A 57,671-nucleotide genomic window follows, 5' to 3' on the forward strand; every position below is an offset into this window, starting at 1 on the left:
GGGGGGGGGGCGGGCGCCGCCGGCCGGGGCGGGGGGCGCCCCGCGGGGGGGGGGGGCCCCGGCGCCCGGGGGGGGGCCCCGGGCCCCCGCCCGCCCGGGGGGGGCGCCCGGCCCCCTCGTGCGTCCGGCGGGCGGCGGTTCAGCCGGCCGCCGGCTGCGACGGCTCGGCCATCGCCACCGCGATCCTGCGCGGCCCGGTGAACGGCTCACGGGCGTGGGCGGCGAGCATGTTGTCCACCACCAGGATGTCGTGGCGCTGCCAGTCGAACCGGGTGGAGGCGTCGCGGTAGCACTGGCGCAGGTGGGCCACCACGTCGTCGGGGATGGGGGCGCCGTCACCGTAGTAGGAGTTGGTCGGCAGGTCCTCGTCGGCGAAGATCTCCTGAAGGCCCTCGCGGACGTCCGGAGCGACCGTGCTGACGTGGAAGAACGTGATGTGGTTGAACCACACGTCCTCGCCGGTCACCGGGTGGCGGTGCACGGCGTCGCGGACCGCCGTGGTCCGCAGTCCGCCGGCGGTCCACTCGACGCCCAGCCCCTTGCCCTCGCAGTACGCGGTGACGGCGGCCCGGTCGTCGGTGTTGAACGCCTGCTGCCAGGGAACGCCGAAGTCCTCGTGGAAGTTGCGCACCACGCGCCAGCGGCGGCGGGTGAACTCCTCCCGCACGTCCGGGTCGATGGCGCGGAGCACCTGGCGGATGTCGGCGAGCGGGGTGGCGCCCAGGGTGTGGGCCGGCTCGATGCAGTAGAAGTACAGCGCCTGCGGCCAGACGGCCTGGTAGGAGTTCTCGTTGTGCAGGAAGATCTCCTCGTCCGCCGGGTAGTCGGTCGAGGTGTAGACCTGGCCCTTGATGGTGGAACGGGGCGAGGAGCGCTCGGCGTACGTCAGCGGCGGCGTGCCCGACAGGGCGTGCACGGAGCCGTTGAAGCCGTCGACGCCGGCCACGTCGAAGCCGCGCAGCAGCACGGCCCCGCGGGAGTGCAGCGCGGCCCGGATGGCGGGGCGGTTGCCCTCGATGAACTCCGCGACCGGGATGCCGGCGGCCGGCGCCTCGTACACGTGCGGCAGGTGGCCGGCACGGACGGTGGGGTCGAGCAGGGGCGTTGTGGTGATGGTCATGGTGACGGGCTCCTTCAGGAACGGAAGGGTACGAGCAGGGAGGCGGCGGTCTCCCGTGCGGGGACGGGGGGCGCCGTGGTGCCGGGGGCGCTGGTCAGGGCTCGCGGAACGACCGGGCCGGTGCTGCCGGCGGGCCGGGCGAGGGCGACGAACAGGCCGCCCGTGCCGGGCAGGTCCTGCACCAGCCACGAGCCGGCGCCGCCCTGCCCGGTGCTGCGCACGGTCAGCGGGCCCGGGCGTTCGGGGCGGACCTCCAGTTCGTGGAGGTCCGCCGTGATGCCGGTGCCGATCGCTTTCACCACCGCCTCCTTCCTGGTCCAGCACCGGAGGAAGGCCGCTTCCCGCGCGGCGCCCTCCGGCCGGCTGTTCACGTAGGTCAGTTCGGACGCGGAGAGCACCAGCTCCGCGGTCCCGGCCGAGCTGCCGGAGCGCCCGTCCTCGATGTCGATGCCGACCGGGCCCGCGGTGGTGACCGCCAGGGCCCAGTGCGGTCCGGCGTGCGAGAGGTTGAAGTCGAGGCCGGTCGGGGGGCCGGCGACGACGGGGCGGCCGTGGCCGGGGTCGGCGCACCAGGGGCAGGGCCGGGTGCCGAAGCGCAGGCCCGCCGCGGGGACGCCCAGGTAGCGGGAGAGGATCTGCCGCACGGCGATGTGCGCCCCCGCATACCGCACTCCCTCGGTGGGCGGCCTGCGCAGCATCACGGTGCGTTCGGCGGCGGAGAGCAGCCGCAGGGCGGCGGCGGGCGGCGCGTCGCGGGTCGAGCCCTGCCAGACGTGCACACCGCCGTCCGCCACCAGCGCCCGGTACTCCGCCGGGGAGTCGCTGTCGCTCACGGCGCCTCAGTCGGACATCGCCACGAGCACCCGGCGGGAGCCCGTGAAGGGGCGGCGGCCGTGCGACACGAGCATGTTGTCGATGAGCATGAGGTCGCCGGTGTTCCAGTCGCAGTCGCGGGCGTGCTCCAGGCCCCGGTCCCGGATCTGCAGGATGTGGGCGTCGGGGATGGGGGAGCCGTCGGCGAACGTCACGGACTGCGGCAGCTCGTCGGCGGAGAGGATCTGCGCGAGCGCGGCGGCCGTGTCGTCGCCGAGCCCGGCCGGGTGCCACTGGTCGGACTGGTTGAACCAGACCTCGTCACCGGTCACCGGGTGGACGGCGGTGGCGGGCCGGATCTGGCGCACCCGCAGCGAGCCGTCGCGCTGCCACGCGTACTCCGCCTCGGTCCGGGTGAGGAACTCCTCCACCACACCGCGGTCGGTGGTCTCGAAGGTGTCCTGCCAGCTCTTGCCGAGGCCGAGCCCGTCGTGGAGGTTCTGCTGGTAGCGGACCCCGCCGGCGAACGCCTCGCGCACCTCGTCGTCGAGCGAGGCCAGCCACAGCGCGGAGTCGGTGACGGGCGTCGCGCCCCCGGTCGCGGCCGCCTTCTGGCAGAAGAACAGCAGCCGGGCCGGCCAGGCGGCGGCGTAGGACATCTCGTTGTGCATCGAGATGGTGAACTCCTGCGGGTACTCCGTGGAGGTGTAGACGTTCTTGCCGACCTTGGTGCGGGGCGAGTTGCCGTGCACGTAGGCGAGGCGGTTGGGGAGCAGTTCGTCCATGACCGGGTCGAGCGTCTCCTCGGTGACGCCGAAACCCCGGAAGACGAGCGCCTTCTCCTTGACGAGCTGGTCGCTGATGGCCGCGGTGTCGCCGACCACGCGGAGCAGGCCGGCGGCCGAGGCCTCGACGCCCGCGTCCTGCGGGGTGATGACGAGCGGGGACCAGCTGGGCGTTGTGTTCATTCCTGATCTCCTTGAGGAGTGTTCCGGTGGTGTCGTGGAAGGTCGATGAGGAGCGCGGTGAGCGCGAGCGCGGCCATCGCCGCGCCGAGGGCGGCGGCCGTGCCGGCCGCGCCGGTCGCGTCCAGGAGCAGCCCGCCGAGGAGGGCGCCGAGCGCGTTGGCGCCCGAACCCGCCAGCTGGAGGGCGCTGTTGACGCGGCCCTGGAGCCGGTCGGGGGTGGTGAGCACCTGGTGGACGCCGCCCGCCACGTTCACGGCGCCGCCGACCATGCTCATCACGGCGAAGAGCGCGCCGAGCAGCCAGGGCGAGCGGGTCAGCGCGAGCGCGGGGACCAGGACCGCCCAGGCGACCAGCGCCCAGCGGACCAGGGACGGCAGCCCCAGGAGCTTCATCGCCCGGCCGCCGGCCAGGGCGCCGAGCGCGCCGCCGGCCCCGCTGATGGCGGCGATGACGCCGACCGTGCCGGGCGACAGCCCGTCCTCGTACAGGACGAAGGCGGGGAGCAGGGCGAGGGCCTGGAAGAGCACGTTGCTGCCGGAGACCAGCAGCATGACCAGGCGCAGGAAGGTGTTGCGCCACAGCCAGCGCAGCCCCTGGGCGATCTGCGGGCCCAGCCGCTCGCGGGGCGGCCGGTGCTCGGCGGGGCCCTGGAACGGGGAGCGGATGAGCAGCACCGCGGCGAGCGAGAGCAGATGGGCGGTGCCGGCCAGCAGGAACGGCGACCAGCGGGCGAGCGCGAACGCCGTGCTGCCCAGGGGCTGGCCGAGCAGCCCGGCGGCGCGGCCGCGCGCCTCGCTGCCGGAGAGCGCGGCGGTGAGCTGTGCGGCGGGGACGACATGGCGCACGGTCGCCCGTTCGGCGAGCCGGTAGCAGACCATCAGGGAGCCCTCGACGAAGGCGGCCGCCGCCAGGTGCGCGAGCCACACCCGGCCGCTCGCCACGGCGGCCACCACGCTGAGGGTGCTGAGCGCGCAGCCCGCGCTGCACAGCACCATCAGCCGCCGCCGGTCGCAGCGGTCGACCAGGACGCCCGCGGGCAACTGCACCAGGAGGTGGGGCAGTTGCGCCGCCGCCGCCGCCACGGCCCCCGCGGTCGCCGATCCGGTGGACCAGATCAGCAGCAGCGGGTAGGCGACCATGGAGGCGCGGGAACCGAGCAGGGTGAACCCGGCCCCGCCCCACAGCAGCAGGAAGTCGCGGTTGCGGCGCAGCGGCGGGGGCGCGGCGGCCGGCGCTTCGTCGAGGAGGCTCATGCGGTGGCCGCTGCCTCGGAACCGTCCCGCGCGCCGCGGGCCCAGGCGAGGACCGCCATGGCGCTGTGCATCTTGTTCTCGGCCTGCTGGAAGGCGAGGCTGTGCGGCCCGTCCAGGACCTCGGCGGTGACCTCGTCGCCGCGGTGCGCCGGCAGGTCGTGGAGGAAGACGGCTCCGGGGCTGGTCCGCCAGAGGTCGGCGGTGACCTGGAAGGGGGCGAAGACCCGCCGCCAGTCGGGGTCGGCCTTGGTGGTGCCGGTGGTCTGCCAGCGGGTGGTGTAGACGGCGTCGACCTCCTCCGGCAGGCCGGTCATGTCGTGGCGTTCGGTGACGGTCGAGCCGCAGCGGGCGGCGGTGCGCCGGGCGCGGTCGAGGAAAGCGGGGTCGAGGCCGTAGCCGGGCGGGGTGCGCAGGTCGAGGTGCGCGCCCTCGAAGCGGGTCAGGGCCAGGGCGAGCGCGGAGGCGGAGTTGTTGCCCTCGCCGACGTACAGGACGCGCAGGCCGTCCAGGCGGCCGAAGTGGGCCTGGAGGGTGGTGAGGTCGGTGAGCGCCTGGGTGGGGTGCTCGTCGGCGCTCATGGCGTTGATGACGGACATCCGCCGCTGGTTCGCCCAGGCCCGCATCTCGGCCGGGTCGTCGGCGGTGCGGGCGACCAGCACGTCGAGCATCCCGGAGAGGACCGCGCCGGTGTCCTCGCTGGTCTCGCCGGTGTTGAGCTGGAGGTCCCCGGCCCCGTACGTGATCAGGTGGCCGCCCAGGCGCAGCGCGCCGCTGGAGAAGGCGGTGCGGGTCCGGGTGGAGGTCCGCTTGAAGTAGACGCCCACCACCTGGTCGGCCAGCGGGCGCCGGGCGCCGGGGCCGGACCGGGCGAAGGCCACGCCGTCGTGGACGATCCGGCGCAGGTCGGAGTCGGAGAGGTCGTCGATGGAGATGAGGTGGCGTGCGGGCGGGTGGGTCACGGAGTCCTCCTGGAGGGGGTGGAAGTCGGCCGGGGGGCCGGGCCGCCCGGTCGGGGCGGCCCGGCGTCGGATCAGGCCCGGGGCTCCTCCGTCACCACGGGGGTGAGCAGAGGGTGGTCGGCCGGGGCGTCGGCGCCGGTGCCGGCCGCCGCCCAGTCGGCCATCAACTCGCCCTGGCCGAAGGAGTTCTCACGCTTGCTGAGGTGTGCCGTGAGGAACTTGACGACGTCCTTGCCGCTGTCGGAGTTGGTCAGCGCGACCAGCCCCACCCCGCTCCTGAGATGGGTGAGCGAGAGGTTCCAGTAGCCGGCCGGTTCACCGCCGTGCCCGAACTCGGCGTCGTCGCCCGTGTCGTCGACGATGGTGCCGAGTCCGTAGAAGCTGCCCGGATGGGTGTGGAGCAGCTCGGCGGCGGTCTCCCGGGGGATCAGGGCGCCGTCCAGGCCGAGGAGTGCGGCCCGGAAGTGGCGGGCGACCTTGCCGAGGTCCTCGGCGGTCGTCCACAGCCCGGCGGCGGCGAGGTGGGCGCGGTCGCGCCAGCCGCCCTCCAGGTGCTTGCCCTTCACGTGGTGGCCGAGCGCCACGGGGCGCCCGGCGGTGTGCGGGAAGGACTGGTCGAAGCTGCTGCCCGTGAGCTCCATGGGCGTCAGCACGAGCCGGTCCATCAGCTCCTGGAAGGACTGGCCGGTGGCGTCCTCCAGGAGCTGCTGCAGCACCCAGTAGTGCGTGCTGCTCTTGCGGAAGACCTCACCGGGGACGAGCTGTCGGCTGACCCGGGGGGTGGATACCGGCCCGGTCCCGTCGAGCAGTTCCCGCAGGGTGGGCACGCGCCCGCCGGGCCGGAACCCGACGCTGCGGTGGCGTGCGAAGCCCGCCGTGTGCCCGAGGAGCTGGCGGACCGTGACCGGTCCGGGCGCCTCGGGCAGGTCGGCGAGGTGCCACGAGGTGAGGTGCCGGTCGATCGGGTCGTCGAGGCCGATGAGCCCCTGGGCCACGAGTCGCAGGGTGGCGAACGCCGTGACGTGCTTGCTGATCGAGCCGACCTGGAACAGCGTCCCCGGGGTCACCGGTTCGCCGCCCCCTGCCCGCAGGTGGCCGACGCCGTGCAGCTCGGTCGAGCCGTCGGCGCCGAGAACGGCGACGCTCACACCGGGCACCCGGTGCTCGGCCATGAGAGCCCTCAGCTCGTCGAGGGGGAACGCCGGTGCGGCCGGCCGCCCGATCAGGGCGGCCACCTCCGCGAGCGGCCCCTCGGCCAGCTTGGCGCTGTCTCCGCCGCTCGCGCGGTCGAGCAGCGAGGCCAGCAGGTCGGCGGAGACCTCCACGCGGGCGGGGGCGGCGGGGGCCGCGGGGGCCGCCTCCGCCTCCGCCTCGCGTGCGTCCTCGTCGATGGCCGCGGCCAGGTCCACGAGGGTTCCGTGCTGGTACATGCGCCAGACGGAGACGGTGAGGCCCGCCCGCCGGGCGGCGGCCAGTACCTGGATCATCAGGATGGAGTGGCCGCCGAGGTCGAAGAACCGGTCGTGGATGCCGACGGTTCCGACGCCGAGCACCTCCTGCCAGATCGTGGCGAGGAGCTGTTCGGTGGGGGTGCGCGGGGCGACGTAGGGGTGGTCGTCGCCGCGCAGGGCGGAGCGGTCGGGGGCGGGCAGCGCCCGCCGGTCGACCTTGCCGTTGGCGTTGAGCGGCATGGCCTCCAGGGCGACGAACGCCGAGGGGACCATGTACGCGGGGAGCCGCAGGCCGCATTCCTCGGCGAGGGCCGAGGCGTCGGGGAGCCGCTGTCCTTCGTGCGGCACGCAGTGGGCGACGAGGCGCTTGTCGCCGGGGGTGGGTTCGTGGACCGTGACCACGGCGTCCCGCACGGCGGGGTGGGCGGCCACGACGGCCTGCACCTCGCCGAGCTCGACGCGGTAGCCGCGGATCTTGACCTGGTCGTCCAGGCGGCCGAGGAACTCGACCGCGCCGTCGGCGAGCATCCGCACCCGGTCGCCGGTGCGGTAGAGCCGCCCCCCGGTGGGCCCGTACGGGTCGGGGACGAAGCGCTCCGCGGTCAGGTCGGGGCGGCCCGCGTAGCCGCGTGCCACGCCGGTCCCGCCGACGTACAGCTCGCCGACCACGCCCACGGGCACCCGGCGCATGGCCCGGTCCAGGACGTGGGTGGTCATGTTCGGCAGGGGCGTGCCGATCGGCACCACGTCGAGGGCGACCGGCGCGGTCACCGGGTGGACGGTCGAGCCGACGGACGCCTCGGTGGGCCCGTACTCGTTGATCATCCGTCCCGCGCCCAGGAGTTCGAGCGCCTGGTTGGCGGTGGCGGCGGGCAGCGCCTCGCCCGCGACGACGAACACCCGGGCGAGCCGGTCCACCTCGTCGGTGGCGAGCTGCTCGGAGAGGATGTCGAGGTGGCCCGGGGTCAGCTTCACGAAGCTGTACGGGGCCCGGTCCATGAGCGCTTCCGCGAGGTCGCCCGGCACGGTGTCCTGCGGAACGACGTGCACGGCCTGCCCGGTGACCAGCGGACCCCACAGGTTGGGCACGACCAGGTCGAAGGCGACGGACGAGAACAGCGGTGCGCCGCCGGTGCCGCGCGCGGCCAGCTCCGCCGCCGCCCAGGCCACGTGGTTGGCCAGGCCCCGGTGCGGGATCTGGACGCCCTTGGGCCGGCCCGTCGAGCCGGAGGTGAAGATGACGTACGCGAGCCGGTCGGGGTCGTCGGTCCGGGCGGGCGCCCGCTCCTGCCTCTCCGGGCCCTCGCCCACCAGGAGCGGGGTGAGGCCGCCGAAGCGCGCCGCGTACTCGGGCTGGGTGACCGCGTGCGTCGCGCCGGCCGTCTCCAGCATGGAGGCGATGCGCCCGGCCGGGTAGGACGGGTCGACCGGCACGTACGCCGCGCCCGCCTTCCACACCCCGAGGAGCGTCGCGATGAGCCGGGGCGAGCGGTCGAGGAGCACGCCGACGGCGGACTCCGGGCCGGCGTTCTCGGCGAGCAGGCGGTGGCCGATCGCGTTGGCGGCCTCGTCCAGTTCCCGGTACGTGACCTCCTCGCCCCGGAAGGTGACGGCGACCGCCCCGGGGGTGGCCCGGGCCTGCCGCTCGAAGCGCTCCAGGACGGAGAGCGCCGGGTACTCCTCGGCGGTCTCGTTGAGGGCCCCCAGCCGCTCCGCCTCGCCCGCGGGCAGCGGGGCGTACTCCGCGCTGCCGTCCGGGTCGGCGGCCATCGCCTCGAGGACCTGCCGGTACAGGCCGGTCAGCCGGTCGGCGTGCTCGCGGGCCAGGGCGTGGGTGTGGGTGGTCAGCAGCAGGTGCCCGGAGACGGCGGAGACCGCGAGGGCGAACTCGGTGCCGCCCTCGCCGCTGCTGGCCTCGGGGTCGACCAGCCCGGTGTCGACGTGGTCGAAGTCCTGGTAGCTGAAGCGGACGTCGAGGAGCCGGCCGGCCCCGGCGTCGCGCTGGATGACCGGCATCGGGAAGCGCCGGCGGTCCCAGACGCGCCCTTCGGCGGCGAACACCTCCCGTACGAGGTCGGTCCAGGTGCCCCGCGCCCCGGCGAAGGCGAACGGCAGCGTGTTGAGGTACATGCCGTACACCCGCTCGGCGCCCGGCGACTCGGGGCGCGCGCTGCACACCAGGCCGCTGTGGAAGGCGGGTTCCTCGGTGAGCAGGGAGAGGACCTTCAGGTGGGCGGCGAGCAGGACGCTCTTCAGCGACACCTGGGCCTGCGTGGCGAGCGCGCGCAGCCTGGGCTGGAGGTCGAAGAGCTCGACCGCCGCCCGGTACTTCTCGCGCGGGGCGAGGGGGTTCCCGGCCCACGGGGCGGGCAGCGCGAACGGGGCGTGGCCGCTCACCACGTCCTTCCAGTAGGCGCGGTCGTCCTCGGAGTCCAAGGAGGCCAGTTCGGCGGCGATGAAGTCCGCGTAGCGCACCGGAGGGGCGGTGTACGGAGCCGGTTCGCCACCGTCCCGCAGCGCGCGGTAGGTCTCCAGGAGCTCCATGAGCAGGGCCCGGTGGCTCCAGCCCTCGGTGATGGCGTGGCAGACGGTGACGACGAGCCGCCAGGCGTGGTCGTCCTCCAGCTGCGCGGTCATCCGCAGCAGCGGCGCCTTCGCCAGGTCGAAGAGGACGGCGCGCTCCTCGGTGAGGATGGCGCGCGTCCGCTCCTCCCGGTCGCCCGCGAGCCTGAGGTCCTCGACCGCCAGCGGCACGTGGGCGGTGGGGGCGACGATCTGGAGGGGCGTGCTGTAGCCGTCGAGGTCGAAGGAGGTGCGCAGCATCTCGTGGCGCCGGGTGACGATGTCGAGGGCCCGGCGGAACGCGGCGACCTCGAAGGGGACGCCGTCGGTGATGCGGAAGGACGCCACGTTGAGGTAGGCGCGCTTCTCCTCGTCGGCGAGCATCTCCACGATCATGCCGAGCTGGACCTGCGACATCGGGTAGGCGTCGACGGTCCCCTCGGGCAGCCGGGCCCGGTCGTCCGGGCCGAGCAGCGCGAACGGCTCGACGGGCGGCGCCGCCTCGGCCGGCGCGGGGCGCCCGGTCAGGAACTCGCTGAGCTCGGCGACCGTGCGGTGCTCGAAGACCTCGCGCACCCCGACGTCGAACCCGGCGGCGCGCAGGGCGCCGACCAGGGCGACGGCGCGGATGGAGTGGCCCCCGAGGTCGAAGAACCCGTCCTCGACGCCGACCCGCTCCAACTGGAGTACCTGCGCCCAGATCTCGGCGACGCGCGCCTCGGTTCCGGTGCGCGGGGCGACATAGGGGGTGCCGGCGCCGAGCGCGGTGTCGTCGGGGTCGGGGAGGGCGCGTTTGTCGGTCTTGCCGTTGGCGTTGAGGGGGATGGCGTCGAGGGCGACGTAGGCGGCGGGGAGCATGTAGTCGGGCAGCCGGGCGGCGGCGTGCTCGCCGAGCCCGGCCGCGTCGACCGCGTTGCCGTCGGCGGTCACGTAGTACGCCACGAGGTGCGTCTCACCCGTGGCGGAGGCGCGGGCCACGACCACCGCTTCGCGGACGGCGGGGTGGTCGGCGAGGACGCTCTGGATCTCGCCGGGTTCGATGCGGTAGCCGCGGATCTTGACCTGGTCGTCGAGGCGGCCGAGGAATTCGACGGCGCCGTCGGGGCGGGTGCGGACGAGGTCGCCGGTGCGGTAGAGGCGGCTGCCGGGGAGCCCGTAGGGGTCGGGTGCGAAGCGGTCGGCGGTCAGGTCCGGGCGTCCCGCGTAGCCGCGGGCCACCCCGGACCCACCGACGTACAGCTCGCCCGGGACACCGGTGGCGACCGGCTGGAGCCACCGGTCCAGGACGTACATCGTCATATTGGGCAGGGCGTGCCCGATGGGCAGCACCTCGGACGGCTCCTCGGCCGGTACCGGGTACACGCAGGTCCCGACGGACGCCTCGGTGGGTCCGTACTCGTTGATCAGGCGGGTGTGGGGGGCGAGGGCCCGCCAGCGTTCCAGAGTGGCGCGGGTGAAGGCTTCACCCGCGACGACGAGCACCGGGGCGAGGGACGCGGCCTGCTCGGCCGTCAACTGCTCCGCCAGCACGTCGAGATGACCGGGGGTCAGCTTGATGAAGCTGTACGGCCCCCCTGCGGCCACCTCACGGCCCAGGTCGGCCATGTCGGTGGCCTGGGCGACGGTGTGGACCTTCTGGCCGGTGACGAGCGGGGCCCACAGGTTGGGGACGACGAGGTCGAAGGCGACCGAGGAGAACAGCGGTGCCCCGCCCTGCCCCTGGGAGGCCAACTCCCGTGCCGCCCACGCGACGTGGTTGGCCAGCCCCTGGTGGGTGACTTCGACGCCCTTGGGGCGGCCGGTCGAGCCGGAGGTGAAGACGGTGTACGCCAGCGCCTGCGGGTCCTCCACCCGCTCCGGGGCGGTGGCCGGCCGCGCGTCGATCGCCGCGTCGTCCATCCGTACCGTCGTGAAGCCGCTGAACCGTGGCTCGTACGCCTCCTGCGTCACCGCGAAGGCGGCGCCGGCCGTCTCCAGCATCGAGGCGATCCGCTCGGCCGGGTAGGACGGGTCGATCGGCACGTAGGACGCGCCGGCCTTCCACACGCCGAGGAACGCCGCGAGCAGGTCGGGTCCCCGGTCGAGCAGCACGCCGACCGGAGTGTGGGGGCGCACGCCCCGGGCCAGGAGGTGGTGCGCGAGCCGGTTGGCGCGCGCGTCCAGCTCCGCGTACGTCACCGACGTGCCGGCCTGCGAGACGGCCGTCGCGCCCGGGGTGCGGCGGGCCTGCTCCTCGAACCGGGACGGTACGGAGGCGGTGCCGAAATCGGCCCGCTCACCGGCGCCTTCGGCCAGCAGGCGGTCCCGGTCGGCCGGGGGCAGGCAGGAGGCGGCGGCGTCGCCGAGCGGGTCGGCGGCCATGGCCTCCAGCACCTGCCGCAGGATGCCCGCGAGGCGCCGCAGGGCCTGCTCGCTCAGGTGCTTGCGTCCGCCGGTGAGGAAGAGGTGGCCCAGGCGGGCGGAGACGCCGAGCGGGAACTCGGTGGGGCTGTCGTCGATGCTCGCCAGGTAGTCGACCTGCTCGCGGTCGACCTGGTCGAAGTCGTGGTAGCTGAAGCGGACCGAGACCAGCCGGCCGGAGTCCTGCGCGGCACGCTGGATGTCGGGCATCGGGTAGCCGCGGTGCGGCCACAGCTCCACCTCGCGGCCGAAGACCCGTGCCACCAGGTCGGTCCAGGTGCCGAAGGCGCCGTCGAAGGCGAACGGCAGGGTGTTGAGGTGCATGCCGTAGACGCCGTCGGCACCCAGCGCCTCGGGGCGCGCGTTGCAGACCAGGCCGGTGAAGAACCTCTCCTGGCCGGTGACCGCGCTCATCGTCGTGAGGTACGCGGCGTGCAGCACGCTCTTGAAGGACGCGCCGGCCGCCGAGGCCAGGGCGCGCAGCCGGTCCTCCAGGTCGTGCACGGGAACCTTGACGCGGTGCGGGTCGCCCGCCTCCCCGTCGCCCGCCCACGCCTCCGGGAAGGCGAACGGCTCGTAGCGCTCGACGATCTCCGTCCAGTACGCGCGGTCCGCGCCCTCCTCGCGCGAGGCCAGCTCGGCCGCGACGAAGTCCGCGAACCGGACGCCCGGCGCCTCGGGACGCGCGATCGCGGCGCCGCCGCGCGCCCGGTCGTACCCCTCGACCAGCTCCATCAGGAGGGAGTGGTGGCTCCAGCCGTCGAGGATGGCGTGGCACTCGGTGATCGTCAGCCACCAGCTGCCGTCGTCGCAGGCGTGCCCGGTCAGCCGCAGCTGCGGGGCCGCGTCCAGCGGGATGAGCGCGGCCCGCTCACGGGCGGTGAACTCCCGCAGCGCGCTCTCGACGCCGGCGGCGTCCAGGCCCCCGAGATCGTTGCCCGCGACCGGAGGCTCGACGTCACGGTGCACCAACTGCATCGGTACGTCATAGGAGTTGAGGTCGAAGGAGGTGCGCAGGACCTCGTGGCGCGCCACGGCGGCCCGGACCGCCGCACGCAGCGCCTCGATGGAGAAAGGCCGGTCGTCCCGGACCCGGAACGACGTGGAGTTGTGGTACGGGTGGCGGTCGTCGCTGAGCATCTCGACGACCATGCCGATCTGGACCTGCGACATCGGGTACGCGTCGGCCAGGCCCGCCGGCATCCGCTCCCGGTCGGCGGCCGTGACCAGCTCGAAGGGCTGGACGCCGGCCGTACGGACCACCGGCGCGCGTTCGGCGAGCCGCTCCGCCAGCCGGGCCACCGTGCGGTGCTCGAAGAGGTCGCGCACGGAGACGTCGAGACCGGCCTCGCGCAGGTGCCCGGCGAGGTTGATGGCGCGCAGCGAATGCCCGCCCAGGTCGAAGAAGCTGTCGTGGACGCCGACGGACGGGATCGTGAGGACCTCGCCCCAGATCGCGGCCACCCGGCGCTCCAGATCGGTGCGCGGCGCGGTGTACGTCTGGCCGGCGGCGCGCACGGCGCCGGGCCGGGGGGCTGGCAGCGCCTTGGCGTCGAGCTTGCCGTTCACGGTCAGCGGCAGCCGGTCGAGGGCGACGAAGGAGGACGGGACCATGTACTCGGGCAGGTCGCGGCCGAGCGCGGCGCGCAGGGCGGCGGCGTCGAACTCCGTACCGGGCGCGGGCACCACGTAGGCCACGAGCCGGCGGTCGCCGGGGGCGGTCTCACGGGCCAGGACCACGGTGTCGCGGACGCCTTCCTGCGCACCGAGCGCGGCGTTGATCTCGCCCAGCTCGATGCGGAAGCCGCGGATCTTGACCTGTTCGTCGTTGCGGCCGAGGAACTCCAGGCTGCCGTCGGCGAGCCGGCGCGCCACGTCGCCGCTGCGGTAGAGGCGGCTCCCGGGCTCCCCGAACGGGTCGGGCACGAAGCGTTCGGCGGTCAGCTCGGGCCGGCCCAGGTAGCCGCGCGCCACACCGCGCCCCGCCACGTGGATCTCGCCGTAGACCCCGACGGGGACGGGGTTGCCGCGTCCGTCGAGGAGGTGGACGGCCAGGTCGTCGAGGGCGACGCCGACGGGGCTGGCGCCCGCGCCGAGGTCGGTGGCGGTCAGCTCGTGGTGGGTGACGTGCACGGTGGTCTCGGTGATCCCGTACATGTTGACGAGCGTCGGCCGGGCGAGGCCGAGCCGGTCGGCCCACGGCCGCAGGTCGGCGACCTCCAGCTTCTCCCCGCCGAAGACGACGGTGCGCAGCGCCAGCCGGTCCACGCGCGGGTCGCCCTCGCGGGCGGTGGCGACCAGGGCGCGGAACGCGGAGGGCGTCTGGTTGAGGACGCTGACCCGCTGGTCGACGAGCAGGTCGAGGAAGGCGGACGGGTCGCGGGTCACCTCCTTCGGCACGACGACCAGCCGCCCGCCGTGCAGCAGCGCGCCCCACATCTCCCACACGGAGAAGTCGAAGGCGTAGGAGTGGAACAGCGTCCACACGTCGTCGGCGCGGAAACCGGTGCGCCGGCCGGTGGCCTCGAACAGGCGCAGCACGTTGGCGTGGGTGAGGCAGACGCCCTTGGGGCGGCCGGTGGAGCCCGAGGTGTAGATGACGTAGACGAGGTGGTCGGCGCCCGTGACGGGCTCCGGGTCGTGGGCCGGGGCCGCCTCCGGCGCCCCGTCCGCGTCCAGGACCAGGGTGGTGCCGGAGTGCAGCGGGGCGAGCAGCTCCGCGTGCGCGCTCTGCGTGACGACGACCGGGACGCCGGCGTCGGCGATCATGAAGCCGAGCCGGTCGGCCGGGGCCGCCGGGTCGAGCGGCAGATAGGCGCCGCCCGCCTTGAGGACGCCGAGCAGCGCGGGGACCAGATCGGCCGAGCGCTCCAGGCAGACGCCCACGAGGGTCTCCGGGCCGACGCCCGCCGCCCGCAGGCGGTGGGCGATGCGGTTGGCCCGTTCGTTGAGCTGCGCGTACGTCAGCTCCTCGGCCCCGAAGGTGACGGCGACGGAGTCCGGGGTGCGCCGGACCTGCGCCTCGAAGGCGCCGTGCACGGTGCCGGTGACCTCGCCGGTGAGGGCGGCGCCCGCGGTGAGCAGGGCGTGCTCGTCCGCGCCGAGCAGGCCGAGGGCGCCGACCTCGCGGTCCGGGGTGGTGACGGCCGCGTCCAGCAGCCGCACCAGGTGTCCGGTGAGCCGCTCGGCGGTGGCGCGGTCGAAGAGTTCGACGGCGTACTCCAGGTGCCCGTGCAGGGCCCCGTCGGCCCCCTCGCGGAACTGGAGGTCGAGGTCGTACTTGGCGGCGTCGCCCTCGCCCCGGAAGGGTTCGGCGGCGATGCCCGGCAGGGCGAAGGCTTCGGTGCGCTCGCCGTGCATGGTCAGCGCCACGTCGAACAGCGGGTTGCGGGAGAGGTCGCGTTCGGGCTGTACGGCGTCGATGAGCTGGGCGAAGGGCACGCCCTGGTGGTCGAAGGCGCCCAGCACGGTGTCCTTGGTGCGGGCCACCAGCTCGCGGAAGGTCGGCTCGTCCTCCCAGTGGCCCCGCAGGACCAGGCTGTTGATGCCGTAGCCGACCATGCCCTGGAGCTCGGGGCGGCCGCGTCCGGAGACGACGGTGCCGACCGCGATGTCGGCGGTGCCGGTGTACCGGGCGAGCAGGCCGTGGTAGGCGGCCAGGACCACCATGAACAGGGTGGCGTCCTGGTCCTCGGCGAACGCCCGGAGCCGGGTGGCGAGTTCACCGGGCAGGGAGAAGGCCGTGGTGGCGCCGGACGCGTCACGGACGGCCTTGCGGGGGCGGTCCGTGGGCAGTTCGACGGGGGTGAGCCCGACGAGCTGGCTCTTCCAGTAGTCGAGGTGGCGCTCCAGCGTCGCGCCGGACATCTCGGCGCGCTGCCAGGCGGCGAAGTCGGCGTACTGCACGGGGACCGGGGGGAGGGCGGGCTCCGTACCCTCGGCGAGGGCCGTGTAGAGGGCGCTCAGCTCACGGGCGACGACCTCGGTGGACCAGGCGTCGCAGGCGATGTGGTGGAAGACCAGGGCCAGGACGTGTTCGTCGTCGGCGAGCCGCAGCAGCCGGCCCCGGACGGGCAGGTCGCGCTCCAGGTCGAAGGGGAGGAACAGCTCGCGGTCGATGACGTCCTGGACGGCGGTCGTCCGCGCGCCGGGGGCGGTGCCGGTCAGGTCGACGAGGGGCAGGACGGCCCGCTCGGCGTCGGAGACGACCTGGACCGGGTCCTCCCCGGCCAGGGTGTAGCGGGTGCGCAGGATCTCGTGGCGGTCGGTGAGGCGCTGCCAGGCGGCGCCGAGCAGGTCCGCGTCGAGGGGCCCGGTCAGGGTGACGACGAGCGGTACGAGGTACTGGGTGCTGTCCGGGTCGAGGCGGCTGAGGAACCACATCTGTTCCTGGCCGTAGGAGAGCCGCAGGGGGGCCGCCCGGTCGGCCCGGGGTATCGCCGATCTGCGGCCGGCGCCCCGGCCGGCCAGGCGCCGCCGGATCAGCTCCTGGCGGGCCTGCTCGACGGCCTGGGCCTCCGGGCCCGCCCCGATCCCCTCGGCGCCGAGGCCGACGGGGGTGATCGCGTCCGTGCTCATGCGGTGAACTCCTTCGCCAGTGCCTGGCCGTTCGTCGGGGTTGCGTGCGGGGTTGCGTGCGGGGAGGCGGCCGGGGGGAGCGCGGCCAGCTCCGCGTCGATCTCGGCGACGACCGCGGCCTCCACGGCGGCGGCGAGCCGGGCCACGGTCGGGCCCTCGAAGACGGTGCGCACCTTGAAGTCGATGTCGAACTCCTCCTGGATCCGCGAGATGAGGCGGATGGCGAGGATCGAGTTCCCGCCGCTCTGGAAGAAGCTGTCCTCCACGCCCACCCGGGTGCCGAGGAGTTCGCTCCAGATGTCGGCGATCCGCTCCTCGGTGACGGTGCGGGGGGCGAGGCCCCCCGGGGCGCCCGCGGTGTCGTCGGGGTCGGGGAGGGCGCGTTTGTCGGTCTTGCCGTTGGCGTTGAGGGGGATGGCGTCGAGGGCGACGTAGGCGGCGGGGAGCATGTAGTCGGGCAGCCGGGCGGCGGCGTGCTTCCCGAGGTCGGCCGCGTCGACCGCGCTGCCGTCGGCGGACACGTAGTACGCCACCAGGCGGAGCTCGCCGACCGGGGTCGTGCGCGGCACCACCACTGCTTCGCGGACGGCGGGGTGGTCGGCGAGGACGCTCTGGATCTCGCCGGGTTCGATGCGGTAGCCGCGGATCTTGACCTGGTCGTCGAGGCGGCCGAGGAATTCGACGGCGCCGTCGGGGCGGGTGCGGACGAGGTCGCCGGTGCGGTAGAGGCGGCTGCCGGGGGGCCCGTACGGGTCGGGTGCGAAGCGGTCGGCGGTCAGGTCCGGGCGTCCGGCGTAGCCGCGGGCCACCCCGGTCCCGCCCACGTACAGCTCGCCCGGAACGCCCACCGGGGTGGGTTCGAGCGCCGCGTCGAGGACGTACATCGTCATGTTGGGCAGGGGGGTGCCGATGGGCAGTACCTCGGCCGTTTCGTCGGCCGGTACCGGGTAGACGCAGGTGCCGACGGACGCTTCGGTGGGTCCGTACTCGTTGATCAGGCGGGTGTGGGGGGCGAGGGCCCGCCAGCGTTCCAGGGTGGCGCGGGTGAAGGCTTCCCCGGCGACGACGAGCACGGGGGCGAGGGAGGCGGCCTGCTCGGGCGTCAACTGCTCGGCCAGCACGTCGAGGTGTCCGGGGGTCAGTTTGATGAAGCTGTAGGGACGTGATCCGGCGAGTTCCCGTCCGAGGTCGGCCATGTCGGTGTCCTGGGCGACGGTGTGGACTTTCTGGCCGGTGACGAGGGGGGCCCAGAGGTTGGGGACGACGAGGTCGAAGGCGACCGAGGAGAACAGCGGTGCCCCGCCCTGCCCCTGGGAGGCCAGCTCCCGTGCCGCCCAGGCGACGTGGTTGGCCAGCCCCTGGTGGGTGACTTCGACGCCCTTGGGGCGGCCGGTCGAGCCGGAGGTGAAGACGGTGTACGCCAGCGCCTGCGGGTCCTCCACCCGCTCGGGGGCCGTGCGGGGACGGGCGTCGATCGCGGCCCGGTCCCGGTCGACGAGCACGGTCGTGAAGCCGCTGAACCGTTCCCCGTACGCCTCCTGCGTCACCGCGAAGGCGGCGCCGGCCGTCTCCAGCATCGAGGCGATCCGCTCGGCCGGGTAGGACGGGTCGATCGGCACGTAGGACGCGCCGGCCTTCCACACGCCGAGGAACGCCGCGAGCAGGTTGGGCCCCCGGTCGAGCAGCACGCCGACCGGAGTGTGCGGGCGCACGCCCAGCGCGCGCAGGTGGTGCGCGAGCTGGTCGGCCCGCAGGTCGAGCTGCTTGTACGTCACCGAGGCGTCGCCGAAGGAGACCGCGGGCGCCTCGGGCGTGGCCCGGGCCTGCTCCTCGAAGCGCCGGACGACGCTCGCGTCCCCGAGATCGGCCCCGGTCGCGTTCCACCCGTCCAGCACGAGGGCGCGCTCCTCGGGGCGCAGCAGCGCCACCTCCGACAGCCGCACCCCGGGCCGGGTGGTGACCTCCTCCATGACCCGGACGAAGTGCTCCTTGAAGCGGACGACCGTGGCCTCGTCGAAGAGGGCGGTCGCGTACTCCAGGACCCCCTCCAGGGCGCCGTCGGCGGAGCGGCCCACGAAGACCGACAGGTCCGTCTTGGCGACCGTCCACGCCTCGGCGAAGGCGGCGAGGTCGGCGGTGCCGGTGGCGACGCTGGTGACGCCTTCGCTGTGCATGTCGAAGGCGACCTGGTAGAGCGGGGTGCGCGACAGGTCGCGCTCCGGCGCCAGCTCGTCCACGAGCCGGTCGAAGGGCAGGTCCTGGTGGGAGAAGGCCGCCACGGACGCGGCCCGCACCCGGCCCAGCGCCTCCTCGAAGGTGGGGTCGCCCTCCAGTGCGCAACGCACCACGAGGGAGTTGAGGAAGAACCCCACGGTGCCGGCCACCTCCGGCCGGCCGCGCCCCGCCACCGGTGTGCCGACCGGGACGTCCCACCGGCCGCTGTAGCGGGCCACCACGGTGGCGAAGACCGTCAGCAGGGTCATGAACGGGGTCGCGGCGTGGTCGCGGCCCAGCTTCTCCACCCGTGCGAACAGCTCCGGCTCCACGCGGATCGGCACGACCGCGCCGCGGGAGTCCCGCTCGGCGGGCCGGGGCCGGTCCGCCGGCAGCTCCACGGGCTCGACGCCGTCGAGTGCGGCGCGCCAGTGCGCCAGCTCCCCGGCCAGGAACGCGTCGGTGAGCCGCCTGCTCTGCCAGGAGGCGTAGTCGGCGTACTGGAGGCCCGGCGCGGCCAGCCGGGGCGCGCGGCGCTCGACGGAGGCCGCGCACAGTTCGCGCAGCTCGCGTTCGAGGACGACCGTGGACCAGCCGTCGCAGGCGATGTGGTGCAGGGTGACCAGCAGGACGTGGTCCTCACCGGGGACGCGGGCGAGCAGCGCCCGCCACAGCGGTCCGGCCGCCAGGTCGAAGCCGCGGGCGAACTGCTCCTCGAAGCGGCCGGCCAGCTCCTCGCGGCCGGTGTCGGCCACCCGCAGCTCCACCGGGAGGGGGGCGCCGATCACCTGCCGGGGTTCGCCGTCCCTCTCCTCGTAGCGGGTGCGCAGGATCTCGTGGCGGGCGGACAGCTCGTCCAGGGCCGCCTGTACGGCGGCGACCGGGGTGGCGGCCGGGAGGCGCACGATCAGCGGGGCGACCCACTCGCGGCTGCCCGGGTTCATCCGGTCCAGGACCCAGAGGCGCCGCTGGCCGGAGGAGAGCGGGAGTTCACCGGTGCGCGGGACGGCCGTCACGGCGTCGGCGTCGGCGGCCGGGGCGTCGATCAGGCGGGCCTGCGCCTCCACGGTGGTGGCGCTGAACAGGCCGCGCATGGAGATCGTGACCCCCGCCGCGCGCAGCCGGGCGGCCAGCCGGGTCAGCTGGAGGGAGGTGCCGCCCAGTGCGAAGAAGTCGTCGGTCGCGCCGACCTTCCCGCAGCCGAGCAGGGCCGCCCAGACGTCGGCGACCTGCTGTTCGGCGGGGGTGCGCGGGGCGACGTACGCGTCCTGTCCGGTGGCCGTCGTCTCGTCCAGGAGGGCGGTGACGGCCTTGCGGTCGGCCTTGCCGTTCGCGGTGAGCGGCAGCGCGTCCAGCGGCAGGAAGAGCGACGGTACGTGGCTGTCGGGCAGCCGGGTGCGCAGGTGGCGGCGGAGGTCGGCGGAGCCGATCCGGGTCCGGGCGGTGACGGCCGCACCGATCCGGCGGCCCCCGTCCGCGGCGGTGAAGGCGACGACGGCCGCCCCGGTCACCTCGGGGTGGGCGGTGAGCGCGGCCTCGACCTCGCCGGGCTCGATGCGCACGCCGTTGACCTTCAGCTGGTCGTCGAGGCGGCTCAGGTACTCCAGGACGCCGTCGGTGTTCCAGCGCACGAGGTCGCCGGTGCGGTACAGGCGGCTGCCGGGCGGCCCGTACGCGTCGGGCACGAAGCGCTCGGCGGTCAGGTCGGGGCGGCCCGCGTACCCCCGGGCCAGGCCGGTGCCGCCCGCGTACAGCTCACCGGCGACGCCCTGGGGGACCGGGGTGCCGTCGGCGCCCAGGACCAGGACGCGCATGCCCTTGAGGGGGCGGCCGATCGGGACGGGACCGGACTCCTGGGCGGGGTCGGCGGGGTGGGCGGTGATGTCGATGGAGCACTCGGTGGGCCCGTAGGTGTTCCACACCTCGACCGGGCCGGGCGCGGCCTGCCGCAGCCGCGCGACCAGTTCGGCGTGGAGCGGCTCGCCGGCGCTGAACAGCAGCCGCAGCCGGTCGCAGCCGGCCCAGCCGGACTCCTCGGCGAGCAGCCGCAGGACGGACGGCACGGCCTGGAGCACGGTGGCCCCGGCGTCGGCCGCGGCGGCCAGCAGGGCGCGCGGGTCGCGCTCGGCGCCGTCGGGGGCGCAGACCACCCGGCCGCCGCTGACGAGCGGGGCGTGGATCTCCAGGCCCGCCGCGTCGAAGCCGGGGGACGTCTTGAACAGCCAGCGGTCGTCGGGGCCCAGCCCGTGCTTGCGTACGGACCAGGCGATCCGGCCCGCGAGGCCGGCGTGGGTGACCTGGACGCCCTTGGGGCGGCCGGTCGAGCCGGAGGTGAAGATCGTGCAGACGACGTCGGCGGGGTCGGGCGCCGCGAACGGCGCGTCGGACAGGCCCGTGGCGTCGATGTCGGCGGGGGTGAGGGCGCGTACCCCCGGCGGGACGATGTGGGCGGCGAGCCGCGGTTCGGCGACGAGGAGGGCGGCCCCGCCGTCGGTGAGCAGCCCGGTCAGCCGGTCCTGGGGGTGGGAGGGGTCCAGGGGCAGGTAGGCGGCCCCGGCCCGTCCCACGCCCAGGAGGGTGGCGATGAGGTCGCTGCCCCGGTCCAGGCAGACGCCGACCAGTGTTCCGGGGCCGGCGCCCGCCGCCCGCAGGAAGCGCGCCACCTGCTCGGCGGCGGCGTCCAGCGTGCGGTAGTCGACCGTGCGGCCCTCCCCCTCGACGACGGCGATCGCGTCGGGGGTGCGGGCGGCCTGCGCGGCGAAGAGCGCGGACAGCGACTCCGGCTGCGCGGTGGAGACGGTTCCGCTCAGGGACGTCCCCGGCAACTGTGCGGCGTTCAACAGGTACTCCTCAAATGAACTGGCGCCAGGTGTGAACTAGGCATGGGATGGAGGGAACGGGCCCTGAGCGGGGCCCTCGCGGGACGGTGGTCAGGCGGCGAGGCGTTCGCGCAGGCTCAGCGGACGCATGTCGGTCCACACCTGGGCGATCCGCGCGAGGCACTCCTCGCGGGTTCCCTCGGTGCCCTCGGCCCGCCAGCCGGCGGGCAGGTCGCGGTCGGTCCACCAGATCGAGTACTGCTCCTCGTCGTTGAGGACGACGCGGTAGGAGGTCTGCTCGCTGGACATGGTGGTTCTCCTTCGGAAAGGGGTGGTGGGTGGTGTCCGGCGCCCGGGGCGCCGTGGCCGCGCCCGCGGTGGCCGCGGGCGCGCTCAGGCGAGGAAGTCGGTGACGTCGACGCCGAGTCCGAGCTCCCGGGCCGCGGTGTGCACCTCGACGGCGAGGGCGAGGTCGAGGACCCCGAGCCCGAACGGGGAGAAGACGGTCACCTTCTCCGGGTCCGGCGTGAAGGTGCGGGTTCCGGCGATGAGCTGGCCGATCGAGGCGTCGATGAAGCGGCGGTGGCCGCTCATGCGCTCGGCCAGGTGCAGCGAGGTGAGCTCACGGCAGACGTGGTCGGCGTCGTCGACGATGTTGTGCGTGTGCAGCAGCGTCTCGGGGTCGATGTCGCGCAACGAGACGTGCAGGACGACCGACCCGGGCGCCACCGCGGTCAGATCGGTGTGCGGGACGCCGGCGGAGGTCGCGAAGGACACCAGCCGCTGGGCGGCCAGCGCCTCGTCGAGGGAATCCACCACGGCGACGCGGGCCTGCGGCAGCAATGTCGCACAGCGGCGCGCGAATTCCTCGGCGCGAGCCGCGGAACTGTCGTGGATCGTCACTTCTTCGAGGGTGTCGATCGCCGCGTTCACATAACGCAGGATCTCCAGGTTGATGACGCCGCAGCCGACCAGGGTGATTCCGGTGGGGCGGCTCTCCCGGGTAAGCATCTCGGCGGCGAGCGCGGCGGAGGCGGCCGTGCGCGCGGCGGATATCAGGGAGCCTTCCAGCAGCGCCTCGGGGTGGCCGGTGCGCAGGGAGTTGAGCAGCATGGCGGCGCTCGCCCGGGGAATTCCGGACTCTACGTTTCCGGGGAAGGAGGATATCCACTTCATCCCCGCCGCGGGGTGCTCCCCGCCCCGGAAGGCCGGAAGCCCGATGATGCGGTCGGACGGCTGGTCGGGAAACCGCAGGAAGACGGAGCGCGGAATGACGGTGGCGCCCTGTTCGTGGAGCAGATAGGTCGCCCTGACGGCATCGATGTGTTCCCGCTCCTTGTTGCTGAGGAGCTTCTCCACATCCGCTTGCCGGATGATGAGCATGAGGGGTCAGCCTTTCCACAGGTGCGAGACTTCACCGAAGTGTTCGCGCACCCAGTCGTCGGAGTAGATGGTCTTGAGATAGCGGTCCCCGCCGTCGGGGAAGATGACGGCGCACACCGAACCCGGCTCGATCCGCGGCAGGAACTTGTCCACGGCGGCGAGCACCGCGCCGGACGATCCGCCGGCCAGGATCGCCTCGCGCCCGACCAGCCGGCGGCAGAACACCACGCAGTCGAGATCGCAGACGTGGATCACCTCGTGCGCCGCCGCCGGGTCCATCAGGGCCGGCCGCACCGAGGCCCCGTGGCCGGGGATGAGGCGGCGGGTGGGCGACTGATCGAAGATCGCGCTGCCCTCGGCGTCGACCGCGACGACCTTCGTGCCGAGCCCCGCCTTGCGCAGGTAGTCCGCGCAGCCGCGCAGCGTGCCGAAGGTGCTCACCGAGGCGAAGAGGTAGTCGACGCGGCCGTCGAGGGCCTCGACGATCTCGTGCATCGTGTTCTCGTGCGCTTTCGGGTTGAACAGGTTCGCGTACTGGTTGGGCGAATAGGCGTGCGGAATCCGTGCCATGAGTTCGCGCACCCGGCGCAATCTGTTGGGCAGGAACTCGCCCGTCTCCTCGTCCCGCTCGTCGACGACCTCCACTTCGGCTCCGTAGGCCCGGAGAATGGCCAGGTTCTGTTCCGTGGTCTTGGCGTCCACCACGCACACGAAACGCAGGTTGAAGTACCTGCATATCTGTGCGAGCCCTACTGCGAGGTTTCCCGAACTGGACTCCACGACCACCGAACGCCCCGGCTCTATGTCGCCGCTGCGCAGGGCTTCGAGGAGCATGTTCAGGCCACTCCGGTCCTTGATGCTGCCTCCTGGGTTGAACCGCTCGATCTTGGCGTATACGTGTGCGTTCTCGCCAGGAAACATGCGGTCCAGCTTCACCAGGGGTGTCTTGCCGATCGTCCCCAGAATCCCCGAATGCGATGTGCTCGGCATGGATTCCCCCTCACCTGTTGGGCGTGCACTGAGGACACTAGAGCGCGACTTCGCCAGGGAGCAGTTTTGGCCATGGCAGGGAAGTGTCACCGCAAGGTCCTGACAGCCCCGGGGCCGTCACAGGGCCTCTTGTTGGCCAAGACTGAGGCCATCGGAAACAGCCGTGAACCGTTCGCAGATTCAGGTGGGGGCAGTGGATTCAGGTGAGGTCGTGGATTTCGGGAGGGCCGGCGTTTCCGGCGGGGGCGCGGAGGCGGAGGAGCACGCCGGACCGGGGGAGAGCCGGGGGGCGGTGACGCCACCGGGGCCGCGGCCCGCCCCGGACTACCCGCCGTACGCGCTGGCCGGCGCTCTCGACCGGGAGCTGGGCGACCCCGCCCGCACCGATCTCCCCTTCTTCCCGGGCCGGCTGCGTGAACTGGACGCGGCCGAGGACTTCCCGGCCGACCAAGTGCGGCTCCTCGACGCGACGGCCCTGCCCGCGTACTACGTGCCGGCCCGCCACGGCGGCGCCCTGCACAGCTACGAGGACCTGCTGCACCTGGTCCGGGTGGTGGCGCGGCGGGACCTGACCGTCGCCATCGCGCACACCAAGACCTACCTCGGCGCGGTCAGCACCTGGGTCGGGGGCTCGGCCGAGCAGGCCCGCGCCCTGGGCGAGCGGGTCGCGGCCGGGGCGGTCGTCTCCTGGGGGCTGACCGAGCGCGAGCACGGCAGCGACCTGCTGTCCGGCGCCCTGACCGCGACCCGCACCCCGGACGGCGACTACCGGCTGGACGGCGAGAAGTGGCTGATCAACAACGCCACCCGCTGCGACCTGATCTGCGTACTCGCCCGCACCGAACCCGCGGGCGGCACCCGGGGGTACAGCCTGCTGCTCGTGGACCGCTCCACGCTCGCCGACGGCTCCCACACCCCGCTGCCCGCCGCCCGTACCCACGGCATCCGCGGCGCCGACATCAGCGGCATCTCCTTCACCGGCGCGCGGGTGCCCGCCTCCGCCCTGCACGGCGCGGAGGGCAGCGGCATCGAGACGGTGCTGCGGGCCCTCCAGATCACCCGCACCCTGTGCGCCTCGCTCTCCCTCGGGGCGGGCGACCACGCGCTGCGCATCGCCACCGGCTTCGGCCTGGAGCACCAGCTGTACGGCAAGCGCCTCATCGACCTCCCGCAGGCCCGCCGCTCCCTGACCGAGGCGTACGCGGACCTGCTCACGGCGGAGGCCGTCACCCTCCTCGCGGCGCGCGGGGTGCACACCCTCACCGAGGAGATGAGCGTCACCTCGCCCGCCCTCAAGTACCTGGTGCCCGCGACCGTGGACCAGCTCATCACCGACATGGGCCAGTTCCTCGGCGCCCGGTCCTTCCTCAGCGAGAACTTCGCGCACGGCGCGTTCGCCAAGCTGGAGCGCGACCACCGCATCGTCGGCATCTTCGACGGCAACTCCCTGGTCAACCTCAACGCCCTGATCAACCAGTTCGGTTCGCTCGCCCGCGGCTACCGGGCCGGGCGCACCGAGGCCGACGCGCTCGCCACCGCCGCCGATCTCGGCCTGCCGGTACCCGAGTTCGACCCCGTCCGGCTCGAACTGACCTCCCGGCGCGGCAACAGCGTCACCGCGTCGCTGCCCGCCGGGGCCGAGGCGCTGCGCGTGCTGGCCGACGCCGGTGCGGTGCCCGCCTCCCTGGCCGACCGCGCGGCGCACCTGCGCGAGGTCGCCGACGAGACCCACGAGCGGATGGCGGCCCACCGGCCCACCCCCCGCGACGTGCCCGCCGACGCCTTCGACCTGGCCCACCGCTACACGCTCTGCGCCGCTGCCGCGGCCTGCGTACAGATCTACCTGCACAACCGTGCCGCCCGCACCGAGGGCGTCTGGCGCGACGGCCTCTGGCTGGAGGCGTGCCTCGCCCGGCTGGCGGCCCGGCTGGCGCCGGGCAGGCTGCCCGACCGGGAGGCCGGGGACGAGGAGGCCGTCCTGGACGGCCTCCTGCCCCACCTCCTCGACCAGCACGCCGAGGGGCACATGTTCTCGCTGCTGCCCTTCCCCCTCGCCCCCTTCCCGGACAGCGCCGAGCGGCCCGTCCGGTCCGCCGCCGTACCGCAGCTCCAGGAGACGCCGTGACCCCGACCGCCCCCGCCCCCGCCCCCGCCACGGGCCGTCCCTCGACGGCCGGCCTGGAAGCCGTCCTCGGCGATCCCCACGACCCGGCCAACCCGCTCGGCCTGCACGCCGTCCTGGCCGCCGACGAGCGCGCCGAACTGCTGCCCGAGGGCGAACGAGCCCTGGACGCTTGGGGGTTGAACGCCGAGTTCGTACCGGCCCGGCTCGGCGGACGGCTCACCGACGTCGAGCGCCTCATGCACGTGATGCGCGCCGTCTCGCGCCGCGACCCCACGCTGGCCCTCGGCTACGGTTTCACCAACTACATCTCCGGCTCGGCCATGTGGACCTCCGGCAGCCCGGCCCAGCAGCGCCGGATGGCCGACATCCTGCTCGCCGGGGGCAAGACGGCGGCCGGGTACAACGAACTGCCGCACGGCAACGACTTCACCCGGACCGACCTCACCGCCACCCCCCGGGGCGGCCGGCTGCTGCTGGACGGGCACAAGCAGGTCGTCAACAACATCGGACGCGCCGACGCCGTCGTGCTGCTCGCCCGCACCGGCGAGGGCCCCGGCAACCGCAGCCACTCGCACGTCTTCGTGGACTTCGCCGAAGGCCACGCCGACCGGGTGCGGCGCGACGAGCGCTTCCCCACCGCGGGGCTGCGCGGCTGCCTCATCGGCGGCGCCGAGTTCACCGCGTTCCCCGTCCCCGCCGACGCCCACATCGGACCGGTGGGCGGCGCCATGGAGACCGTCCTGCGCGCCTTCCAGACCACCCGCGCCGTGGCCCCCGGCATGATGGCCGGAGCCTTCGACACGATCCTGCGCACGGTGACCCGCTTCACCCTGGAGCGCCGGCTGTACGGGCGCCGGGTCGCCGACCTGCCGCACGCGCGGGCCGCCCTGGTCGCCGCGTACGCCGATCTGCTGGCCGCCGACGCCCTCACCACCGTCTCCTGCCGCGCGCTGCACGTCCTGCCCGACCAGACGAGCGTCCTCACGGCGGCCAACAAGTACCTGGCCCCCAAGCTCCTGCACCGCGCCACCCGCGACCTGGGGGCGATCCTCAGCGCCAACTCCTTCCTCCGCGACGGCGGTTACGCGGTCTTCCAGAAGTTCGCCCGCGACCTGCCCGCGATCACCTTCGCGCACGCCAACGCCTCCGTCTGCCTGGCGACGATGCTGCCCCAGCTGCCCCGGATGGCCGCCACGAGCTGGGGGCTCGCCGAGCCCCCGCCGGCCGGCCTGTTCCGGCTGGACGCGCCGCTGGGCGACATCGACTACCAGGCCCTCGAACTCACCGCGCGCGGCGCCGACCGGCTGACCTCGACGCTGGGCCACCCGGGCGCGGCGGAGCTCCTGCCGCCCGCCGCCGCCCGCCTGGTCGCCCTGTTCCGCACCGACCTGGCGGAGCTGCGGGAGCGCTGCCTCGCCCTGCGGCCCACCGACACCTCCGTGACGGCGGGCCGGGCCGGGTACGCCCTCGCCGACCGCTACGCCCATCTGGCGGCCGCCTCGGCCTGCCTCGGGATCTGGTTCCACAACCAGCACGCGGCGGATCCGTTCCTCACCCCGCCGCACTGGCTGACCGCCGCCCTGACCCGCCTGGCGACCCGCCTGGGACACGCCGCGGCCCTCCCGCCGGAGACCGAGGACGTCCTCTTCACCGCGCTCACCGGCGGCGACGCCCCGTTGTCGCTCAGCCGCACCTGACCCGCGCGCCGACGTGCCACCGACGGCCCGCGACCCGCAGCCCCGCACCGCCTCTCACCCCACCAAGGAGCACCCATGAGCACCGACCAGGCCACGACGACCGCCACGACCGCCGCCCGGACGCCGGAGGAGGTCCGCGCGTGGCTCACCGAGCGGGTGGCCTACTTCCTCGACGTGACGCCGCAGGACATCGCCTCCGACGTCCTCCTCGTGGAGATCGGCCTCGACTCGGTCTACGCCCTCACCCTCTGCGGGGACGTCGAGGAGCGGTTCGGCATCGTCGTGGAGGCCACCCTCGCCTGGGACCACCCCACCGTGGACGCCCTCACCGCCCACATCCACGCGCAGATCGCCGGCCCGCGATGACCACGGCCCCCGGCAGACCCCTCTCCGTGGGCCAGGAGGCCCTCTGGTTCCTGTACCGGATGGCCCCGGAGAGCCCCGCCTACAACGTCCAGGCCGCCCTGCGCGTACGCGGCCCCCTGGACGAGAGCCGCCTGCGGCACGCCCTGCGCGCCCTGGCCGAACGCCACGACGTCCTGTGCTCCACCTTCACGGAGGGCCCCGGCGGCCCCGAGCGCGTGCCCGGTCCCCCCGCCCTGCTCCCCCTGGAGGTCATGGACGTACCCGGGGCCACCGACGACGACCACCTCACCCGGCTCGTCGCCGAGTTCGGCAGGCTGCCCTTCGACCTGACGGCCGAGGGAACCTCCCGCGCCCTCCTCGTACGCCGCTCCCCGACGGACGCCGTCCTCGCGGTGTGCACCCACCACATCGTCTCCGACGCGACCTCCCAGTGGCTCCTCCTCCAGGACCTCCTGGACCTGTACGCACACCAGCCGCCGCCTCCGCTCCACCACACCTTCGACGATTACGTGGCCGAGGAGCAGCGCATCCTGGGCAGCGCCCGGCGCGCCGAACTCGCCGCGTTCTGGAAGGACTTCTGCGCCGGAGCGCCGGCCGGGGAGCTGCCCACCGACCGCCCCCGCGCCACCGCGGAGGCGGGCGTCCTGCACGGCGCCACCTGCGAACTGCGGCTGCCCGACGAACTGGTGCCGCGGTTGCGGGAGACGGCCCGGCGCACCAAGGTCACCGGCTTCGCGCTGCTGCTCGGCGTCTTCCAGAGCCTGGTGCACCGCTACGGCGGCCGACGCGACTTCCTCATCGGCACCCCCACCACCACCCGGAGCGGGCCGGGTATGCGCCAGGTCGTCGGCTACCTCGTCAACACCCTGGTGGTACCTGCGCACTTCACCCCGGAGACGACGTTCGCCCAGGCGGCGGGGGCGGCCCAGCGCCAGGTGATGACGGCGATGCGCAACATCGCCTTCCCCTACGCCCTCCTCGCCGGCGAGGACCCGTACAGCACCCGGAACCCGCCGGTGCGGATGGCGTTCACCATGGTCGCCCCCACGCGGCTGGAACCCCTCCTGCAACGCGTCACCGAGGCGGCCGCCACCGGCGGCACCGCCCGGTACGCGGGCCTCGACGTCGCCTTCGTCGACGTCCCCATGCTGGAGGGCCAGTTCGACATCTCGGTGGAGATGCGGCAGAGCGAGACGACCCTGACGGCCGTCTTCCGCTACGCCACCGACCTGTTCGACGAGAGCACGGTGCGCCGACTGCTCGACCACTACGTCCAGCTGCTCACCGCCGCCGTCGACCGCCCCGGCGATCCGGTCACCGGCCCCGCCCTGGTGCGGGCGGGCGAGCTGGACTCGCTGCTCGCCCTCGGCGCGGACGACGACTGGTGACCCCGCCGCCACGACCCCGCACGCGCCGCCCAGCCCGCTCCGCCCGATCCAGCCGACCCCTTGGGGGAAACATGTCCTGGCAGCCCAGCGACCTGCCGTCCGCGTCGAGCGCCACGGCCCGCATCCGCGAGAACGCGTCCGCCGCACCCGGCGAGACCGCCGTCGTCTTCGTCCGCGACCCCGCCTCCCCGGGCCCCGAGAGCCACGAGCGATGGACGTACGAACGGCTCGACCACGAGGCGCGGAAGATCGCCGGCCGGCTCCAGGAGCTCTGCGCGCCGGGCGACCGGGTCCTGCTCCTCTACCCCGAGAGCCTCCAGTTCGCCGCCGCCTTCGTGGGCTGCCTGTACGCGGGCGTGGTCGCCGTCCCCTCGTCGCTGCCGGGCGCCTACGCCCACCAGCGGCGCCGCGTCGACTCCATCGCGCGCAGCGCCACCGTCTCCGCGGTGCTCACCAGCGAGGCGGTCGCGCCGTCCGTCCTCGACTGGGCGGCCGCCTCGGACACCGCCCCCGCCTGCCTGGTCACCGACGGCCCCGAGCTGACCGACGCGCACGCGGACGCCTGGGTGATGCCCGACGCGATCACCCACGACGACCTGGCCCTGCTCCAGTTCACCTCGGGTTCCACCTCGGACCCCAAGGGCGTGATGGTCACCCAGGGGAACCTGCTGCACAACTCGGACGGCCTCAGCAGGGCGTTCGGCCTGGACCGCACCACCCGCTTCGGCTCGTGGATCCCGCAGTACCACGACATGGGGCTGCTCGGCATCCTGCTGCCGCCGCTGCTGCTCGGCGGCTCCTGCGTCCTGATGAGCCCGACGAGTTTCCTCAAGCGCCCGTACTGGTGGCTGAAGGTCATCGACGACTACGGCATCACCTGGTCGGCGGGGCCCAACTTCGCGTACGAGCTGTGCGCCCGCCAGATCACCGACGAGCAGCTCGCCACGCTCGACCTGTCCCGCTGGCGGTACGCGGCCAACGGCTCGGAGCCGATCCAGGCGGCCACCCTGACCGCGTTCAGCGAGCGGTTCGCACCCGCCGGGTTCCGCGCCGACGCGATGCTCCCCTGCTACGGCATGGCCGAGGCGACCGTGTTCGTCTCCGGCACCGGGCCGCGTGAGCTGACCGTCACCCGGGTCGACGAAGGGGCCCTGGAGGAGCACGTGTTCGCCCCGGTCGACGCGGACCGTGCGGGCCGCCCGGTGGTGAGCTGCGGCGCCGCCCTCGACTACGACGTCGCGGTCGTGGACCCCGCCACCCTGGCGGCGCTGCCGGCGGGCCGGGTCGGTGAGCTGTGGCTGCGCGGCCCGAGCGTGGCCCGCGGCTACTGGGACCGCCCCGAGGCCACCGCCGCGGCCTTCGGAGCCCGGACCGCCCAGGGTGACGGCGGGTACGTCAGGACCGGCGACCTGGGCACCGTCCACGACGGCGACCTGTACGTCACCGGCCGCATCAAAGAGCTGATCATCCTGCGCGGCCGCAACATCTATCCGCAGGACATCGAGCACTTCATGCGCGCGGGCCACGAGGAGCTGGCGGGCCTCTTCGGCGCGGCGTTCCTCGTACCGGTGACGACGGCCGACGGCGAGGTGGACGAACAGCTCGTCGTGGTGCACGAGGTACGCGGCGGGGTGCGGCCCGACGCGCTCGGCCCGCTCGCGGAGCGGATCAGGGCCGACGTCACCCGCGCGTTCAGCGTCCGGCCCGGCGCGGTCGCCCTGGTCCGGCGCGGGGCCGTACTGAGGACGACCAGCGGGAAGATCCAGCGGGCCGCGATGCGCGAACAGTTCCTGGCGGGCGGGCTGGGCGCTCGCCACCTGGTCGCGAACGACGCCCTGGCCCAGGTCGTCGCGACGGCGGGGCGGGCGGGGCGGGGGGGGGTGTGGGGGGGGGGGGGGGGGCCCCGGCCCCCGGGCCCGCCCCCGCCCCGCTCACAGCATTCGGAAGACCAGTCCGCGCAGCGGCTTGGGCTCGAAGGACGTCGACTTCCAGGGCAGCGTGACTCCGGCCTGCGCCAGCTCGCGCACCACGTCCTCGCCCACCGGACGCATCAGGACCGCCGTCCCGCCGCCCGCCCGCCGCACCGCCTCTTCCGCGTCGTGGGCGTGCCCGACCTGCCGCGCGTCGTGCGCGGGCATCTTCCACAGGTGGCCGAGCAGCGTGTCCCGCAGCACCGTGGCGTCCAGCTCCCGCCAGCGCGCGGGCCGGTCGTGACGCACGGTGTGCCAGGTCAACTCCGGCGCGGGCGCGTCCAGCAGGTGGAAGGCCCGCCCGTCCGTGACCACGAAGGCGCTGCCCTCCACCTCCGGGCCCGCCGCCCGTCCGTCCAGCGCTTCGAGCGCCTCCGCGCAGCCACCGGCCAGCCGCCGTACGCGGAAGAGGCCCGCGACCGCCGCCAGCGCGTCGCGGAGCGGCAGCCCGGGCAGCACCCGGTGGATGGGGCCCATGGCGAACGGGTGGCGGCCGGTGTCCACGAGGAGCGCCAGCCCGAACTCCCCGGCCGCCGCGTCCACCTCCCGCAGCTCGCGGTAGGCCGCCCAGCGGTGGTGCCCGTCCGCGATCAGCGCCTGCCGGACACCGAGGTCCGCACGCACGGCCCGCTGGTCGGCGCGGCCGGTGATCGCCCACAGCCGGTGCCGTACGCCGTCCGGATCCCACGCGTCCAGGAGCGCGGGCTCCTCGCGCGCGGTCCGGTCCAGCACTCCGGCGGCCCCGCCGTCGCCGCCCCGGTACCCGAGCAGCACCGGTTCCAGCTGCGCGCGCCCCGCCCGCAGGAACGCCGTCCGCTCCTCCACGGCCTCCGCCGCCACGTCCTCGTGCGGCACCACCGCTCCGGTCAGCCGCACCGCGCCGATGACCCCGCGCCGGCCGCCGCCCCACTCGTACCCGTACAGGGCGGGCCACTCGTCGAAGGCGAGGACTCCTCCCGCGCCGACCCGCACCCCGCGGAACGGCACCACGTCTACCCCATGGCGTCTCATCCCCCGAACATAGGAAGCCGGCCTTTCACCCCGATTTCTCGCGCCCCGCCCCCGTCACCGTGCGGCGAGCTCCCGGGCGAGCACCGCGGCCTCCACGACGACGCCTTCCCTCTCGCCGGCCATCACCTTCTCCAGCGCGCGGCCCACCCGGCGCTCCCAGCTCCCGGCGTCCATCCCGCGGAAGACCTCCCGCGCCCGGCGGAGCCGGCCCACGGCCCCCGCGCCCCGCCGGATGGCCTCCGCACACGCGAGGTCCATCTCCGTACGGGCCTGGAGGAACCGGTCCGCGACCTCTTCCGCCGCGGCCAGCGCCTCCTTCAGCGTCGCCTCCGCCTCGTGCGGCCGGTCCTGACGCCACTGGGCCTCGCCGAGGGCGCGCAGGGCGTACGCCTCACCGAGCCGGTCGCCCTGCACCCGGGTGAGGGAGACGACCTCCCGGCACGACTCCTCGGCCGACCGCACCTCTCCCGCCCGCAGGTACGCCTCCGCGAGCCGGTAGATGTTCTGCGCCTTGCCCCGCACGGACCCGGCCGCCTCGCCCGACCTGATCGCCTCCCGGGTGAGCGCGATGCCCGCCTCCGTGTCGCCGCGTTCCAACTCGATCTGGGCCAGCAGCCCGAGCGCGTGCGAACGTTCCGCGAGATCGTCGCCGTGCCCGAAGTGGTCCAGCGCGGACCGGCAGAAGCGGGCCGCCCCGTCCAGGTCCCCCTTGAAGCGGGCGCAGAGGGCGAGGTTGCGCAGCACGAGCGCCCGCTCCCCGCTGTCGCCCGCCGACCATCCGTCGAGGAGCCCCATCGCCTGCGACAGCAGCTCCTCCGCATCGCCGTACCGGCGGCGGGTGATGGCGAGGGTGCCGAGCGAACGCAGCATCACCGCCGCGCCCGGCCCGTCCCCGGCGGTCCGTGCCGCTTCCAGGGACACCCGGGCCGCCTGCTCCCAGTCGTCCAGGTAGTTGCGCGTCTCGAACAGCGGGACCGTCCGCGCGATCAGCTCCCAGGCGTGTCCGAGCGCCGGGTTCTGCGCCGCGTGCCCGGTCAGGCCGAGCACGGCGGTGCGCTCCGACTCGAACCACGCGATCGGGTCGGCGAGCAGCCGGTCCACCGTGGCCCCGGGCAGGGCGACCGCGTGCCGCGCCCGGTGCGGCAGGAGCGTGCCCTTGCCGTACAGCCGCCGATGGGCCTCGTCGGCCAGGGTGAGCAACGTGCCGAACGCGCGCGCCACGGCGGCCTCCCGCTCCTGCTCGTCGTCCTCGACGTGGGCCCGCTCCCACGCGAAGAGCCGGAGCAGCTCCTGGATGCGGAAACGGCTCTGCAGGGCGCCGGTCCCCGGCGTCGACACCTCCAGCAGCTGCGCGTCGACCAGTTGCTCGATCAGGTCTTCGGCCCGGTGCACTCCCACGTCGAGCACCGCCGCTCCCATCCAGCCGGTGAACGTGGCCACCGGCAGGAGACCCAGCCGCCGGTAGAGCTGCGCCGCTTCCGGGGACAGCTCGCGGTAGCTGAGCTGGAATCCGGCTCGTACCCCGCCGTCGTTCGGGCTCAGCACGTCGAGCCTGCTGAAACGATCCTCCAGACGGGACGTGAGCTGGTGCAGCGACCAGTGCGGCCGGGTGGCGAGCCGGCCCGCCGCGATCCGCAGCGCCAGCGGGAGCCGTCCGCACAGCTCGACCAGCCGGGCCGCCGACACGGGGTCCGTGGCCACCCGCTCGGCCCCGATGACCGCCGCCAGCATCCGGTCGGCCTCGTCGGGCGTCATCACCTTCAACGGGATGTGCACGGCCGCGTAGTCCCCGGCCAGCTCGTCGAGCTGGTCCCGGCTGGTCACCAGGACGACGCACTGGCCGCGCCCGGGCAGCAGCGGTCTGATCTGGGTGGAGGACCGCACATCGTCCAGGATGATCAGCAGCCGTCTGCCGCTCAGCACCGACCGGTACAGCGCCGAGCGCTCCGGCAGCCCCGCGGGTATCTGCGCGCTGGACACCCCCAGCGCGCGGAGCGCCTGGTCGAGCACGGCCATCGGCGACAGGGGCCGGTCGTCCTCGCGGTAGCCGTGGACATCGATGAAGAGCTGCCCGTCGGGGAAGTGCCGGGCCACCCGGTTCGCCCAGTGCACGGCCAGCGCGCTCTTGCCGACCCCGCTGACCCCGGAGACGACGGCGACGGCGAGCACGCCGTCGTCCTGCCCCGGCAACATCTCGTCCAACGTCGCCAGTTCGGGCTCGCGGCCGGTGAACGCGGCGGCCGGCAGCGGAAGCTGGGCCGGCACCGACGCCCTCGCCGGCGGCGCGGCCGCGGCCGGCGCCGCTGCCCCCGCCGGGGCCTCCCCGCCCGGAGCGGCGGCGGACCCGTCCTCCTCCCGCAACACCTGGCGGTGCATCTCCCGCAGCGCGGGCCCCGGCTCCACCCCCAGCTCCTCCACGAGGGCCTCGCGGCCGAGCCGGTAGAGCTGCAGTGCTTCGGCGCGCCGCCCCGCGAGGTGGTGCGCCTGCATGAGGTGGGCGCGGGCCTGCTCGCGCAGCGGGTGCTCCCTGACCAGAGGCGTCAGCCGCGCGATGACGGGGCGGTGCCAGCCGAGCCGGAGCTGGAGGGCGGCGTACTCCTCGTTCACATCGAGCCAGAGCTCGTCGAGTTCGGTGACCGTGTCGTCGATCCGGCCGCCGCCGAGACCGTCCAGGACCCGCCCCCGCCAGAGCACGAGGGCCTGCTCGAACAGGTCGGTGGCCTCGCGGGCCCGGTCCTCGTGCGCGGCCGCGAGGCGGGCCCGCCCGATGAGTTCGCCGAGCTCCTTCAGATCGATCCAGCAGTTCCGCGAGGACAGGATGTACCCGGGGTGGCTCGTCTCGATGAGCCCGTCGTCCGCCCCCGCCGCCCGGAACACCTTGCGCAGCGAGGTGACGCAGATGGCGATCTGGTTACGAGCGGTGGCGGGCGGCGTCCCCTGCCAGACCGTCTCGGTGAGGGCGTCCACGGAGACGACCCGGTCCGGAGAGATCAGTAGCATCGCCAGCACCGCCCGCTGCCGACCGCTGCTCACCCGTACGGGGCGCCCGCCCGCCTCGATCTCCAGCGGCCCGAGCAGGCTGAACCGTATCCGCTCCGTCATGCATCCCCCACGTCCCCCGCCGTACCGTGCTGTGCGGAGCCCTCGCGTCCGAGGAGCGCCGCCGGACACGATGCTCATAGTTCAATCGATCAACGATTGAAACACGAAGTCAACACAGAGAGGCCGTGTGTCTTCACGAAGGGTTCACATCGTCGCTTCCGTCACGGTTCGCCGCGGAGCGACCGGCCCTGGGGCGCCGCCCGCGGGCAGGCACGTCGTGCTGGCGCCCCGCCCTCGGACGGTGCGGTACCGCACCCTGCCGGAGCGCCCGTGGAGGAGTTCGCCGTCGACGGCTCGGAGAGGCCCGGCCGCGAACGGCCCCCGGCCTCCCCGCCCGGGAAGGCCCCGGGGGAGGTCCGGCGGCAGCGTCACGGGCGCGCTGAAGAGGGCCTTGCCGGGGGGCGGCCGGGGGATGGGCTCCTGGGGGCGGGGCTTCCCGGCGGGGCGGCGGGGTGGTGGGGTGGTGGGTCAGTGGTCGGAGTAGCTGAAGTCGCCCATGGTCCAGGCGCTGACGTCCTGGATCGCGACGCGGTACATCCCGCCGGTCTCGGGGATGCCGACGGTGCCCTGCAGGATGCGGGCCACGTGGAAGTGGAGGTGGGTGGGCGGGCCTTCTCCGGGTGTGGTGGTGGTGAAGACGGTGGAGAAGTCGCTCAGGTGGGCGGAGTCGGCCAGGACCTCCGAGACCCGCTGCCTCCACACGGCTTCGGGGGCCAGGCGGCCGGTGATGACGGCGCCCCCGGCGACCACGGTCAGAGGCATCTGGTTGCTGTGCCCTGACTCCACCAGGGCGGCAACGTCGACAAGCAGTGCGTCAGGCTTCGACATGGAGCCGATTGTATTCGCCGGTCCTCGGCCGCCCGGAGGCAGCGCCCGTACGCCCCGGCGCGGTACCCGTACCGGGACGGACGGGCGGCAGGTGCTGCCGGCCGATCGACCGGAACGGGCACCGCGGGCTCCGTGGTCCGCGCCCCGCGTGACCGCCCCGGGACCGGGAGCCCCATGATCTCCCGGAGCGCGATGCTCCTATCCTGGGCGGGCGCGCGGCTCCGGTCGAGCGTGAACTACCGCAGGGGTCACGGCCATCGGGGGAACTGTTCAGGATGAATGGCGGCACGGGCGAAGGCGCGGGAACGGACGAAGGCGCGGGAGCGGGCGGCGGCGGGCGTACGGGCGCGGACAGCCGGCGGTACACGGCGATGGAGGGCATACGCCCGCTCGCGGCCGGCGACCCCGTGCGGATCGGGCCCTATCCGCTGCTCGGCCGGCTCGGCGCGGGCGGGATGGGCCGTGTGTATCTGGCCCGGTCGGCGGGCGGGCGCACCGTGGCCGTGAAAGTGGTGCACGAGGAGCACATCGCGAACGGGGAGTTCCGGGCCCGCTTCCGCCGGGAGATCCAGAGCGCCCGCCGGGTCGGGGGCCGCTGGACCGCCCCCGTGCTCGACGCCGACGCGGACGCCGAGCAGCCGTGGGTGGCCACCGGTTACGTACCCGGCCCCTCTCTGGAGCAGGCCGTCCGGGAGCACGGTCCGCTGCCCGCCGCGTCCGTGCAGGCGCTGGCCGAGGGGCTGTTGCGGGCCCTGCGGGGCATTCACGCCGCAGGGATCGTCCACCGGGATCTCAAACCCTCCAACGTTCTGCTCACCGTCGACGGTCCCCGCGTCATCGACTTCGGTATCGCCCGCGCGTTCCAGGTGTCCGTCGAGTCCCTGCTGACCGGTACCGGCATGGTCATCGGCTCGCCCGGCTTCATGGCGCCCGAGCAGATCCTGGGCGAGGCGACCGGTCCCGCGGCGGACGTCTTCTCCCTCGGCTGTGTGCTGATGTACGCGGCGGCCGGGCAGCTGCCGTTCGGGGCCGGCGCGAGCAACCAGCATTCCGTGATGTTCCAGATCGTTCAGTCCTCGCCGGATCTGACCGCCGTGGCGGACGCTCACCTGCGCGCGCTGATCGAACGCTGCCTGACCAAGAGTGCCGCCGAACGGCCAAGTGTGGAAGCCCTGTTGGAGGAGCTTGCGGCCTCGAAGTCCGAGGCCGCCCCGCATGGCGCCTGGTTGCCGCCCGTGCTGCTGGCCCGGTTGGCGCGTCAGTCGGCCCTGTTGCTCGACGCGGAGGTTCCGGGGCAGGGGGGAGAGCCGGGGAGTTCGGGGGGCTCGAAGGGCGCGGTCGGGGTGGACTCGCCGGAGGACCGGGGCACGGCCGTACCCGTACTCGTACCTGTACGTGAGGGGGAGGGGGCACGCGAGGGGGAGGGTGTTCTCGAGGCCGCAGACGTATCCGGGGCCGAGGGGCCCGACCGCGCGCCCGCTGCCTCCGCGCCGGAACCCCTTGCTCCCGCGCCTGAAGCCGCTGATCCCGCTGCTTCCGCCCCGGTTCCCGCCCCCGGCCCGGTCCCGACCGCCGCTTCCGCCCCGGTCCCGGCCTCCGGCCCGGTCCCCGTGCCCGCTGCCGCCCCCGCTCACCGTGACCTCGGGACGGTCGATCTGCGCCCGGCTCCGGTGGAGGCCGTCGAACCGGCCGCGAAGCCCGTCCCGGCCGCCGCTGAGCCGCCTTCCGCCTCCCACGGGGGCCGGTCGCGTCGCCGCCGGGTCTGGATCGTCGCGGCCGTCGTCGTCGCCGTGCTGGCCGCCGGTGGGACCACGGCGTTCCTCAACCGCGACCCCGGAGGCCCCGGGGACGCCCGGGGCGGGGAGGCCGCGACGCCACCCGGTTCCGCTGGCGCTTCCTCCGGCCCCGCGGCCTCGCCCTCCGAGAAGGGCGACGACAAGGACGGGGCGAAGGACGGCGGGAAGGACGACCCGAAGGACGAGGGCGCGGAGAAGGGGGACGAGGGAGAGAAGGGGGAGAAGGGGGAGGGAAGCGCCGGGGAGGGTGACGACGCCGGCGGCGGCGGCTCCGTGCCCGGCGGCGGTGGGTCCGGCGAGGGCGGGTCCGCGGACGCCGCAGGCGCCGGCGGAGACGGGGGCGGGCAGGGCGGCGCCGGGTCGTCGGCGTCGAGCGGGTCCGGAGACGGCGCGAAGCCGCCCGCGTCGGACCCCGGCCCCGCCCCGGACGGCCGGGTGCCGCAGCAGTTCGTCGGTACCTGGTCCATCGCGTCCCAGTACGACGTCCTCCAGCCCCACACCGTGGTCATCCGGCGGGTGTCGCCCGGCCGGTCGGCGGTGACCCTCGTCTCCGACGTACAGGGCTCGGGGCACTGCGAGTACACGGCGAAGCTCAGCTCCGTGGCGTCCGGCGGGACGCGGATCAACGTCGGCGCCGGCGTGGTGGACACGGCCCGGTCCACCGGTATGTGCCGGGACACCGATCCTTCGTCCTTCACCCTGGCCGGCTCCGGCATCCTGCACGACGTCGGCCCCGCCCACGGCAGCGGCTACCGCTACAACCGCGCCTGACCGGCGCCGGTGGGCCCGGCGCCGGTCAGGCGCGGTCGCAGGGGTCCGGCGCCGGTCAGTCCGGCGCCTCGCCCGGGTACGCGCTCGCGAACACCGCGTGGAACAGGGCCCTGACGTCCTGCCCGGTGAGGCCCTCGGCACGGGCCTGGCCCATCCAGTCGGCCAGCGCGGACCGCAGGGGGGAGTCGGGGCCGGACTGGGGCTGGGCGAGGGTGCGGGTGATGAACGTTCCGGCGCCCTGCCGTACTTCGGCGAGTCCCATACGTTCCAACTCGCGGTACGCCTTGAGCGTCGTGTTCGGGTTGACCTTGGTGGTCGCGGCGACCTGGGCCGCGGTGGGCAGCCGGTCGCCCTCCTCCAGCGCCCCCATGCGCAGAGCCTGTTCGACCTGCCGGACGATCTGGAGGTAGGTCGACACCCCACTGCGCCGGTCGATGCGGAACACGACCACGGACTTCACCTTCCGCTCGATTGCCGACACTTTACGTAGGACAGGGGGCCGGACCTACAGCGGGCGGCGCGAGGCCCACCAGAGGGTGAACGCCGTGAGCAGGGCCGTCCCGGCGAGCAGGAGGCCCGTGGCGGTCCACTGCATGGCGCCCATCTGGCTGTAGTCGAGGTACTCGATCACGTCGTTGACGATGCCGTGCTTCTCGATGCACGCGTTCTGCGCCTTCTCGGTCGTCTCGGCGCAGATGCCCCAGTTGTACAGAGTCCCGTCCGCACTGCCGACCCAGCGGTCGACCTCGTACGCGTCGGCGAAGCGTTCCGGAAGTTCGGTGTCCTTCGGGTACGTGAACATCTGCGAGGAGCCGAGCCGCAACCGGATCTCGTCCCAGACGAACAGGGTGGTGACCGACGTGAAGAGGAACGCGCCCACCATGGCCGGGAGCACCCGGCGGACCAAGACGCCGATGGTGATGCCCGCGGCGGTGAGGAAGAGGAGGAACGCGGGCAGGACGGGCCCGGTGTTGTCGAAGATCACGCCGTCGGTCCACCCGCTGAGGAAGATCGAGCGGTACGGCTTCCACCACCAGGTGAACAGCGCCGAGAGCACCACGCCGGAGACCAGCGCGAGGGTGTAGGCCAGGCCCAGCTTGGCGATCAGCCACTGGCGGCGGGAGACCGACTGGGTGGTGACGAGCTGCGCGGTGCCGCTCTCCTGGTCGCCCGCGATCAGCGGGGCGCCGATGAAGACGGCGAGGATCAGCGGCAGGCCGTTGATGATGTTGGTGATGTACTCGTAGCCGCGGTGGTTCTCCATCGGCTGCCCGGCGTCCTTCTCCGGCCAGCCCTTCGCGTCGAGGAACTGGACCAGTTCGTTGCGCTCGTACACGATCCAGATCGCGGTCAGCAGGGTCAGGCCGAGGACGCAGGTCAGGGCGATCCGGTGCTGGCGGACGACGAGCCAGAGCAGCCCGCGCAGCAGGCGGCGGTCCGAACCGGTCGCGGTGGGCTTCTCGGTGAGGGTGGCGCTCATGCGGCCTGGATCCCTTCGGCGTCGACGCGGGCGCCCTGGGTGTAGAGCGAGGGTGCGTCCGGGGAGCGGAGGTGGGCGAGGAGGACTTCCTCCAGCGAGGGCTCGGCGGTCTCCCAGTCGGCCGGGAGCGGTCCCCGCGGCCGGATCATCGCCTGGAACTGCCGCCCCTGGAGGCGGGTTTCGACGACCGTGTGGTGGCCCAGCTCGGGAGGGAGCGAGCCGTCGTGGCTCACCCCCGTGACCAGGGTGTGGGCCGGGACCAGCGCGTCGGCGTCACCGGCCATGCGGATGCGGCCCTCGGCGACGACCAGCAGGTAGTCGCACATGTCCTCCAGCTCGGTCAGCATGTGCGAGGACATCACCACCGTGGTGCCGCGCTCGACGGCCTCCGCCATCAGGAGGGTGCTCATCTCGTCGCGGGCCAGCGGGTCGAGGTCCGCCATCGGCTCGTCCAGGAGCAGCAGGTCGGGCCGTTTGCCGAAGGCGAGGGCGAAGGCGAGGCGGGTGCGCTGGCCACCGGAGAGCGTGCCGACCCGCGCGTTCTGCGGAACGTTGCCCGCGCGGACGATGCGGTGCGCGGCGGCGGCGTCCCACTCGGGGTTCAACTCCGCGCCCATCCGGAGGGTCTCGGCCACGGTGAACCGCTTGAACAGCGGCTTGTCCTGCCCCAGGAACGCGATCTTCGGCAGGACGGCGGGGTCGTCGACCGGTACGCCGAAGACCCGCAGGCCGCCGGTGGTCGGCTGTACCTGCCGGGTCGCCAGCCCGAGCAGGGTGCTCTTGCCGGCCCCGTTCGGGCCGACCAGACCGCAGATGCGGCCGGCCGGAATCCGGAAGGAGCAGTCGCGCAGCGCCCAGCCGCGTCGGTAGCGCTTGCCCAGGCCCCGGGCTTCGAGTGCCCAGCTGCCGGGCGCCGCGTTGGGGGTGCTCGTGTCTGCCACGCGCCTCACCTCGATTCCATGAGTCAATTAATGGAATCATGGAGTTGTGAGGGAGCGGGTGTCAAGCTCGGTCGCCCCGGCGCAGGCGTCCGCACGGGCCGGCGGCGTACGTATGCGCTCTCCGACGCCGAGGGATTAGGCTCGCCCCATGGGCAGTCACCCGGAAAACCTGCCGACCCCGACCACTCCGGCCGGCCGCGAGGGGCTCGACGCCGTGCTCGCCCGGCCCGACCGCGCGGTCGTCGCCCTCGACTTCGACGGCACGCTCGCCGACATCGTCGCCGACCCCGAGCAGGCGCGCGCCCACCCCGGCACCGTCGAGGCGCTCGCCGCCCTCGCGCCGAAGGTCGCGGCCGTCGCCGTGATCACCGGCCGCCCGGCGGACGTGGCGGTGCGGTACGGCGGTTTCGCGGGCGTCCCCGGCCTGGAGCACCTGGTCGTGCTCGGCCACTACGGCGCCGAGCGCTGGGACGCCGTGACCGGAACGGTCGACGCCCCCGCCCCGCACCCGGGCGTCACCGCGGTCCGAGCCGAACTTCCCGGCCTCCTCGACAAGCTCGGCGTGGGGGACGGCGCCTGGATCGAGGAGAAGGGGCAGGCCGTCGCGGTCCACACCCGGCGCGCCGAGGACCCGCAGGCGGCCTTCGATACGCTGGCCGGCCCCCTCGGCGAGCTGGCCGCGCAGCACGGTCTGATCATCGAACCCGGCCGCCTGGTCCTGGAGTTGCGGCCGCCCGGCATGGACAAGGGCGTGGCCCTGGCCCGGTTCGTCGCCGAGCTGGACGCGGAGTCCGTGATCTACGCGGGCGACGACCTCGGGGACCTCGCCGCCTTCGCCGCCGTGGAGAAGCTGCGGACCGAGGGCCCGGACGGCGTCCCCGGCCTCCTGGTGTGCAGCGGCAGCGCCGAGGTGCCCGAACTGGCCGAACGCGCGGACCTGTCGGTCCCCGGCCCGGCGGCGGTGGTGGCCTTCCTGGCGGCGTTGGCGGAACGGCTGTAGTTCCCGGCCGCGCCGCGCCGCAGTGCGGAGCCGGGCCGCGCGGCCCGGCTCCCGGCGCACGTCCGGCGGCGCCCCACCGGCGCCTGCGGCCTGCGCAGGCCGTGCGGCCCTCCGGCCGCTCCCCTCACTCCTGGCGCAGCGCCTCCAGCTGGTCCAGGAACCACTGCTGCGGCGGCAGCGCCGTCGCCGCCCCGGCCAGCCGCTCCGTGCGGGCGGACCGTTGGTCGCCGGGCATCGTCAGCGCCTCGTGCAGGGCCTCCGCCGTGCCCGTCACGTCGTACGGGTTCACCGTGATCGCGTCCTCGCCCAGCTCCTCGTACGCCCCCGCCTCCCGTGACAGCACCAGCGCACAGCCCTGGTCCGAGACGACCGGGACCTCCTTGGCGACCAGGTTCATGCCGTCGCGGATCGGGTTGACCAGGGCCACGTCCGCCAGCCGGTACGCGGCCAGCGAGCGGGCGAAGTCGTCCTTGACGTGGAGGACGACGGGGGTCCAGCCCTCGGTGCCGTACTGGCCGTTGATCTCCGTCGCCAGCGACTGCACGGCCGCCGTGTAGTCCCGGTAGACGGCGAGGTCCTGGCGGGAGGGGTAGGCGAAGGCGATGTGCACGACGCGCTCGCGCCACTCCGGATGGGACTCCAGCAGGGTCCGGTAGGCGTGCAGGCCGCGCACGATGTTCTTGGACAGCTCGGTGCGGTCCACCCGGACGATGGTCTTCCGCCCCTCGCCCACCTGCTCCCGCAGCGCGGCCATCCGCTCGTCCACGTCCGGCTCGTGCGCACGCCGGCGCAGGAAGTCCGCGTCGGCCCCGAGGCCGTGCACCCCGACCCGGGTCCGGCCCGTCCCGCCGAGGATCTCGGTGCAGCAGGCGATGAACGCGTCCGCCCAGCGGCGGGTCAGGAAGGCGGCCCGGTCCGCGCCGAGGATGCCGCGCAGCAGCTGTTCGGCGATGTCGTCGGGCAGCAGCCGGAAGTAGTCCACGGGCGCCCACGGGGTGTGCGAGAAGTGGCCGATCCTCAGGTCCGGGCGCAGCTCGCGCAGCATTCCGGGGACCAGGGCCAGGTGGTAGTCCTGGACGAGGACCGAGGCCCCCGGCTCCGCCTCCTCGGCCAGCGCCCGCGCGAACGCCCGGTTGTACGTCTCGTACGCGGCCCACTGCCGGCGGAACTCCGCGTCGAAGACCGGTTCGACCGGCGTCTGGTAGAGCATGTGGTGGACGAACCACAGCACCGAGTTCGCGATGCCGTTGTAGGCGGCGGCGTGCACCTCGGCGTCGATGTCCAGCATCCGGACGCCCGGCTCCCCGACCCCGCGGCGGACCGCCTCGCGGTCGCCCTCGCCGAGGGCCGCGCAGACCCACACCTTGTCGTCGACGGCGCTCAGCCCGGAGACGAGGCCGCCCCCGCCGCGTTTGGCGTCGAGCTCCCCGCCCTCACCGAGCGTGTACGAGACGGGGCCGCGGTTGGACGCGACGAGGACCTGGGAAGCGGTGGAACCGGGGGAAGGCGTGTGCTCGGAGACCATGTACCGGAACCTAGCCCGTGAGCCCGGCCCCCAAACGCCCCGACGCTCCACCCGGCCACCGCCCCACACGGCCGCGGCGCTCCATCCGCCCACCGCCTCACACGGCCGCGGCGCTCCGGGCGCTCACCGCCTCACGCCGCCCACCGCTCCGCGTACTCCGCGATCTCCCGCATCGGCGGCCGCTCCTCGGTGTCCACCGGATGCGTACGGGGGACGAAGCCGCCCTCGCCGCGCTCGAACTGGGTCAGCGACGGCCGCACCAGATGGCCGCGGGAGAGCCTGAGCTGCGCCGTGCGGTAGATCGCCGCCGCCATCCGGCCCAGCGCCCGCCCGTCCTGGTGGCGGTGGACGCGTACGCCGACGTCGACCTGGCCCAGCGCGTCCAGCCCCACCGTGTGCAGCGCGTCCACCAGCAGCCCCAGCTCCACCCCGTAACCGACCGGGAACGGCAGCCGCTCCAGCAGGGAGCGCCGCACCGCGTACTCGCCGCCCAGCGGCTGCACGAACCCGGCCAGCCGGGGCCAGTGCAGATTGAGCAGCGGGCGTGCCACCAGTTCGGTGACCCGGCCGCCCTGGCCCGCCTCGTCGCCGAGCGGGCGGTCGTACATCGCCTTGACGAACTGCACGTCGGGGTCGGTCAGCAGCGGCCCGACCGTCCCCGAGACGAAGTCCGCCGAGAAGTCCCGGAGGTCCGCGTCCACGAAGCAGACGATCTCGCCGCTGGTCACCAGGAGTGACCGCCACAGGACCTCGCCCTTGCCGGGCACCGCCGGAATCCGGGGCAGGATCGCGTCCCGGTGGACCACCCGCGCGCCCGCCGCCCGCGCCACGGACGCGGTGGCGTCGGTGGAGCCGGAGTCGATCACCAGGAGTTCGTCGACGAGCCGGACCTCCTCCATCAGCTCCCGCCGGATCGTCGCCACGATCGCGCCGACCGTGGCCTCCTCGTTCAACGCGGGCAGCACCACGCTCACGGTCGTACGCCGCGGGTCGGCGGCCCGCGCCTCGGTGAGCCGGTTCAGCGGGCGGTCGCCGGACGACCAGGAACGCCTGGTCAGCCAGCGTTCCACCTCTTCGAGCACGGTCGGCACTCCCTGTGTGTGATCCATCTCGCGGTTCGGACGACTATCTCGCCGGTCCGGTGCTTCGGTTACAGTCTTGAGCAACGCGCGGAGCCATCGCATGTCGGGGTCGGAGCGCGCATAAACGCCTGGATCGAAGATCCAGTGCCACAGAGCTCATCCAGAGGGACTGAGGGAACGGCCCGTTGAAGTCCCGGCAACCCTCCTGCCGACCGCGAGGTCACGGTGGGGAAGGTGCCAATTCCGTCTTGCGGCGAAATGCGTCGCGAGGAAGATGAGGAGAAAGGGACCTCCGCCATCATGGCTGTTCAGACCGTTGCAGGCACCACCACTTCTTCCGCCCCGGCCGTCGATCTCGGTCCCGCCGCGGCGCTCTCCTGCCGCGAGTGCGGCGAGCGGTTCGAGCTCGGCCCCCTCTTCGCCTGCGCCTCCTGTTTCGGGCCGCTGGAAGTGGCGTACGACCTGCCCACCGCCTCCCCCGAGGAGCTGCGCAAGCGCATCGAGGCCGGCCCGGACAACATCTGGCGGTACGCCCCGCTGCTCCCCGTCCCCGCCGACGTGGCGGAGAAGCCCAACATCAACCCGGGCTTCACCAAGCTCGTCAAGGCCGACAACCTCGCCCGCGAGCTGGGCGTCACCGGCGGCCTGTACGTGAAGGACGACTCCGGCAACCCGACGCACTCCTTCAAGGACCGCGTCGTCGCGATCGCCGTCGAGGCCGCCCGCGCCTTCGGCTTCACCACCCTCTCCTGCTCCTCCACGGGCAACCTGGCCGGAGCCGTCGGCGCCGCCGCCGCCCGCGCCGGCCTGCGCTCCTGCGTCTTCATCCCGCACGACCTGGAGCAGGGCAAGGTCGTCATGGCCGCGGTGTACGGCGGTGAGCTGGTCGGCATCGAGGGCACCTACGACGACGTCAACCGCTTCTGCTCCGAGCTCATCGGCGACCCGCTCGGCGAGGGCTGGGGCTTCGTCAACGTCAACCTCCGCCCGTACTACGGCGAGGGCTCCAAGACGCTGGCGTACGAGATCTGCGAACAGCTCGGCTGGAAGCTGCCCGACCAGATCGTCATCCCGATCGCGTCCGGCTCCCAGCTCACCAAGATCGACAAGGGGTTCCAGGAGCTGATCAAGCTCGGCCTCGTCGAGGACAGGCCGTACAAGATCTTCGGCGCCCAGGCCGAGGGCTGCTCCCCGGTCTCCGCCGCCTTCAAGGCCGGCCACGACGTCGTACGGCCCCAGAAGCCGAACACCATCGCCAAGTCGCTGGCCATCGGCAACCCGGCGGACGGCCCGTACGTCCTGGACATCGCCCGCCGCACCGGCGGCGCGGTCGAGGACGTCACCGACGAGCAGGTCGTCGACGCGATCAAGCTGCTGGCCCGCACCGAGGGCATCTTCGGCGAGACGGCGGGCGGGGTGACCGTCGGCGTGACGAAGAAGCTGGTCGAGGCCGGCGTGATCGACCCGGCGCTCACCACCGTCGTCCTGAACACCGGCGACGGCCTCAAGACGCTCGACGCGGTCGCCCCCACCTCGCAGGCCACGGCGACCATCAAGCCGAGCCTGGACGCGTTCCGCGCCGCGGGCCTCGCCTCCGCCTGACCATCCCGACCGCAGCACCGAGAAAGGCGTCCGTCATGAGCGTCAAGGTCCGCATCCCCACCATCCTCCGCACCTACACGGGCGGCCAGGCCGAGGTCACGGCGGAGGGAGCGAAGCTCTCCGAGGTCATCGAGTCCCTGGAGAAGGACCACCCGGGCATCGCGGCCCGCGTCCTGGACGACCAGGGCAAGCTGCGCCGCTTCGTCAACGTGTACGTCAACGACGACGACGTGCGCTTCGAGGGCGGCCTGGACGCGGCCACCCCGGACGGCGCGGGCGTCTCGATCATCCCCGCGGTCGCCGGCGGCTGCTGAACCGTCCCGGGCGGGCCGATCCGGGCCGAGCCGCCTCGGGCCGGGCCGGTCCGATCCGGGCTGAGCCGGCCCGGCCCGAGCCCCGTGGGGCTGCCGAGCCCCATGGGGCTGCCGGGCTCCGCGGGACCGTCGAGCCCTGCGGGACCGTCGGGCCCCGTGCGGCCATGGTGCTTTCGTGTGACCTCAGTTGCCCCCTCCGCTCCAGAAGCGGAGGGGGCAATTCTGCATGGTTGAGCGCGGTACAGTTGGGGAAGCCCCGTTCGCTGCTCGTGCCGCCCGCATATGAGAATGCGCCCGGCCCCGATAAGAAGCAGCCAAAGTACGTGAACCTCTTGCGGTTTAAGTGCCCTTTGTCTGGCCCGACTTGCCCGTAAATCTCAGGAAACCCGCATATTCGCGTGTTCAAGCGCGCCCAGATTTCTCGTCCGATTGACCTGTTGCAGAGGGCAGTTGGACGGATACATTCGGCCGCGGTCGACGCGCTGCGGCGCCGCGCACCCTCTCCTGTCGGAGGGTGAGTCGCGACCCGGGCCCGCGAAGTGCGGTCCCGTGCAAGGGCCAGTAATAGGGGAGTTAGGCATGGCTCAGGGCACCGTCAAGTGGTTCAACGCGGAGAAGGGGTACGGCTTCATCGCGGTCGACGGTGGTGCGGATGTTTTCGTCCACTACAGCGCGATCCAGATGGACGGGTACCGCACCCTCGAAGAGGGTCAGCGAGTTGAATTCGAGATCTCGCAGGGCCAGAAGGGGCCCCAGGCCGACATGGTCAAGCTCGCCGTCGGCTGAGCTCGGCACGGTCGTCCGACGACACCACTCACGCACGTAGGGCCCGACCCCGGGAATGCTCCAGCCGGGGATCGGGCCCTACGCGCGTCCGGGGGCGGCGGAGCCCCCCCGGGGGCCGTACGGCCGACGGCCCCCTGTCGCGCCCCCGCGGCCCCGGACCGCCTGGCGGGTACTCGCCCGAGGCGCTTGCACTCTCGGGGGTCGAGTGCTAATCATTGGCGTTAGCACTCTCCAGGTGAGAGTGACAGAATTTTGGACCGGGCCGGTGAGGTCCGCAGGTGCGGTGGGGCAAGGAACCACCACACGGCAGGCCGTCCGTCGCGGGCGCCTCTCGGTCCGGAGCAATCCACCCCTGTCCGGGAGGACCACTTCACATGGCCAAGATCATCGCGTTCGACGAGGAGGCACGGCGCGGTCTCGAGCGCGGGATGAACCAGCTCGCCGACGCCGTCAAGGTCACCCTCGGCCCCAAGGGCCGTAACGTCGTCCTCGAGAAGAAGTGGGGCGCGCCCACGATCACCAACGATGGTGTTTCCATCGCCAAGGAGATCGAGCTCGAGGACCCGTACGAGAAGATCGGTGCGGAGCTGGTCAAGGAGGTCGCCAAGAAGACGGACGACGTCGCCGGCGACGGTACGACCACCGCCACCGTTCTCGCCCAGGCTCTCGTCCGCGAGGGTCTGCGCAACGTTGCCGCCGGCGCCAACCCGATGGCCCTCAAGCGCGGCATCGAGAAGGCCGTCGAGGCCGTCTCCGCCGCTCTGCTGGAGCAGGCCAAGGACGTGGAGACCAAGGAGCAGATCGCCTCCACCGCCTCCATCTCCGCCGCCGACACCGAGATCGGCGCCAAGATCGCCGAGGCGATGGACAAGGTCGGCAAGGAAGGCGTCATCACCGTCGAGGAGTCCCAGACCTTCGGTCTGGAGCTGGAGCTCACCGAGGGTATGCGCTTCGACAAGGGCTACATCTCGGCGTACTTCGCCACCGACATGGAGCGTATGGAGGCGTCGCTCGACGACCCGTACATCCTGATCGTCAACTCGAAGATCGGCAGCGTCAAGGACCTGATCCCGCTGCTGGAGAAGGTCATGCAGTCGGGCAAGCCCCTGCTGATCATCGCCGAGGACGTCGAGGGCGAGGCGCTCTCCACCCTGGTCGTCAACAAGATCAAGGGCACCTTCAAGTCCGTCGCCGTCAAGGCTCCGGGCTTCGGCGACCGCCGCAAGGCCATGCTCGCGGACATCGCCATCCTCACCGGCGGCACCGTGATCTCCGAGGAGGTCGGTCTCAAGCTGGAGAACGCCGGCCTGGACCTGCTCGGCCGCGCCCGCAAGGTCGTCATCACCAAGGACGAGACGACGATCGTCGACGGCGCCGGTGACAGCGACCAGGTTCAGGGTCGCGTCAACCAGATCCGTGCCGAGATCGAGAACTCCGACTCGGACTACGACCGCGAGAAGCTCCAGGAGCGCCTCGCGAAGCTGGCCGGCGGCGTGGCCGTCATCAAGGCCGGCGCCGCCACCGAGGTGGAGCTCAAGGAGCGCAAGCACCGCATCGAGGACGCGGTGCGCAACGCCAAGGCCGCCGTCGAGGAGGGCATCGTCGCCGGTGGTGGCGTGGCTCTGCTCCAGGCCTCGGCCGTCTTCGAGAAGCTCGACCTCACGGGCGACGAGGCGACCGGCGCCAACGCCGTGAAGCTCGCGCTGGAGGCCCCGCTCAAGCAGATCGCCGTCAACGGTGGTCTCGAGGGCGGCGTCGTCGTGGAGAAGGTCCGCAACCTCCCGATCGGCCACGGCCTGAACGCCGCGACCGGTGAGTACGTCGACATGATCGCCGAGGGCATCCTCGACCCGGCGAAGGTCACGCGTTCCGCCCTGCAGAACGCCGCGTCCATCGCCGCGCTGTTCCTCACCACCGAGGCCGTCATCGCCGACAAGCCCGAGAAGGCCGGCGCGGCCGCTCCGGGCGGCATGCCGGGCGGTGACATGGACTTCTGATCGGCCTGCCGATCGCGAAGTTCCGCGTACGTCCCTCAGGGGCGGTACCTCCTTCACGGAGGTGCCGCCCCTGAGGCGTCTGCGGGGCCGGCAAGCCGGGAGCGGGGGCGGGCACGGGTGTGGCGCGGCTGTGGGGGTGGCTGCGGCTGGGGAGTGGCTGCGGCTGCGGGGGGCAGGAGGAGGTGGTCCGTCCGGGGTTCCGCCCGTGGTCCGGAGAGGGCTCGGCCGTGGTTCCGCCCGTGGTCCGGAGAGGCCCGCCCGGGGTCCGGAGGGGCTCGGCCTCGGGTGCGGAGGGGGCTCGGCCTCGGGTCCGGAGGGGTTCGGCCCGGGAACGCCGGGCCGCTCGGTAGTCGGACGGTCGCTGTGGGCGTTCGGCGTGGCCGAATGATGTCTTGCCGCGATCTTCGCGGTACGGCAGCACGGGCCGGTGCGGTTTCGCCGAAGTCGGTGGCGTGCCCGTCGCGCGTGGGGTAATGCGGGCCCGGAGGCGGGCAGGAAGCCCCGGGGGCGGTTCTGCGGGTATGCGGGTAGCGCCTCCCTCTCCCGGCAGCTCACCGACCGATCCGGCGGCCCCGGCCCCTTATTGGTCCACTCCACTTCAGTGGTGCGCGCCCTCGGTGTGCGACTGCACATGCTGACCGGACGGTTGTGCGCCCCGGGCCGGAATCTCGGCCTCCGCCCTTTGCCGCTCACGCTATCCGGCCAAATTCACGCGGTGAGTCGGAACCATGCGTACCGGTTCCGCAGAGGGACATGATGGCTCTGGTGTTCACATGGTGAACACCAGTCGCATGGATAACGCCAGTTATGCAGACGCATATGGGGCATAGCTGTACTCCGTCACCTGGAAGGGGAGATCTCGTGAAGCAGCAGAAGAAGGCTTACGTGAAGCCGTCGCTGTTCAAGCAGGGCGACTTCTCGAAGAAGACCGCCGGTTACTTCTACGGCTCGTACAAGGAGTACTGGGTCCGCCGCATCATCTGATCCGGACCCCGGATTCCTGTGCGAGGTACGAGAACTTCCGGAAGGTGAACATGCCCGGCCATCTGCGTGACTACTTCGTCGTTCTGCCGGACAGCGCGGCGGGCGCGGCGGTGGCCGGGCGGCTTCCCGTACAGGAGCCGGCCGGGCGGTTCGCCGCCCCTGACCCGGCCGGGCGGGCCGCGACGGGGGGCGACGTCCTGACCGTAGCCCACCCGTCCGGCCGGCCCTGGGTCGTCGCCCGTCCGGCGTTCCGCAGGGTGAGCCACCTCCGCCGGGGCGACGACGCCCTCGTGCTCATCGGCCCCGACCGCGTTCCCGAGGCCGTGCTCTCCGGCCTTCTGGAGGGCGCCCGGGACCGGACCGCCCTGGAGCGCCGTCTCGCCCGGCTGCCCGGCCTCCACCACGTGATCGCCCGGCTCTCCGGGCAGACCTGGATCAGAGGCACCGCCTCCGGGCTGCGCCGCGTCTATCACGCCCGGCACCCCCAGGCCGGAACCATCGCCTCCGACCGCCCCGCCGTCCTCGCCCGGCTGATCGACGCCCCCCTGGACGACGGTGCGCTGGCCCTGCGCATGCTCGACTTCCTGCCGCACCCCCTGAGCCGCCGTGTCGTGTGGCGCGGGGTGCACGAGACCGGCGCCGGGTACGGTCTGGCCCTGCCCGCCGCAGCACCGGGCACGGCCGCCGCCCCCGGCCCCACGGAGCACCGCTGGTGGGAGCCGCCGCCCGCCGAACTCCCCTTGGCCGAGGGGGCGCGGGCGCTCGGTGAGGCCATCGCCGCCTCCGTACGGGCCCATGTCGGCGGTCTGGACCGGATCAGCTGCGAACTGTCCGGGGGCCTGGACTCCACCGCCCTCGCCTTCGCCGCCCGCGCCACCGGTCCGCAGCGGCTCTCGCTGCTCACCGTGGCCGCCCGCGACCGCTACAGCGAGGACGAGACATGGGCGCGGAGGGCGGTCGAGCTGGCCGGGCAGGACGATCGCGGCACGGCTCCCGCCCCGGCCGGGCACCCGGCCTCCACCCACGCCCGCCGGACGGGCCCCTCCGCCGGCCGTCACGCGGACCCCGTCCTGGACCACCGCGTCGTCCCCGCCGCCGACGCCCCCTACTTCTACGCCGATCTCGCCTCCTGCGCCGCCGAGCTGAACGACGAACCGCTCCCGGTCGCCCCCGGCCGGGCCCGGGCGGACCTCCTCCTCGGCCGCGCCCGCGCCACCGGCTCCCGCTACCACCTCACCGGCTACGGCGGGGACGAACTCTTCCTGGGCCTGCCCCACGCCTACCAGGACCTCTTCCACGGGAACCCGTTCACCGCCTGGAGCCACCTCGGCGGCCTGCGCCACCAGCTCGGCTGGCCGCTCCTGCCCACGGTGAAGGCCCTGCTGGACCGCTCCGCCTTCCCCCGCTGGCTCGCCGGGGCGGTCACCGCCGCCCCCCAGCCGGTCGCCCGGACCCCGCTGCTCTCCTGGGGGGTGCGGCAGTCCTTGCGCCCCTGGTTCACCGAGCACGCCAACGCCCTGATCACCGAGGAGTTCCGGGCCGCCGCCGAGCACGCCGAACCGATCGACCCGTGGCGCGGACGGCACGTCGACATCGACGCCGTACGGATGGGGGCCCGGCACTTCCAGGCGATGGAGGAGATCGGCACGACGATCGGGCTGCCGGTCGCCGCGCCCTTCTACGACGACCGCGTCCTGGAGGCGACCCTCGCCGTACGCCTCCAGGACCGGATCAGCCCCTGGCGCTACAAGCCGCTGCTCGTCGAGGCGATGCGCGGGGTGGTCCCGGACGCGCTGCTGGCCCGGACCACGAAGGACCACATGTCCTCCGACGAACACCAGGGCCTGCGCGAACACGGCCCGGAGCTGGCGGAGTTGTGGACCGGCTCCCGGCTCGCCGAACGCGGCCTGGTCGATGGCCGCCGCCTGCTCCGGCTCGCCGCCGAACCCTTCTCACCGGTCCTGGTCGAGCACTCCATCAGCTCCACCGTGGCCGGGGAGACCTGGCTCCGCACGGCCGAGAACGCCTGGCCTGCGCCCCCGCCCCACCGGACCCCTGCCCCTACCCGTACCCGTACCAGCGAGGCATCCCTGTGAAGCTCAGAAAAGGCATCGCCGTCACCACCACCGAGTACGGCGGCGTGCTCCTCGACGAGAACGACGGCAGCTACTGGCAGTTGAACGACACCAGCGTCATCGTCGTCGACACGCTGGCCGCCGGGCACCCGCCCGAGACCGCCGTGGAGCGGATTCTCGCCGCGTTCGACGTCGAGCGGGCCGAGGCGGAGTCGGATGTCGCGGAGCTGACCCGTCAGCTGGTCGAGGCGAGGATCCTGCACGCATGACCACCGAGATGACGATGCCGCGCCGGGGCGCGGGAGCGGGCGGGGTACGGCTGCGTACGGCCATCGCCGCCGCGTTCGTCCTGGCGCGTCTCAAGCCGGGGCGGTTGCGCCGGGTGCTGGCCCGGTGCGCCCGGGGCGCCCGCCCGGCCTCGTACGCGGAGACGCTGGAGGTGTTCGAGGCGGTGGTCTCCACCAGCCGCCGCTGCGCGGGCCGTTACGGCTGCCTGCCGCGCTCGGTCGCCATCGCCCTGGCCTGCCGGATGTCCGGCGTCTGGCCCGACTGGTGCGCGGGGGTGCGGGCGGCGCCGCCGTTCTCCCCGCATGCTTGGGTACAGGCGGGGGGCCGTACGGTCGGGGAGCAGGCGGAACCGGCCGATCTGCGTCCCTTGATGGTGGTGACGGCAGACGGAGGGGGTCCGGGTGGGCACGGCGGCGGGGACGACGGCAGGCGCGGGGCGGAGCGGGCCGCCTGAGGAGGGGAAGCCGAGCGGTACGGCTGAGGGGGGAGAGGCCCCCGGCAAGGCTTCCGACGCCCCCGGCAAGGCTTCCGAGGCTCCCGGCAAGGCTTCCGGGGCCCCTGGCGAGGCTTCCGAGGCCGCCGGCAAGGCTTCCGAGACCCCCGAAACGCGGGGCCCGGCCCCCCTCCGGCTGCTCCTCGCCCGCGTCCGCCCGCACCGGGGCGTTCTCGTCCGCGCGGGCCTGCTCTCGCTCGCCGGCTCCGGGGCGGGGCTCGCGATGCCGCTGACGGCGAAGTACGCGGTGGACGCGTTCGCCGCGGACCGCTCGCCCGCCGGCCCGCTGGTCGCGTTGACCGTGCTCGTGCTGGCCGGGGCCTGCCTCTCCGCGTACGGGCGCTATCTCATGGCCCGTACGGGCGAGGGCGTCGTCCTCCGGGCGCGCGACCAACTCGTGGGCCGGATCATGCGGTTGAAGGTTCCGGCGGTGGACCGGCTGACGCCGGGCGACCTCCAGTCACGCGTCACCAGCGACACGACCCTTCTCCGTACGGTCCTCTCCAGCGGCCTGGTCGAGTCGTTCAACAGCGTGCTGATGCTGCTCGGGACGATCGCCTTCATGGCGTACATGGACCTGACGCTGCTCGGCGTGACGCTGGTGGTGATCGTCGGCATCGGTGCGGTGACCTCCCTGCTGATGCCGCGCATCCAGCGGGCCCAGCTCCGCGCGCAGGAGTCCGTGGGCGCGATGGGCGCGGCGCTGGACCGGGTGCTCCAGGCGTTCCGCACGGTCAAGGCGAGCGGGGCGGAGCAGCGGGAGACGGCGGCCGTGGCGGCGGCGGCCCGGCACGCGCACGACCGGGGCGTCGCGGTGGCGCGGTGGTCGTCGGTCTCGGACGTCACGATGATGATGTCGATCCAGCTGGCGTTCCTGGCGGTGCTGGGCGTGGGCGGCGCACGGGTGGCCTCCGGCTCGCTGGAGATCTCGTCGCTGATCGCGTTCCTGCTGTACCTCTTCTACCTGATGGGCCCGATCGGCGGCCTGGTCGAGGGGTGGACGGGCCTGCAGAGCGGGCTGGCGGCCGTACGCAGGATCGACGAGGTGGAGTCCCTGCCCGGCGAACCGGCCGCGCCCCCCGCACCCGTACGGAACGAGGCTTCCGCCGCCCCGCTCGGAGTCGCCTTCCAGGACGTGGCCTTCGGGTACGGGGACGAGCGCGCCCCCGCCCACCTGGGGGTGACCTTCGACGTCCCGGCCGGCGGGATGGTGGCGCTGGTGGGCCCCTCGGGGGCGGGCAAGTCCACGGTGTTCAGCCTGCTGGAACGGTTCTACGACCACGACGGCGGCACCATCACCGTGGGCGGCCGGGACATCCGGGACTGGCGGCTGGCCGAGCTGCGGGGCGCGCTGGCGTACGTGGAACAGGACGCGCCGGTCCTGGCCGGGACGCTGCGGGAGAACCTGCTCTTCGCCGCCCCGGACGCCGACGACGAGGCGTTGGCGTCGGCGGTCGCCCGCACCCGCCTCGACGCCCTGGTCGAGCGGCTGCCCGAGGGGCTGGACACGGCGGTCGGCCACCGGGGCGTCACCCTCTCCGGCGGAGAACGCCAGCGCATCGCCATCGCCCGCGCCCTGCTGCGCCGCCCCCGCCTGCTGCTCCTCGACGAAGTGACCTCGCAACTGGACGCGGTCAACGAACAGGCGCTGCGCGACGTGATCCTCGAACTGGCCGGTCGGACGACGGTGCTGGTCATCGCGCACCGCCTGTCCACGGTCCGGCACGCGGACCGCATCGTGGTCCTGGAGGAGGGCCGGGTCCGCCGCGCGGGCACGCACGAGGAGCTGATCGCGGAGGACGAGCTGTACCGCGAACTGGCGACGACGCAGCTGGCGGCGGACGCACGGTGAAGGGCGCGCGGTGAGGGGCGTGCCGTGTGGGGCGTGCGGTGAGGGGCGTGCGGTGAGGGGTGCGGAGACGGCGGCCTCCCCGTCCTGGGGGAGGTGGAGGACGTAGAAGACGCGGAAGGAGTGGAGGGAGTGGAGGGCCTGGAAGGGGTGGGGTCCTCGGGCGGCGGGTGCGGCGCGGGCGCGGAGCTGATCGCCCGGTTCGCCGCGGAGGTCGACTGGTCGAAGGTGGTCGATCCCTACGGCTCCGGGCAGTACGGCCCGGACCTGCTGGTGCGCCTCTGGTCGCCCGACCGGCAGACGGCCGAAGACGCCTGCGAGGACCTCCACTTCGCGTGCTGCGGCGACGGCGGCTCGGTACGGGACGCGGCGCTCGAAGTGCTTCCGTTCCTCGTGCAGGCGATAGCGGATCCGGCGGTGAAGGTGCGTCGGCAGCTCCTCGCCACGCTCGCCGTTCTGGCCCGCGCCCACAACGCCGCCCGCGCCGCGCGGCCCGACCCGAAGCTCGGAGGGCGGCGGCCCACCGCTCCCGCCGCCTGGCCGGCGGCCTGGGACCGAGCGGTCGACGCCCTGTTGCCGCAGCTCGCCGGCGACGACGAAACCGTACGGGCCGGGGCGGTGTCGGTTCTCGCGGGGGCCACCGACCGGGCGGATGACGTCATCGACCGCATCCGGGACCGTTTCGATCACGAGCCGAACCGGTGGGTGGCCGAGCAACTCGTCCTCGGCGTGGGCGAACTGGCCGGCCACGCGGTGGAGCGGCGGGAGGAGGCCGTCTCCTGGCTGCGGCAGCGGATGGGCGACACCGGGGTGCGGGAGGAGCCCGATGGCGACGACGACATCGACGCCTGGCTCGCCTGGTACGAGCGGTACGGGCACGATGTCCGACTGTCCGCGATCGCTGCGCTGCGCCGTGCCCTTCCCGGCCGTCCGGACCCGGCGTACGCCCGTACCACCGCCGATGTGCTGCTCGGGCCGTCACCCTCGGAGGCCGCCCGCTGCCGGGGCTCCCGCTCTCTGTACGTCGACCGTGTCACCGCCGCCGACGCGCAACTCGACGGCGATCTTCCGGGGCGGCTCGCCCTCGCCGGAGAGCTGCTGGGCCGGGAGACCGCGGCCCACCACGAGGGCGGCCTGCGGGTCGCGGCGTCCCTGATGTCCAGGTGGCGTTCGGCGGTACCGGAACTCCTTCCGGCAGTGGCGGAGTTCATCGGTACGACCGACCCCGTGAACCGCGCCCTCGCGCTGCGGGTCCTCGCCATGTGCGGTGCTGCGGCCCGCCCTTGGGCCGACCGTGTGGCGGCGCACCTCACCGAGGAGGACGAACCGCACGAGCCCGCGAGGCGGCACGCGGCGTGGGCGCTGAGCCGGATGGGGGACGACCGGTGCGTGGCGCCGTTGGCCGCCGGGCTGCTGTCGGGCCGGGCCACGGGGTTCGCGCCGTGGGCCCCCTCCGCCTCCACCTGCGCCTGGGAGGAGAGCGACCTCAACTACCCGGAGGCGCTGGCCTCGTTCGCCGACCGCGTGGAGACGCTTCTGGGGCCCCTGCTGGCGCGGGCCCGGGCCGCGTCCCCGTTCGAACGGGGCGCGTACTACGCGATCCTGCGACGGTGGCACGAGAAGGGCGGGCCCGTCGTCGAGCGGCTGACCCGCCTGCTGGACGAGGACGAGACGCTGGTCGAAGCGGCACAAGCCCTGGGGATGCTGGGCACCGGCCCGGTCGCGGCCGCTCACCGCGACCGGCTGCGGGAGCGTCTGGGCCCGCCCCGGTTCTGGCCGGACACCACGCGGGTCGATCCGTTCGCCCATTTCGCCCTGACCGGCGACGGCGAACCCTTGCTGGCCCTGCTGCGCTCCCCCGGGGAGAGCCGGTTCCCCGAACTGAGCGCCGGGGCCACCGACCGGGACCGCGTCCGCGCCTGCGCCGCGCTGGGGCCGCTCGCGTCCGGATCGGCGGACTGGCTGCGCGGACTGTTCCGGGAGGCCCTTCGCGAGAAGCCCCGCAGCCCTTCCTCCGCCCCCAAGGGCGCCGTGGAGAGGGCTCGGGCCCTGTGGCGGGTGACCGGTGACGCGGAGGAGGTCGTGCCGGCGCTCATGGAGCTGACCGCCGACAGCGCGCGGAAGGCGTACGCGACCCCGGGAGGCGTCGAGCCCCTGCTCCTGCTCGCCGAGGTCGCCGCCACCCGTCCGCCCGTGGTCGACCGGGTGGCGGAGCGGCTCTGCGCCACCGCCCGGGCGCGCGTCGAGGGCGACTGCCGCTCCGAGGCGATGAAGATCCTCCGGGCCCTGTGGGAGCTGACCCGGGACGGGCGGCGGACCGCCCCGGTCCTGGTCGGGCTGGTGCGGATCTGTCCGCCGGCCGGCCACCCGCCCACGATCGTCGAGCCCTTGGAACTCCTCGCAGAGGTCGCCACCGCCGACCCGGCCTGCGCGGCGGACGCGGCCCCGCAGGTGCGGCACCTGCTCGACGCCGATGAGCGCCCCGTCAGCCACGGCCAGTGGCGCGCCGTCCTCAGCGACGAGGCGGTGCTCGCGGCGGTGCGGGCGGTCGTGGACGCGGCGCGGGAAGCGGGGGCGTGAGGCCGGTCGGGTGGGTGCGGGGGGCGCCGTCCCGGGCCGGGCGGGCCCGTCCGGGGCCCGGGACGGACCTTCGGCCGCTGTGACGACCGTCACCCGGATTCCCGGGTGGGT

Annotated in this window: 34 protein-coding genes, 1 pseudogene and 1 riboswitch; of the genes and pseudogenes, 17 read left to right on the forward strand and 18 right to left on the reverse strand. The window is 73.8% G+C overall.

Features of this window, described 5'->3' with window-relative positions:
• Nucleotides 1-139 precede the first annotated feature (139 nt).
• From ACH4K1_RS00005 to sbnA, 10 genes are all read right to left on the reverse strand, one after another.
• A complete protein-coding gene (locus ACH4K1_RS00005) occupies nucleotides 140-1,120 on the reverse strand; it encodes a TauD/TfdA family dioxygenase (RefSeq protein ID WP_398084701.1) in 981 nt (326 codons plus the stop codon).
• A gap of 14 nt (nucleotides 1,121-1,134) precedes the next feature.
• Nucleotides 1,135-1,953 (reverse strand): 4'-phosphopantetheinyl transferase family protein, encoded by an 819-nt coding sequence (locus ACH4K1_RS00010; protein WP_398084703.1) that lies wholly within the window; start codon nucleotides 1,951-1,953, stop codon nucleotides 1,135-1,137.
• Nucleotides 1,954-1,959: 6 nt separating this feature from the next.
• Entirely contained in the window at nucleotides 1,960-2,901 is a 942-nt protein-coding gene (locus tag ACH4K1_RS00015) for a TauD/TfdA family dioxygenase (RefSeq protein ID WP_398084706.1), read from the reverse strand.
• On the reverse strand, nucleotides 2,898-4,154 hold the full coding sequence (locus tag ACH4K1_RS00020) for an MFS transporter (protein WP_398084708.1): 1,257 nt from the start codon (nucleotides 4,152-4,154) through the stop codon (nucleotides 2,898-2,900). The genes ACH4K1_RS00015 and ACH4K1_RS00020 overlap by 4 nt, the downstream gene beginning before the upstream one ends.
• A complete protein-coding gene (locus tag ACH4K1_RS00025; RefSeq protein WP_398084711.1) occupies nucleotides 4,151-5,113 on the reverse strand; it encodes an ornithine carbamoyltransferase in 963 nt (320 codons plus the stop codon). Before ACH4K1_RS00025 ends, ACH4K1_RS00020 begins: the two co-directional genes overlap by 4 nt.
• A 71-nt stretch (nucleotides 5,114-5,184) precedes the next feature.
• On the reverse strand, nucleotides 5,185-16,104 hold the full coding sequence (locus tag ACH4K1_RS00030) for an amino acid adenylation domain-containing protein (protein WP_398084712.1): 10,920 nt from the start codon (nucleotides 16,102-16,104) through the stop codon (nucleotides 5,185-5,187).
• A complete protein-coding gene (locus tag ACH4K1_RS00035) occupies nucleotides 16,101-21,158 on the reverse strand; it encodes an amino acid adenylation domain-containing protein (RefSeq protein ID WP_398084715.1) in 5,058 nt (1,685 codons plus the stop codon). Before ACH4K1_RS00035 ends, ACH4K1_RS00030 begins: the two co-directional genes overlap by 4 nt.
• 90 nt (nucleotides 21,159-21,248) lie before the next feature.
• Entirely contained in the window at nucleotides 21,249-21,446 is a 198-nt protein-coding gene (locus ACH4K1_RS00040) for an MbtH family protein (protein WP_228989518.1), read from the reverse strand.
• A gap of 84 nt (nucleotides 21,447-21,530) precedes the next feature.
• Nucleotides 21,531-22,520, reverse strand: a complete 990-nt coding sequence (gene sbnB / locus ACH4K1_RS00045; RefSeq protein ID WP_398084718.1) for a 2,3-diaminopropionate biosynthesis protein SbnB — start codon at nucleotides 22,518-22,520, stop codon at nucleotides 21,531-21,533.
• A gap of 6 nt (nucleotides 22,521-22,526) precedes the next feature.
• Nucleotides 22,527-23,510: a 2,3-diaminopropionate biosynthesis protein SbnA gene (gene sbnA, locus ACH4K1_RS00050; RefSeq protein WP_398084720.1), complete on the reverse strand. Its 984-nt coding sequence runs from the start codon at nucleotides 23,508-23,510 to the stop codon at nucleotides 22,527-22,529.
• A 193-nt stretch (nucleotides 23,511-23,703) separates the two neighbouring features.
• Here sbnA and ACH4K1_RS00055 point away from each other — a divergent pair, with 193 nt between their 5' ends.
• The 5 genes and pseudogenes from ACH4K1_RS00055 to ACH4K1_RS00075 all read left to right on the forward strand — a co-directional run.
• Complete coding sequence (locus tag ACH4K1_RS00055) at nucleotides 23,704-25,635, forward strand: acyl-CoA dehydrogenase family protein (RefSeq protein WP_398084722.1); 1,932 nt, start codon at nucleotides 23,704-23,706, stop codon at nucleotides 25,633-25,635.
• Nucleotides 25,632-27,332, forward strand: coding sequence for an acyl-CoA dehydrogenase (locus ACH4K1_RS00060; protein ID WP_398084725.1), 1,701 nt, complete (start codon nucleotides 25,632-25,634; stop codon nucleotides 27,330-27,332). Before ACH4K1_RS00055 ends, ACH4K1_RS00060 begins: the two co-directional genes overlap by 4 nt.
• Nucleotides 27,333-27,407: 75 nt before the next feature.
• Entirely contained in the window at nucleotides 27,408-27,698 is a 291-nt protein-coding gene (locus tag ACH4K1_RS00065; RefSeq protein ID WP_398084727.1) for an acyl carrier protein, read from the forward strand.
• Entirely contained in the window at nucleotides 27,695-29,086 is a 1,392-nt protein-coding gene (locus ACH4K1_RS00070; protein WP_398084729.1) for a condensation domain-containing protein, read from the forward strand. Before ACH4K1_RS00065 ends, ACH4K1_RS00070 begins: the two co-directional genes overlap by 4 nt.
• Before the next feature lie 71 nt (nucleotides 29,087-29,157).
• A pseudogene (locus tag ACH4K1_RS00075) lies at nucleotides 29,158-30,357 on the forward strand (AMP-binding protein); the annotation flags it as partial.
• Between the two features lie 660 nt (nucleotides 30,358-31,017).
• Here the strand turns inward: ACH4K1_RS00075 and ACH4K1_RS00080 are convergent.
• The 3 genes from ACH4K1_RS00080 to ACH4K1_RS00090 all read right to left on the reverse strand — a co-directional run bounded on the left by ACH4K1_RS00080 (nucleotide 31,018) and on the right by ACH4K1_RS00090 (nucleotide 35,997).
• On the reverse strand, nucleotides 31,018-32,067 hold the full coding sequence (locus ACH4K1_RS00080) for a DUF1015 family protein (RefSeq protein WP_398084731.1): 1,050 nt from the start codon (nucleotides 32,065-32,067) through the stop codon (nucleotides 31,018-31,020).
• A gap of 54 nt (nucleotides 32,068-32,121) precedes the next feature.
• Nucleotides 32,122-35,169 (reverse strand): AfsR/SARP family transcriptional regulator, encoded by a 3,048-nt coding sequence (locus tag ACH4K1_RS00085; protein WP_398084734.1) that lies wholly within the window; start codon nucleotides 35,167-35,169, stop codon nucleotides 32,122-32,124.
• A gap of 468 nt (nucleotides 35,170-35,637) precedes the next feature.
• A complete protein-coding gene (locus tag ACH4K1_RS00090; protein WP_228989528.1) occupies nucleotides 35,638-35,997 on the reverse strand; it encodes a hypothetical protein in 360 nt (119 codons plus the stop codon).
• Nucleotides 35,998-36,368: 371 nt separating this feature from the next.
• Between ACH4K1_RS00090 and ACH4K1_RS00095 the strand changes: the two genes are divergently transcribed.
• Nucleotides 36,369-38,564 (forward strand): serine/threonine-protein kinase, encoded by a 2,196-nt coding sequence (locus ACH4K1_RS00095; protein WP_398086518.1) that lies wholly within the window; start codon nucleotides 36,369-36,371, stop codon nucleotides 38,562-38,564.
• Nucleotides 38,565-38,619: 55 nt separating this feature from the next.
• Here the strand turns inward: ACH4K1_RS00095 and ACH4K1_RS00100 are convergent, their stop codons facing one another.
• From ACH4K1_RS00100 to ACH4K1_RS00110, 3 genes are read right to left on the reverse strand one after another with little or no spacing between them, the layout of a single operon-like run.
• Nucleotides 38,620-39,024 (reverse strand): GntR family transcriptional regulator, encoded by a 405-nt coding sequence (locus ACH4K1_RS00100; protein WP_398086520.1) that lies wholly within the window; start codon nucleotides 39,022-39,024, stop codon nucleotides 38,620-38,622.
• Between the two features lie 45 nt (nucleotides 39,025-39,069).
• Nucleotides 39,070-40,044 carry an ABC transporter permease gene (locus ACH4K1_RS00105; protein WP_398084737.1) on the reverse strand — a complete coding sequence of 325 codons (975 nt, stop codon included), beginning with the start codon at nucleotides 40,042-40,044 and terminating at the stop codon, nucleotides 39,070-39,072.
• A complete protein-coding gene (locus tag ACH4K1_RS00110; RefSeq protein ID WP_398084740.1) occupies nucleotides 40,041-40,985 on the reverse strand; it encodes an ABC transporter ATP-binding protein in 945 nt (314 codons plus the stop codon). The genes ACH4K1_RS00105 and ACH4K1_RS00110 overlap by 4 nt, the downstream gene beginning before the upstream one ends.
• A 148-nt stretch (nucleotides 40,986-41,133) precedes the next feature.
• Here ACH4K1_RS00110 and otsB point away from each other — a divergent pair, with 148 nt between their 5' ends.
• Nucleotides 41,134-41,985 (forward strand): trehalose-phosphatase, encoded by an 852-nt coding sequence (gene otsB / locus ACH4K1_RS00115; protein ID WP_228989531.1) that lies wholly within the window; start codon nucleotides 41,134-41,136, stop codon nucleotides 41,983-41,985.
• A gap of 124 nt (nucleotides 41,986-42,109) precedes the next feature.
• Here the strand turns inward: otsB and ACH4K1_RS00120 are convergent, their stop codons facing one another.
• On the reverse strand, nucleotides 42,110-43,510 hold the full coding sequence (locus ACH4K1_RS00120) for a trehalose-6-phosphate synthase (RefSeq protein ID WP_398084744.1): 1,401 nt from the start codon (nucleotides 43,508-43,510) through the stop codon (nucleotides 42,110-42,112).
• Nucleotides 43,511-43,641: 131 nt separating this feature from the next.
• Complete coding sequence (locus ACH4K1_RS00125; RefSeq protein WP_398086522.1) at nucleotides 43,642-44,592, reverse strand: glucosyl-3-phosphoglycerate synthase; 951 nt, start codon at nucleotides 44,590-44,592, stop codon at nucleotides 43,642-43,644.
• Nucleotides 44,593-44,745: 153 nt separating this feature from the next.
• Nucleotides 44,746-44,873: riboswitch (SAM riboswitch) on the forward strand.
• Nucleotides 44,874-44,892: 19 nt separating this feature from the next.
• On the opposite strand from ACH4K1_RS00125, the gene thrC reads away from it, so the two are divergent.
• The 10 genes from thrC to ACH4K1_RS00175 all read left to right on the forward strand — a co-directional run bounded on the left by thrC (nucleotide 44,893) and on the right by ACH4K1_RS00175 (nucleotide 57,560).
• Nucleotides 44,893-46,194 (forward strand): threonine synthase, encoded by a 1,302-nt coding sequence (thrC, locus tag ACH4K1_RS00130; protein WP_398084747.1) that lies wholly within the window; start codon nucleotides 44,893-44,895, stop codon nucleotides 46,192-46,194.
• A 35-nt stretch (nucleotides 46,195-46,229) separates the two neighbouring features.
• Entirely contained in the window at nucleotides 46,230-46,508 is a 279-nt protein-coding gene (locus ACH4K1_RS00135; protein ID WP_030113311.1) for a MoaD/ThiS family protein, read from the forward strand.
• 579 nt (nucleotides 46,509-47,087) lie between these two features.
• Nucleotides 47,088-47,294: a cold-shock protein gene (locus ACH4K1_RS00140; RefSeq protein WP_003967346.1), complete on the forward strand. Its 207-nt coding sequence runs from the start codon at nucleotides 47,088-47,090 to the stop codon at nucleotides 47,292-47,294.
• A gap of 374 nt (nucleotides 47,295-47,668) precedes the next feature.
• On the forward strand, nucleotides 47,669-49,291 hold the full coding sequence (gene groL / locus ACH4K1_RS00145; protein ID WP_003967345.1) for a chaperonin GroEL: 1,623 nt from the start codon (nucleotides 47,669-47,671) through the stop codon (nucleotides 49,289-49,291).
• Between the two features lie 861 nt (nucleotides 49,292-50,152).
• Nucleotides 50,153-50,275, forward strand: coding sequence for a keywimysin-related RiPP (locus ACH4K1_RS00150; RefSeq protein WP_018511015.1), 123 nt, complete (start codon nucleotides 50,153-50,155; stop codon nucleotides 50,273-50,275).
• A gap of 50 nt (nucleotides 50,276-50,325) precedes the next feature.
• Nucleotides 50,326-52,371: an asparagine synthase-related protein gene (locus ACH4K1_RS00155; RefSeq protein WP_398084751.1), complete on the forward strand. Its 2,046-nt coding sequence runs from the start codon at nucleotides 50,326-50,328 to the stop codon at nucleotides 52,369-52,371.
• Nucleotides 52,368-52,619 (forward strand): lasso peptide biosynthesis PqqD family chaperone, encoded by a 252-nt coding sequence (locus tag ACH4K1_RS00160; RefSeq protein WP_398084753.1) that lies wholly within the window; start codon nucleotides 52,368-52,370, stop codon nucleotides 52,617-52,619. The genes ACH4K1_RS00155 and ACH4K1_RS00160 overlap by 4 nt, the downstream gene beginning before the upstream one ends.
• A complete protein-coding gene (locus ACH4K1_RS00165; RefSeq protein ID WP_228989536.1) occupies nucleotides 52,616-53,092 on the forward strand; it encodes a lasso peptide biosynthesis B2 protein in 477 nt (158 codons plus the stop codon). The genes ACH4K1_RS00160 and ACH4K1_RS00165 overlap by 4 nt, the downstream gene beginning before the upstream one ends.
• Nucleotides 53,040-54,983, forward strand: a complete 1,944-nt coding sequence (locus ACH4K1_RS00170) for an ABC transporter transmembrane domain-containing protein (RefSeq protein WP_398084756.1) — start codon at nucleotides 53,040-53,042, stop codon at nucleotides 54,981-54,983. Before ACH4K1_RS00165 ends, ACH4K1_RS00170 begins: the two co-directional genes overlap by 53 nt.
• 129 nt (nucleotides 54,984-55,112) lie before the next feature.
• The gene (locus tag ACH4K1_RS00175; RefSeq protein WP_398084758.1) at nucleotides 55,113-57,560 is read left to right on the forward strand and encodes a hypothetical protein; all 2,448 of its coding nucleotides are present in this window, start codon (nucleotides 55,113-55,115) and stop codon (nucleotides 57,558-57,560) included.
• Nucleotides 57,561-57,671: the final 111 nt, after the last annotated feature.

Origin of the sequence: Streptomyces sp. NPDC017448 (assembly GCF_044330565.1) — a bacterium.
Lineage (GTDB): Bacteria > Actinomycetota > Actinomycetes > Streptomycetales > Streptomycetaceae > Streptomyces.

What these genes read in the sequence shown, in the direction of transcription:
- ACH4K1_RS00005 (WP_398084701.1), bottom strand. Translation starts at nt 1,120, where the DNA reads ATGACCATCACCACAACGCCCCTGCTCGACCCCACCGTCCGTGCCGGC.
- ACH4K1_RS00015 (WP_398084706.1), bottom strand. Translation starts at nt 2,901, where the DNA reads ATGAACACAACGCCCAGCTGGTCCCCGCTCGTCATCACCCCGCAGGAC.
- ACH4K1_RS00020 (WP_398084708.1), bottom strand. Translation starts at nt 4,154, where the DNA reads ATGAGCCTCCTCGACGAAGCGCCGGCCGCCGCGCCCCCGCCGCTGCGC.
- ACH4K1_RS00030 (WP_398084712.1), bottom strand. Translation starts at nt 16,104, where the DNA reads ATGAGCACGGACGCGATCACCCCCGTCGGCCTCGGCGCCGAGGGGATC.
- ACH4K1_RS00040 (WP_228989518.1), bottom strand. Translation starts at nt 21,446, where the DNA reads ATGTCCAGCGAGCAGACCTCCTACCGCGTCGTCCTCAACGACGAGGAG.
- sbnB (WP_398084718.1), bottom strand. Translation starts at nt 22,520, where the DNA reads ATGCTCATCATCCGGCAAGCGGATGTGGAGAAGCTCCTCAGCAACAAG.
- sbnA (WP_398084720.1), bottom strand. Translation starts at nt 23,510, where the DNA reads ATGCCGAGCACATCGCATTCGGGGATTCTGGGGACGATCGGCAAGACA.
- ACH4K1_RS00065 (WP_398084727.1), top strand. Translation starts at nt 27,408, where the DNA reads ATGAGCACCGACCAGGCCACGACGACCGCCACGACCGCCGCCCGGACG.
- ACH4K1_RS00070 (WP_398084729.1), top strand. Translation starts at nt 27,695, where the DNA reads ATGACCACGGCCCCCGGCAGACCCCTCTCCGTGGGCCAGGAGGCCCTC.
- ACH4K1_RS00080 (WP_398084731.1), bottom strand. Translation starts at nt 32,067, where the DNA reads ATGAGACGCCATGGGGTAGACGTGGTGCCGTTCCGCGGGGTGCGGGTC.
- ACH4K1_RS00085 (WP_398084734.1), bottom strand. Translation starts at nt 35,169, where the DNA reads ATGACGGAGCGGATACGGTTCAGCCTGCTCGGGCCGCTGGAGATCGAG.
- ACH4K1_RS00090 (WP_228989528.1), bottom strand. Translation starts at nt 35,997, where the DNA reads ATGTCGAAGCCTGACGCACTGCTTGTCGACGTTGCCGCCCTGGTGGAG.
- ACH4K1_RS00095 (WP_398086518.1), top strand. Translation starts at nt 36,369, where the DNA reads ATGGAGGGCATACGCCCGCTCGCGGCCGGCGACCCCGTGCGGATCGGG.
- ACH4K1_RS00105 (WP_398084737.1), bottom strand. Translation starts at nt 40,044, where the DNA reads ATGAGCGCCACCCTCACCGAGAAGCCCACCGCGACCGGTTCGGACCGC.
- otsB (WP_228989531.1), top strand. Translation starts at nt 41,134, where the DNA reads ATGGGCAGTCACCCGGAAAACCTGCCGACCCCGACCACTCCGGCCGGC.
- ACH4K1_RS00120 (WP_398084744.1), bottom strand. Translation starts at nt 43,510, where the DNA reads ATGGTCTCCGAGCACACGCCTTCCCCCGGTTCCACCGCTTCCCAGGTC.
- thrC (WP_398084747.1), top strand. Translation starts at nt 44,893, where the DNA reads ATGGCTGTTCAGACCGTTGCAGGCACCACCACTTCTTCCGCCCCGGCC.
- ACH4K1_RS00135 (WP_030113311.1), top strand. Translation starts at nt 46,230, where the DNA reads ATGAGCGTCAAGGTCCGCATCCCCACCATCCTCCGCACCTACACGGGC.
- ACH4K1_RS00140 (WP_003967346.1), top strand. Translation starts at nt 47,088, where the DNA reads ATGGCTCAGGGCACCGTCAAGTGGTTCAACGCGGAGAAGGGGTACGGC.
- groL (WP_003967345.1), top strand. Translation starts at nt 47,669, where the DNA reads ATGGCCAAGATCATCGCGTTCGACGAGGAGGCACGGCGCGGTCTCGAG.
- ACH4K1_RS00155 (WP_398084751.1), top strand. Translation starts at nt 50,326, where the DNA reads ATGCCCGGCCATCTGCGTGACTACTTCGTCGTTCTGCCGGACAGCGCG.
- ACH4K1_RS00165 (WP_228989536.1), top strand. Translation starts at nt 52,616, where the DNA reads ATGACCACCGAGATGACGATGCCGCGCCGGGGCGCGGGAGCGGGCGGG.